The sequence below is a fragment of the Pseudofrankia asymbiotica genome (assembly GCF_001983105.1).
Taxonomy (GTDB): Bacteria; Actinomycetota; Actinomycetes; order Frankiales; family Frankiaceae; genus Pseudofrankia; species Pseudofrankia asymbiotica.
In genome coordinates this window covers 171,063-228,057 of record NZ_MOMC01000008.1, presented here as the reverse complement: position 1 = coordinate 228,057, position 56,995 = coordinate 171,063, and the positions used below count along the sequence as shown (strand labels likewise).

Genomic DNA, 56,995 nt, shown 5'->3' with positions numbered 1-56,995 from the left:
CCGCCGGCCGGGTCGGCCGGATCGGCGGGGTCCTCGTCCTCGGTGAGCGGCGTGGCCGGGGTGGCGGTGAGCGCGGGCACGGCCCAGGCGACCGCGCCGGCGCCGAGCAGCGCGGCGAGGGTGCCGGCGGCCGGGGAGACCTGGCGGCGGGCGGCGGCGGTGGACAGCACGGCGGCGTCGACGGCGTCGGCGAGGGCGCCGGCCCAGACCCAGCCGCTGGTGGGGTGGCGGCGGGCGAGGGCGTGCAGGAGGCCGCCACCGAGGGCGAGGTCGCGGCCGCCGAGGAGACGGGCGGCCCAGGCGGTGTTCTCGGCGGTGACGCGGTCGACGCCGGTGGCGCGCAGGGCGGTGGCGGGGCGGGCGAGCGCGGCGGCGCCGATGGCGCAGCGGCCGAGGGCCAGCAGGCCGAGATGGGCGCGCCCGCCCGCCCGCGGCGGGATGGATGTGAGCGCGCGGACACGTAGTGTGGTCACAGTCTCGTTACCGACCCTTCCCTGGTGGGAACGTCTCGGCTGGCTCCGACGTTCGGAGAACAGGAGACACCGATTATCAACGGCTCGGAGGGGTTCTATGGGCGAGCGCGTTCTGCGGGGCAGCCGTCTCGGCGCGGTGTCCTACGAGACCGACCGCAGCACGGAGCTTGCTCCGCGGCAGACCGCGTCGTACGACTGTCCGAACGGCCACCAGTTCACCATGCCGTTCGCCGCTGAGGCCGAGGTGCCCTCGGTCTGGGAGTGCCGGGTGTGCGGCGAGGCGTCGGTGATCGTGGACGGGGAGCGGCCGGAGCCGAAGAAGGCGAAGCCGCCGCGTACCCACTGGGACATGCTGATGGAGCGGCGGACGACGGCGGATCTGGAAGAGGTTCTGGCGGAGCGTCTCGCTGTCCTGCGTGGCGACAGCCGCCAGGCCAGCTGACGGGTAACGGGCCTGGCCTGGTCGCGGCCCCTTAGGGTGGCGTCCCGGCGGGCCCGGGTCAGAGGCTCTCCTCCGGGGGGTGACCCTCGGAGGCCTCTGGCTGGGCATGGCCCGGCCAGGAGCCGGCGGAGCGGGCGAAGAGCACGGAGAGGCGCGAGCAGCGGATCTGAGGCTGCGGACGTGGCGGAAAGGGGCGTGGCGCCGAGGCCACGCCCCTTTCCCGTCCCCCGGGCGGGGTTCCCCACCGGGCCGCCTGGCCATGGGTCAGGGCTCGTCGGAGGTGCGCTGGTGGGCTGGCGCCGGCGGGTCGACGGTGGCGGTCCCCGCGGCGCCGAGTGACGTCGCCGGGCCGGTGGTCGCGATCGTGGGCCCCGTGGGCTGCGTGGGCGGCCCGGCGGTCGCGGTGGCCGTGACGAGGGCCGGCTCGGTGGAGGGCGCGGGGACGCTGACCGGTGTGGCGGGCAGCGGGCGGGGCGCCGGGCCGCGGCGGCCGGAGACGAGCGCCCACAGGGCGGTACGCCAGAACGCCTCGATGATGATGGAACGGCTCATCTTGGACGCGCCGCGTTCGCGCTCGACGAAGGTGATGGGCACCTCCGCGACGCGGAAGCCGTCGCGCCAGGCCGTCCAGGCCAGGTCGACCTGGAAGCAGTAGCCCTGGGACTGGATCGCGTCGAGGTCGCGGGCCCGCAGCACGTCGGCCCGGTAGGCGCGGTAGCCGGCGGTGGCGTCACGCAGCGGGATGCCGAGGGCGGCGCGGACGTAGAGGTTCGCGCCGCGGGACAGGACGAGCCGGCTGCGGGGCCAGTTGCGGACCTGCCCGTCGCGGACCCAGCGGGAGCCGATGACCAGGTCGGCGGTGCCGAGCCGCGCGAGCAGGCGGGGCAGCTCCTCGGGCTGGTGGGAGCCGTCGGCGTCCATCTCGACGATGACGTCGTAGCCGTGGCGCAGGGCCCAGGAGAAGCCGGCGACGTAGGCGGAGCCGAGACCGGACTTCCCGGCGCGGTGCAGGACGTGGATCTGGTTGTCCTCCCGGGCCAGCTCGTCGGCGATCTGGCCGGTGCCGTCGGGGCTGTTGTCGTCGATGACGAGCAGGTCGACGGCCGGGTTCGCCTCGCGCAGCCTGCTGGCCGTGCGGGTGAGGTTCTCCCGTTCGTTGTACGTCGGCATGCAGACGACTACCCGGTGGGCGTCCACGCCGCTCCTTTCTGGTCCACGGCCGTCGGGCCGGAGGCCTGTCCGCGGGGCGGGGGTGTCCCGCGGGGTGGCGCCGGGGCCGGAGTGCCTGGCACCGGACAGCGGGGCGCCGGCGCCGACGGGCCGCCGGCGCCCGGTGGCGATCCCAGCCATAATGGCCGCCGCCGCGAGGGCGCTCGCGACCGCCTCCGGGATCGCGCCCACCCGGTCGGCCAGAGTGCGGCCGGTGCGCAGCGGCAGTTCGGCGGAGAGTATGCCGGGTTCGTACAGGCCGGTCTGGGACAGGACGGTGCCATCGGGGGTGATGATGGCGCTTTGCCCGCTGGTGGAGACCTGGATGGTGGCGCGGCCGTGCTCGACGGCGCGGATCCGGGTCATCGCGAGCTGCTGCTGGCTTTCGCCCTTGCGGCCGAAGGACGCGTTGTTCGTCTGGACGACGATCAGGCGGGCGCCCTGGTCGACGGAGTCGCGGACGTTGCTGTCGTAGGCGACCTCGAAGCAGATGACGTCGCCGATGGTGGTGCCGGCGGCGGGCAGGACGGCGGGGCCGGTGCCGTGGACGAAGTCGTTGGGCATCTCGGTCGCGAACCGGGTGATGACCTTCTGCAGGAACTCGCGGCCGGGGAGGTACTCGGCGAACGGGACGGGCCGGTGCTTGACGTAGAGCTGGCCGGCCCAGCCGTCGGCGGTCCAGACAAGGCCGGCGTTGCGGACGTGGCCGGCGCCGGGGCCGTCGAGGACCGCGCCGAGCAGGATCGGGGTGCCGACGGCGCGGGCGGCCTCGTCGAGCAGCGCGGCGGCGCGGGGGTCGGCGAACGGGTCGACGTCGGAGGAGTTCTCCGGCCAGACGACCAGGCCGGGCCTGGGGGTGCGCCCGGCGTCGACGTCGGCGGCGAGGCGGAGCGTCTCGTCGACGTGGTTGCGGGTGACCTGGAACTTCTCCCCGAGGGCGTCGAGGCCGCCGGGTTCGGGGACGTCGCCCTGGATCGCGGCGACGCGCAGGGTGCCGTCCTGGGCGGCGGTGGGCAGCGGCACGGCGAGGCCGACGGCGGCGAGCGCGGCGATGCCGACGGCGGGCAGCGCGGCGCCCAGGACGAGCGCCCGCGCCCGTCCGCGCCGGCCGGTGCGGGTGTCGCCGTCGCCGGACCGCTGGGCGGGCACGGCGACGGGGCCAGCCGGGCCGGTGGGGCCGCTGGCCGGCCCGGGGTGTGCGGTGACGTCGGGGACGCCGAGGCGGGTCGCCAGCGCGGCACGGCCGGTGGTGGCCAGGGTGTGCAGGGCGAGGGCGAGCAGGGCGCCGGTGGCGGCGACGGCGAACGTCATCGCCGGGGCGCCGGCGACGGCGGCGAGCGGCGTGTAGGGGCTGTCGGGCTGGCTGAACGCGAGCCGGCCCCAGGGGAAGCCCCCGAACGGGGCCCGGCCGCGCAGCGCCTCCTGGCCGACCCAGACGCAGGCGAGGGCGGCCCAGGAGTAGCCGGGGCGCAGCCGCAGGGCGAGCACGGTCGCGGGGCCGGCGAGGGCGAGGATCGCGGCCTCGCCGACCGCCAGGGCGTAGAGGGCGTCGTCACCGACGAACGCGACGAACCGCAGCAGCGGCAGGAAGAAGCCCAGGCCGAACAGGAACGCGACCCGGTAGGCGGACGGCAGCCGCCGGCCGCGCACCAGCAGGGTGAGGGCGGCGACGGCGACGGGCGCGAGCGGCCACGCGCCCACCGGGGGGAACGCCAGGTAGAGGGCGGCCCCGGCGGCGAGCGCGGCGACGGACCGGGCGAGCGTCGCGGGCCTGGGCGGCCGGAGGCGTCGCCGCCGGGTCCAGGCGGGGTCGGTGGCGACGCCGGGTGCCGTGCCCTCGGCCGTGTCGCCGCCGGGGCGGGACGCGACCAGAGGTGGCGGGCCGGTGCGCGCGGAGGCGGCGGACGGCGGTGTCACGGTCCCAGTGTGCTGGACAGAACGGATCTGGTGGGCGGGAGTGCCCGTCCTGCCCCCGCCCGTGCTGGTTGCGGCCCGCTCCCCCGCCGCCCGGATCCGCCTGTCCCCGTGGCGACCCGGCCCGCGACGCCACCCCGGTGAGCACTCACCGTGGCGTTCGTAACCTTCTGTGACGGCTTTGTGTTCTCGTGGTCGCGGGCGGCGCCGCGTGGGCGGGGTCAGGGGACGGTCGGGCAGCGCAGCACGGAGGTCAGCGCGGCGCAGTAGCTCGCCGTCGTGACCTTCCAGCGGTCGCCGGTGACGGCGAGACGTATGCCCACGGTTGTTGTCACGCGCCGCTGGCCGTCGGCGGCGAGCAGCTCGATTCTCACTGTCACCTCGGCTTGCGTGGCGCTGAGGAACAGCGGGGCCCGGTTGTCGCTGTCCGGCTCGCCGATCCGGATGGCACTGTCGCTGTCCGCCTCGCCGAGCCCGACGAACCGGATGGCGTGAACTCGGGTGCCCTGCCGCGAGAGCGCCTCGGTCAGCGCGGGCCGTGCCTGGTCGGGGGCGGTGAGCGCGCCGAGCATCCCGGCGCCGGCGGGCCCGTCGAACGCGGCGCCCGCGGCCTGGAGGAGTGGGGGGAGGACGAAGGGGCCCGACGGTCCCGCCGGCTTCGGGCCGACGGTGACGGCGGCGCCTATCCGCCCGAGGGTGTCCGGGTCCGGGCCGGTGATGATCACTCCGGCGGAGGCTTCGGGGACGTGGACATACAGGGCGTAGGAAACGGGTGGGCTGTCACCGGCCGTCGGGCCTGAGCGGCGGGCTTCGCGGCGGATGAGGGTCATGGACCGGGCGGGTACACCCGGTGAGTAGACCTCGGTGGCCGACCAGTCGCGCGAGAGCAGCTGATGACGGTCCCACTGGCGGCTCAGCTCGATGCCCGGGTCGGGGGTGAGGCCGGTGCCCGGGCCGGGCTGTACGCGCAGCACGGCGACGGTGTAGGCGGTGGCGGGGCTGGGCGGGTCGGCGCCGGCGAGCTGCTGGTCGACCTCGGCGACGGGGGCGAGCGCCAGTTCCTGCTGGACCGTCGGTCCTGGCGGGTTGGTGCCGGCGGGCGGGACGACGCCCTCGGTGGGGGGCAGGACGGTGACGGTGTCGTCGTAGCGGGCGACGCCCGGGGGCAGCCAGCCGAACGTCACGCCGTACAGGTCGATCCGGGTCTCGGGCCGGGTGTGCGCGGGGACGACCGCCGGGGCGGCGTGGCGGGTCGCGCCGGTCAGGACGGTGACGCCGCCGGTGACCAGGGCGACGGCCGCGGCGACGGCGATGGCGGCGGTCACGGCCCGGCGCTGGTGGCGGCGGCGGGTGATGACGGCGGCGCCGGTCGGCGCGGGCGGCAGGATGCCGGCCGCGGCGGCGTCGAACTCGACGCGCAGGCGGTGTTCGAACCCGCCGGGCTCCGGCGGACCGGCGTCCTGGCTGGCCGGTTCGGGCGCCCTCATGCGGTCGCTCCCTTCGGGGACGGGGACAGCGGGGGCAGGGTGGGCGCGGCGGGGCCCATCAGGGCGCGCAGGCGCAGCAGGCCGCGGGCGGTGTGGGTCTTGACGCTGCTGGTCGCGCAGCCGAGCTCGGCGGCGACCTGCGCCTCGGACAGGTCACCGAAGTAGCGCAGCACGATCACCGCCCGCTGCCGGGGGGTCAGCTGCCGCAGCGCGTCGAGCAGGTCCCGGCGGTCGGTGGCCTGGCCGGCCTCGTCGGCGGTCCCGGCGGGCTCGTCGACGCCGGGGTCGTCCCAGTCGACGAGGCTCTCCCGGGTTCTCAGGCGGCGCCGGGCCCGGCTGACGGCGGCGTTCGCGAGCGACCGGCGCAGGTAGCTGTCGGGGTCGTCGACGTGCCGCCAGCGCCGGTAGGTCCGCAGCAGGACGTCCTGGAGCAGGTCCTCGCCCGCCTGCCGGTCGCCGGTGAGGAACACGGCGGTGCGCAGCAGGGTCATGCCGCGGTCGGCCACGTAGTCCTCGAACGACCGGTCGTCGCGGCGCGCCGGGGCGCCACCGTCCGGCATGGTGTCCCCTTCCGTTCCCGCTGTCCGCGTCCGTCCTCATGACGCCGCGACGGCCCGGCCGGGCGACGGCCACGATCACAACATTGGGCCAACGGGGCCGTGCCGGCCGGTGAGGACGCGGGCCGGGGCGGCGGGAACGGGCCGGGAGGGGCGGGCCCCGCGGCGGTGGTCAGCCGCGGGCGTCGCCGTCGAGGAGGTCGAACAGGACCTCGCCGCCCAGGACCGTGCGGGCGCAGGCCGGGTCCGGGCCGGCCAGGTCGGGCAGCGGCGGCTGGGGCGGCGCGGACGCGGGGGTCAGGCCGGCCGGGAGACGCCACACGGCGAGGGTGGCGGGGTGGCCGGGGGCGAGGCTACCGGAGCCGTCGGCGTCGGCGCGGGCGGCGTGCCAGCCGCCGTGGGTCGCGGCGCGCAGCGCGCTGGCCGGGTCGAGGCGGGCGGCCGGGGTGCGGTGGCCGGTGGCGGCGCGCACCGCGCCCCACGGGTCGAGCGGGGTGACGGGGGCGTCGGAGGACAGCGCGAGGCCGACGCCGGCGGCGGCGAGCGCGGCGAGCGGGTTCATCGAGCCGGCCCGCGCCGCGCCCAGCCGGGTGGCGTACATGCCGTCCGGGCCGCCCCAGGCGGCGTCGAACGCGGGCTGGACCACGGCGACGGCCCCGGCGCCGGCGAGCCGGGTGATCTGGTCGGGGTGGGCGAGCTCACAGTGCTCGACCCGGGGCCGGCTGGCCACGACCCGGCCGCGCCCGGCGGTCCGGGCGGCGGCGTCCAGGCCGTCGAGGACGGCGTCGAGGGCGGCGTCGCCGATCGCGTGGAAACCGGGCTGGCGGCCGGCCGCGACCGCGGCGAGCACGGTGGCACGGACGGCGGCCGCGTCGAGCATCGGCGCGGGGCGGTGGCCGGGGCGGTCGGCGTAGGGGGCGCGCAGGGCGGCGGTGTGGGAGCCGAGCGACCCGTCGACGAACAGGTCACCTCCGAGGCCGACGGCCAGCCGGCCGTCGGGGTCGAGATCGGCGAGGACGCCCGCGTCGCCCGCCCAGTAGCCGTGGACGGAGGGGCCGGGTTCGGCGGCGGCGTGGGCGAGCAGCGCGGCGAGGTCCTCGGCGCTGGACACCTCCGGGCCGGCCATCTCGTGCAGCGCCGCGATCCCGAGGCGGGTGGCGGTGGCGCGCAGCCGCCGCCAGGCGCCGGCCCGCTGGGCGGGGCTGATCGTGGCGTAGGCGTGGACCCGGGCGGCGTGGTGGGCGTCGTCGCGGACGAGGCCGTCGCCGAGCCAGCCGGCCAGGCCCGCGGCGCCGGACGCGGCGGCCAGGGTGGTCGAGACGGCGGCGGTGTGGCCGTCGACGCGGGCGAGGTAGACGAGCCGGCCAGGGGCGGCCCGGTCGAGCTCCGCGGCGCCCGGGGCGCGCCGCCCGGGCCAGCGGGTCTCGTCCCAGCCGGTCCCGAGCAGGGCCGAGCCCGGCTCGGCGCGGGCAGCGGCGGCGACCGTGTCGAGCGCCGTCGTCAGGGTGGGCGCGGCGGCCAGGTCGAGGCCGCCGAGGGCGAGCCCGGTGGCGGTGGCGTGCAGGTGGGCGTCGACGAACGCGGGGGTGACCAGCGCCCCGTCCAGGTCGACGACCGCGTCGACGCCGCTCCCGGGCCCCGGCGCGCCGATCTCGTCGACGTCGGCGCCGACCCACGCGACCGTGGCGCCGACGGTCAGCAGCGCCGTCGCGCCCGGGTGGGTGGCGCTGTGCACATGGCCGCCGCGGTAGAGCACGGCCCGGTCACGGCGCCTTTCGACTCCGGCGGACCGGGGGGACATCCGGGTGCGCATCTGCCCAAGTGTGCCTGCGCCTGTTCCCTCGGCGGCGTTGCGGCGGTGGCCCGCCTGCCGGAGAGGGCCCAGGTGCCGTCGTCGCCCCGTGCCCGGGGGCGGCGGCGGCACCGCCGTTTCCAGCGTGCGTCGTCCCGTTCGCGCGGTTGCGAGCAAGACCGTCGGGCCAGCCCGGCGCGGTCCCAGTCTCGGATCCCTCACCAGTCTCGGATCCCACAGCGGCAGCCATGATCCGGTGGACTTTTCCGCCCTGTGGCACGGAAAAGTCCACCGGATCATGAACGCACGTGGTGGCTCTCCCTGGCAGGTATGCCGCGGCCGGTGGATTGCGCCGCCGCCGTGGCGGCGGCGCTGGCTCATCGTGGGCCGGGCCGGGCGCGTCTGGACTGCGGCAGGACGAACAGGCGAACAGAGGTGGGGAGGCGAGGGTGCGTGCGGATGACGAACGGGCTTTCGAACTATTCATGGCCAGGACCGCTGGGCGGCAGGTGCTGAGCGCGGTGATGCTGACGGGCGGTGACTGGGCGGCGGCCGAGGATGTGGTGCAGGGCGCGTTCGAACGCGTCTATCTGCGCTGGGGACGGATCGACGCCGGCCGTCAGGATGCCTACCTGCGCCGGGCGGTGGTCAACGGGGCGACCAGCAGGTGGCGGCGGCTGCGGGCCCGGGTCGGCGAGGTGCCACTGGTCGTCGACGGGGAGTGGACCGTCGACGTCGCCGGCGCCGACCAGGACCCCGCGGAGCGGCTGACGCAGCGCGACAGCCTGCTGCGCGCGCTGCGGTCCCGGCAGCGCGCCGTCGTGGTGCTGCGCTACGTCGAGGACCTGTCCGAGGGCGAGGTGGCCGCGGCGATGGGCTGCTCGGTCGGGTCGGTCCGTAGCCAGGCGTCCCGGGGCCTGGCGCGGCTGCGGTCCAGCGAGCACCTGCGCGGCCTCGACCCGATGGCCGTTGGCCGGCTGGGTGTCCCGCTGGCCCGGCCGGGGCTGGACATCCTCACGAACGAGGCCAGCCCCCCGGCCGGGCGGGCCTCGGGTCGGGCCGTGGCTGACCGCCCAGCGGGCGAAGGAGGAAGGGCCATGAGCCTCACCGAGCGCGACGTGCGGGTCCTGCTCCGTGCGCTGCCCACCGCCCTGCCTCAGGCCGTCGACCTGCCCCGAGGTGGCGACGCGCCGCTGTCCGCCGGCGCGGTCCGGGCCGGCGCGCGCCGGCGCCGCACCCGGGTGCGGGCCGCCGGCGTGGTGGTGCTCGCGGCCGTGGTCGTGCTGGCGCTGGTCGCGCTACCGCGGCCGGGTGGCGACGCCGGGGTCACGCCCGCGGGTGGAGCGCCTCGGGCGACGGTCTTCGGGGCGACGGTCGGCTGGCTGCCTGACGGGCTGGTACCCCTGTATGACCAGTACCAGGACGTGGCCCGTCCGGTGGGCAACGAAGTCTTCCAGAACGCGACCTACTTCGAGGAGCGCGTCTCGTTCGTCGCCGCCGCGCAGGTCCGGTCCGGGGCGAAGCCCGGCGTCGACGGGCCTTCCTACAGCGTCAGCGTGCGGCGCGGCGCCGTGCCGACCCCGCAGGAGGACTCGTCCCAGACACGCGACGTCGCGGACAAAATGGACCAGGCCATCACCGAGGAGCAGGTGACGGTCGCCGGCCATCCGGCACGCGTCACCAGCTTCGTGGAGTCTGGGTGGAACCCGGAGGTCGCCTGGAGCGTGAGCTGGAACGAGGGCGAGAGCTCGATCGTGATCACCGGGCCGGACCGGGGCACGGTCCTGCGGATCGGCGGGTCGGCCACCCTCGGCGCGACGCCGGTCGGGCCGCCGCGGCCGCTCACCGCGATCAGCGAGATCCGCGCCGCGGCGCAGGGCGGGCTGGCCGGGCTGCGGGGGGTCGAGATGCTGCGGCAGGTCGCCGATGACGGCCTGGCGCGCCCCGCTCTCGACAAGGCGCTGGCGTCGTCGCCGCAGCAGGTGCAGGCGGTGATCGTCGAGGACATCGGGCAGGTCGTGTTCCTCGGTCCCGCCGAGGCGATCGTCGAGCTGTGGCTGGGCGAGCTTCCCAGCGGGTCGGGTGAGCGCCATCCGTTCAACATCCGGATGGTCCACACCGGCGGGGCGTGGAAGGTCAGCCGCCCGAGCTACTGCCTCGCGATGCACAGCCTGCTGCCTGACTGCCCGACCGTGTGGTGAGCGCGCGGGCGGCCACAGCGGCCGGGCTACAGGTCCGGGGAGCGCCCCTCGTAGGGGGTGGACAGGACGACGAGGGTGCGGGTGGAGACGTTCGCGGCGGCGCGGACCTGCTGCAGGAGGGTCTCCAGGTCGGCGGGGGCGGCGACGCGGGCCTTGAGCAGGTAGCTCTCCTCGCCGGCCACCGAGTGGCAGGCCTCGATCGCGGTGAGGTGGCGCAGCCGGTCGGGGGCGTCGTCGGGCTGCGACGGGTCGATCGGTTTGATCGAGATGAACGCGGTCAGCGGCAGGCCGACGAGCGCCGCGTCGACCCGCGCCGTGTACGAGGTGATCACGCCGCGCTGTTCGAGGCGGCGGACGCGCTGGTGGACCGCGGACACGGACAGCCCGGTCTCCTTGGCGAGGTCGGTGTAGCTCATCCGGCCGTCGTCGCACAGCAGCCGCACTATCTGGCGGTCGAGATCTTCCAGCACGAGGGGCAGCGTAGGGGGTGGCCGGGCGGAGCGTTAACCGGTGATCGCCCCGGCGCGGCGCGGCCAGCGGCCGGCGGGCGGGTCACGGCCGCGGCTGTCACGAAGCTGCCTCGCCCGATGGCACCAATGGGGGGGTGCCGGGGCGTGCATGGTCTCGAGAGGACCACCAGGGGCGACCCCGGCCGGTGAGACGTGGTATTCCGGCCGCCCTGGACCGGGGGCACGGCCGGGCGGGATCGTCGCCCAGGTGCGCGCCCGTACGGACAGGGCCGCCGGGTTGTCGGTGGGACGTGCCAGGGTGGGCGGTGTGGATGGGACAGAGCAGGGCGGCGGGCTGGCGCTGCTGGACACGCCGTCGCTGTACTTCCGGGCGTTCTACGGGGTGCCGCGGTCGGTGACGGCGCCGGACGGGACGCCGGTGAACGCGGCGCGGGGGCTGCTGGACGTGCTCGCCCGCCAGATCCTGGACCTTCGGCCGCGGCACCTGGTCTGCTGCTTCGACGCGGACTGGCGCCCGGCGTTCCGCGTCGAGCTGGTGGCGTCCTACAAGGCGCACCGGGTCGCCGAGGTGCTCTCACCGGCCCAGGCGCCGGCGTCGGTGCCCGTCTCTCCCGTCCCATCCGGCGGCGGCGACGCGTCTGGGGACGACGGTGGCGTGCAGGTCGAGGAGGTGCCCGACGAGCTGAGCCCGCAGCTGCCGGTCATCGACGACATGCTCGACGCGTTCGGGATCGCGCGCGCCGAGGCCGACGGGTTCGAGGCCGACGACGTGATCGGCACCCTCGCGACCCGTTTCCCCTACGGCGACGGCGACGGCTGGGCCGCCCGCGACCCGGCACCCGGGCAGGGGCCGGCGGCGGGGGGCTGGGTGGGGCCGGTGGACGTGCTCAGCGGCGACCGGGACCTGTTCCAGCTGATCCGCGACGACGTGCCCGTGCGGATCCGCTACTCGGTGGAGAAGTTCGCCCTCATCGACGAGGCGGCGGTGACCACCCGCTACGGGGTGCCGGGCCGGGCCTACGGCGACTTCGCCGCGCTGCGTGGCGACCCGTCCGACGGGCTGCCCGGGGTGGCGGGGATCGGCGCGAAGACGGCGGCGGCGCTGCTGACCCGGTTCGGCTCGCTCGCCGCCGCGCTCGCCGCGCTGGACGCCGGCGAGCAGGACGGCTTCCCGGCCGGGGCGCGGCGGCGGCTGGAGGCCGCCCGCGACTACCTGGACCGCGCCGAGATCGTCGTGCGGGTCGTGCCGGACGTGCCGCTGCCGCCGCTGCGCACCGCCCTCCCGGCCGTCCCGGCCGACCCGGACCGGGTCCTGGCCCTCGCCGAGCGCTGGGGCCTCACCTCCGCGGCGACCCGGCTGACCCGCGCCCTGGCGAGCGCCGCCGCCGGCCGCTGAGGCCGCCGGCCGCCCGCCGGCGGCTGGCGTCGCTGGGTGGCGCGTCGCTCACGCGGCCCGCCCGGCCGGGTACGAGACCCGCCGGGCCTGTGGCGCTGGGTACGGCCGGGTCGCGGCGGGTGGGAGATGTGGCACACACCGGGGTAAGCGGGGCCGGCCGTTGTGGGTGGGTGGCGACGATCGGCCCGGTCGGGGGTGGCCTACCGGCCGGGCGGGCACTCGCGGTGGAGACTGCGGGTGCTGGGCACCGGGGTTGGCCGCCGCCCGGGCGGGGCTGGCGGCGCGGCGGCCGGGCGGCGGCGCCGCCGCGCCGGTGGGCCGGTAGTTTGACCAGTCATACTCCGGCTCGGGCAGCACACGTGCGCGAATGGTTCGGTCAGGACACCGCCTGTGGGTCCGCCGTCGCCTACCGTTGCCCAGCGGATGAGCCGGTGCGGTAGTGACGGAGCGAAGGAGCACGCGCGCGGAGGTGCCGTCGGAGTGGAACGAGGACGGCACCGGAGCGCGTGCGCGACGAAGCGGAGCAGAGACGAGGTGACGGGTGGGGCTGCGCGAGCGGCTCGCGGGTAGGCGCGTGTACATGACCGGGGTGACGGGATTCGTCGGTGAGGCGCTGCTGGAGCGCCTGCTGTCGGACTTCCCCGACACCCGGGTCGTCGCGCTGGTACGACCCCGCGGCGGGCAGGACGGGGCGTCGCGGCTGCGGCGCCAGCTGCGCAAGCCCGCGTTCAAGGCGCTGCGGGAGAAGGTGGGCGAGGGCGCCGTCGAGAAGCTGGCGGCCCGGGTGGAGGTCGTCGACGGGGACCTGGCGTCGATGCCGGACCTCCCGGCCGACGTCGACCTGGTGATCCACTGCGCTGGTGAGGTGTCGTTCGACCCGCCGATCGACGAGGGGTTCACGACGAACATCGGCGGTGTGCAGGAGCTGCTGCGCGCGGCGCGCGCCGGTGGCGGGTCGCCGCACATCGTGCACGTGTCGACGGCGTACGTCGCCGGGCTGCGCTCGGGGCACATCGCCGAGGGGCGCCTCGCGCACGACGTCGACTGGGCGACCGAGAAGGCCGCCGCCGGCCGGGCCCGCCAGGCCGCGGAGGACGCGTCGCGCCTGCCGGAGCACTCGGCGCGGTTCCTGGAGGAGGCGCAGGCCGAGCACCTGCGCGCCGGGGCACAGTCGGTGTCCCGCGACGCCGAGGACCGCCGCCGCGAATGGGTGCGCGACCGGCTGGTCCGCTCCGGGGCGGAACGGGCGCAGGTGCTCGGCTGGACGGACTGCTACACGTTCACGAAGGCGCTCGCGGAGCGCTGCCTGGAGGACTCCCACGGCGACCTGCCGCTGACGATCGTCCGGCCCTCGATCATCGAGTCGGCGCTCGCGCGGCCGTACCCGGGGTGGATCGAGGGCTTCAAGATGGCGGAGCCGCTGATCCTCGCCTACGGCCGGGGTGAGTTCCCCGACTTCCCGGCCTCCCCGGACGCCACGATCGACATCATCCCGGTGGACCTGGTCGTCAACGCGATCATCGCGGCCGCGGCGCAGACGCCGCCGGCCGACGAGCCGGCGTACTACACGGTGTGCTCGGGGTTCCGTAACCCGCTGCTGTTCCGGGAGCTGTTCGAGAACGTCCACGAGTACTTCCAGGAGCATCCGCTGCCGAAGCGGGGCCGCGGGCCGATCGCGGTGCCGGAGTGGCCGTTCGCGGGGGCGCGCGCGGCGGAGGCGAAGCTGCGCAACGGCGAGCGGGTCGCCGCCGTCGCCGGCCGGGTGCTCGAGCATGTGCCGCGCTCGGAGAAGGTCCGCCGCTGGGCGCAGGAGTTCGACCGGTTCGAGTCACGGGTCGGGTTCCTGCGCCGCTACGCCGACATCTACCGGGCGTACACGAAGGCGGAGCTCGTCTACGTCGACGACGCGACGAAGGCGCTCTACGACGGGCTGGACGCCGCCGACCAGGCCGACTTCAACTTCGACCCGGCCTGCTACGACTGGTACCACTACCTGCAGGAGGTGCACTTCCCTGCGGTCACCGCGATCCTGCGCAGGCCGCGGGACCCGGCGGGGCCGAAGCGCACCGGTGTGAACCTGCCGGCGAACCCGGACGCGCTGGCCGTGTTCGACCTCGACGGCACGCTGGTCACCTCGACGGTGATCGAGTCGTACCTGTGGCTGCGGCTCGCGGACGAGGCGCCGGCGGGCCGGGCGCGGGAGCTCGCGGGGCTCGCGGCGGTGCTGCCGCGCTACCTGCGGGCCGAGCGCACCGACCGGGGGCATCTGATCCGCTCGGTGTACGCCCGGTACAAGGGGGCCGACCCGGAGGAGCTGGCGAGGATCATCGACGAGGTCGCGGGCGACATCCTGCTGCGGCGGGTGAAGCCGGCGGCGATCCGCCGGGTGCGGGCGCACCGGCAGGCGGGGCACCGCACGGTGCTGCTCACCGGGTCGGTGGACTTCCTGGTCCGGCCGCTGGCGCCGCTGTTCGACGAGGTCGTCGCCTCGAAGCTGACCGTCGGCGCGGACGGGCTGCTGACCGGGAAGCTCGCGTCGTCGCCGCTGGTCGGGGACGCCCGGGCGGCGTTCCTCGACCACTACGCGGGCCGGGTCGGCGCGGACCTGTCGTCGTCGTGGGCCTACGGGGACTCGCAGTCGGACATCCCGATGCTGCGGGCGGTCGGCAACCCGGTGGCGGTCAACCCGGACCTGGCGCTGTTCCGCCTGGCGAAGGCGAACGGCTGGGCGGTCGAGGAGTGGCCGTCGACGGCCGGGGAGCCGCGGGCGGTGGTGCCGTCGCGCCAGGAGCGGTCGCTGTTCCACGCGGCCCGCACCGCCGCCGCCGCGCTCACCGGCTCGGGCTCCGGCGCGGGTGTCGGCGCCGGCGTGGGACGGGATGGGGGTGCGCGGTGAGCCGCGGACTGGAGCTGTACCGCTCGATGCCGCGCTACGCCGCGGCCAGGGTGCTCTCGAGCAGGGTGCCGTCGCTCGCGGGGGCGGCGGCGACGTCGGCCGCGCCGCTGCGGCTCGTCGACAAGGGTGACCCGGCGCTGCCCGGCGCCGGCTGGGTGACGGTGCGCCCGTCGCTGTCGGGGATCTGCGGGTCGGACCTGGCGACCGTGACGGGCCAGTCGTCGTTCTACTTCTCGCCGCTGGTCTCGATGCCGTTCACGCCGGGCCACGAGGTCGTCGGCACGTTGCAGTCCGACGCGGCGCTGCCCGACGGCACCGTCTACAAGGCCGGGAGCCGGGTCGTCATCGACCCGGTGCTCGGCTGTGCGGCCCGCGGGCTGGAGCCGTGCGCGCACTGCGCGGCGGGGCTGACGAGCCGCTGCGACCGGGTGACGGTCGGGCATCTGGCTCCGGGGCTGCAGACGGGGTACTGCAAGGACACCGGGGGTGGCTGGGCGCGGGCGCTGGTCGCCCACCACAGCCAGCTGCACCCGGTGCCGGGCGACCTGTCCGACGAGCGGGCCGTGCTCGTCGAGCCGCTGGCGACCGCGGTGCACACCGCGGGGCGGGCGAGGGTCGCGCCCGGGGACCGGGTGCTGGTGATCGGTTCCGGGGCGGTCGGCCTGTTCACGCTGCTGGCGCTGCGGGCGTACACCGCGGCGGCGCACATCACCGTGGTCGCGAAGCACCGCCGTCAGGTGGAGCTGGCGCGGCGCTTCGGCGCGGATGAGGTGCTGTCCCCGTCGGACGCGCTCGGCGGGGTGCGGCGGGCGACGAGGGCGCTGCGCGCCGAACCGGAGCTCGGCGGGCCGTTCCTGCTCGGCGGCGTCGACATCGCCGTCGACTGCGCCGGGTCGTCGTCGTCGCTGTCGACGGCGCTGCGGGTCACCCGCGCGGGCGGGCGGGTCGTGCTGTCGGGGGTGCCGTCGGGGTCGGTGGACCTGACGCCGCTGTGGTACCGGGAGCTGGAGCTCGTCGGTACCTACGCGTCGTCGGGCCGGACCGGCCGCCCGGCGGACGGGGCCACCGGCGCCGGTCCGGAGCTGGACGCGGCGGGTGCGGGTGCCGCGGCGGGGGTGGACGGCGCGGCGGGGGCGCGGTCCGACTTCGCCCGGGCGTTCGAGCTGGCGGCGTCCGCGCCGCTGGACGGGGTCGTCTCGGCGGTCTACCCGCTGGCCCGCTGGCGGGAGGCGCTGGACCATGCGCTGTCCGCCGGCCGGCTCGGCGCGGTGAAGGTCGCGTTCGACCCGACGATGCAGGCATGAGCGCGGGCGTGACCGCCGGCGCCGGATCCAGCACGATGGTCGCGACGCCCGGCGCCGCGGCCGTACCACCGGCCCGGTTCGCGGCCGGGGCGATATTCCGAACAGCCCGACGCGGCGGCCGACGCCGGCCGTGCGGGCCCGCGATGAGGGGAACGTGGCTGTGAGACCGGGGTTCGTGCTCGAGGTCGACGAGCGGACTCCCCCGCTGCTGGTGCACCAGGGTGAGGGTCTGCTGCTGGAGCAGTTCCCGTTGGGGACGCGCGTGGTGTACCCGCCGGAGTCGCTGCCCGGCGTGCCGGACGTGACCGCGGTGATCGCGGACGCCCTGGAGCACCCGCATGGCAGCGAGCCGCTGCGGGCGCTGCTGTTCGCGGGGATGAAGCTGACGATCGCGTTCGACGACCTGTCGATCCCGCTGCCGAGGATGCGCCGCCCGGACATCCGCCAGCGGGTGATCGAGCAGGTGCTGGCGCTGGCCGCCGAGGCCGGGGTCGACGACGTGCACCTGATCGTCGCGACGGCGCTGCACCGGCGGATGACCGCCGCCGAGATCGAGTACGTCGTCGGGGAGCGGGTGTTCCGGTCGTTCTGGCCGGACAACCTGTACAACCACGACGCGGAGGACCGCGACAACCTGCTGCACATCGGGGTCACCGACCACGGCGAGGACGTCGAGATCAACCGGCGGGCCGCCGAGTCGGACCTGATCGTCTACGTGAACGTGAACCTGGTCGCGATGGACGGCGGGCACAAGTCGGTCCCGATCGGCCTCGCGTCGTACAACAGCCTGCGGCATCACCACAACAGCCACACGATGCTGCACTCGAACTCGTTCATGGACCACACCCGGTCGGCGATGCACTCGTCGGCGTGGCGGATGGGCCGGYTGCTCGCGGAGCACGTGAAGGTGTTCACGGTCGAGACGACGGTGAACAACCAGGCGTTCCCGGAGAAGTTCGGCTTCCTGACGAAGCGCGAGTGGGAGTGGTCGCGCAAGGACCAGGCGATGGCCTACGCGACGACCGCCGCCCTGCCGAAGCTGCCGAGCCGCCAGCGGCACAAGTTCTTCCAGGGCATCGTGGCCGACTACCAGGTCACCGGCGTCAACGCCGGCGAGACCGAGGCGGTGCACGAGCGGACCCTGGAGGCGGTGCACCGCCAGCAGGTCGTCGAGGTCGACGGCCAGTCGGACGTCCTCGTCGTCGGCCTGCCGTTCCTCGGGCCGTACAACTCCGACGCGGTGATGAACCCGATCCTGGCGACCTGCATGGGCCTGGGCTACTTCTTCAACATGTACCGGGGCAGGCCGCTGGTCCGGCACAAGGGCGCGATGATCCTGTACCACCCGGTGACGCCCGAGTTCACCCAGCTGCACCACCCCTCCTACGTGGACTTCTACGAGGAGGTCCTCGCCGAGTCGACGGACCCGGCGACGATCGAGGCGAAGTTCGAGAAGCAGTACGCGACGGACCCCTGGTACATCCACCTGTACCGGACGTCGCACGCCTACCACGGTGTCCACCCCTTCTACATGTGGTACTGGGCGACGCACGGCATGGACCACCTGGGTGACGTCGTCTGGGTCGGCGGGGACCGTCGGGCGTGCGCCCGGATGGGTTTCCGGGCCGCGTCGACGTTCGCGGACGCGCTGGAGATGGTGTCGGGCACGGTCGGGCGCGACCCGTCGATCACCTACCTGCACTCGCCGCCGCACGCGATCGCGGACGTCCGGTGAGCCGGGTCAGTGGGGCGTCGGGCCGGCCCGTGCGGGCCGGCTCGTCGTCGTCCTCGCCGCGCCGCCCCGGGGTGGGGCTGCGGCAGGCCGCCCGCGGGTTCCGGCTCGGCGGGCAGCGGCTGGTACCGGCGTCGGCGCGGGAGTACCAGCCGCCGCTGCCGGGCCGGGAGTTCCCGACGGCGTGGGCACGCGGCCCGGCCGCCAGGGCGGCCCGGGCGGCGTTCCTCGGCGGGATCATGGACCCGTTGCTGCACTCCCAGCTGACGTGGACGGTCGAGGGGTCGGAGGTGTTCGCCGACCTGGGCGAGCAGCCGGCGCTGATCGTGGCCAACCACGCGAGCCACCTGGACGCGACGGTGCTGCTGTGCGCGCTGCCGCCGGCCGTGCGGGAGCGCACGGTGGTGACCGCGGCGGCGGACTACTTCTTCGAGTCGACGTGGCGGGGCCTGTCGACGGCGCTGGCGTTCGGCACGGTGCCGATCGACCGCGGCGGCGGCGCCCCGTCGACGACGCCGGTGGACCTGCTGCGCGACGGCTGGAACCTGGTGATCTTCCCGGAGGGCACCCGGTCGCCGGATGGGGCGCGGGCCCGGTTCAAGCTCGGCGCCGCGTTCCTGTCGATCAACACCGGGGTGCCGGTGGTGCCCGTCGGGCTGCGTGGCACGTTCGCGGCGATGCCGCGGGGCCGGTCGTGGCCGGTGCCGGGCCGTCCGGAGGTGTCGGTGCGGTTCGGCCGGCCGCTGCGACCCGCCGAGGGCGACGACGTGCGCGGCCTCACCGCCCGGCTGGCCGCGGAGGTCGACCGGCTCGTGACCGAGAGCGAGACGTCCTGGTGGGCGTCGCTGCCCCGGCCCGGCCGGCCGGTGCCGCCTGCCGGTGGGACCCGCGCCGCCGTCCCCGCCCCCGGCGGTGGCGAGCCGGCCCGGTGGCGCAAGGTGTGGGCGGCGACGGAGCCGCCGGCCCCCACCCGTTCCCGCTCCCCCTGGGGCGGCTCCTGAGGTACGGTCACGGACCGTCACGGGTGACCGTGAAGGTGCCGGTGAGCACGTGCACCCCGCCGTGGCGGCGCAGCCGGCCGGTGGCGACGACCGGCTCCCTGGTCCGGTAGGCGCGGATCGCGTCGTCGTACTCCGGGCCGGACACGGCGACCTGCACGGTGCGGGGGGTGGACCGGCCGACGACGCCGCGGATCGTGGCGATCCCGCCGTCGTCGGCCTCGCCGCGGTCGAGGCGGGTGACCTGCCCGTACACCGCCGTCCTGGGCCGCTCGGACAGGGCGGCCAGGGCGGCGCGCAGCCGCAGCAGCGCTTCGACGTCGTCGCGGCGCAGCGCCACCCTGACCACCGCCGGGGTGTCCAGCCCGGTGTGCGGCGCCCAGTAGAACGCCAGCTCCATCCTGCGCACCCGCGGCGCGGTCACCATCCCGAGCAGCGCGTCGCACAGATCCACGCTCACCCCGCGCAGCACCAGCGGTGACGGCGCCGTCTCGGTGGCCGTGCCGTCGGCGGGACCGGTCGCCGTCGCCGGCTCGGTCAGCGGGCCGGCCGGGTCGTCCGCCGGCTCGGCGAACGGCAGGCGGCGGGCCGTGGGGTGGTCACGGATCGCCTCGGTGACCTCGACGAGCGCCCCCGCGAGCGTCGTGCCCACCCGTCGCTGGAACGGCGCCAACCCCGCCACCCCCACCGCACTCGCGGCCCCGGGGGCGGTGGCGCCCCGGGCGGGGTCCGCGCCGGGCGGCGGGCCGTCGTCGAGCCGGGTGTAGACCGCCAGCAGGGGGCTGTCCGCCTCGGCGTGGACGAACCGGACGTCCTGCTCGACGAACGCCTTCACCGCGTCCGGCCGCCGGCCGGCGAACCGCGACGCCGGGCCGATGGCCGCCATCGCAGCGGCCTGCAACAGGCGCGCGACGCCGGCGAACAACGCCCTCGCCTGGCCGAGTGACACCCCCGCGACGGCGTCGTCGGGCTCGAGCCGCAGGTGCAGCACGTCCGCCGGGCCCTCGGCCAGGGCCGCCGGTCGCCCGGTGGCCCGGCCGGCCGCGACCAGGCTCACCGGCACCGCGGCCGCCTCGCCGCTCACCGCGTGCCTCCGCGCGCGTGTCCCGCCGCCGGGGCCGCCCGGTGGCGTCCCCGCGGCGCCGTGGCGCCGTCCTTCACGTGCGCGGCCCCGCCGCGCCGCACCTTCACCGCCATGCCTGGGCCCCTCGTCCTTGTCGGTCACCGTCGGCCGACGGCGGATCACCGCCGGCCGCGAGCCCTGGCGCCGCGTCCGCCAGGCGGGACCGAGCGTGGACCGGGCCGCACCCGGTCCGCCAGGCTCGTTCCAGTCCTGTGGACGGACGGATTTCGTCCACAGGACGGACCGCGCGGCGGCCACCCCGGCGCCCGTGAGGGGTCGGCGGGAGACGCTCGGCCTGTGTCGGAGGCCTGGTCAACCCTCTACCCATGGACTGTGAGTTGCGTCACATGATGATCGATCTGTGGATAACCCTGTCGACGACACGGTGGGTAACGGGGCGCGCCCTGGGGACGACGGGGGTGAAACCTGGGGATCGCCTGTGGGGCAGGGCTGATCCCGCCGACAGGCCGGATGTCAAGGCGTTGAACGGGACGCCCCCGCAGGTATCACTGGGTGCATGGCCCTGATGCACCGGCTCCGCCGCGACGAGACGACCACCGCCGAGACGGCCCGCCGCGGCGCCGCGCCGGCCCTCGCCCCGCCCCCCGGCCCGGCGCACCGCGCCACCGTCACCCGCCTGCCGACCGCCCCCGCGGCCCGGGCCGGCGGCCCGGGCCGCGGGGGCGGCCCGTCGTGGGTGCCGGGCGCCCTGCCGCCGAGCGTCGCCCGCGTCGCGGCCCGGACCCGCCTGTCCGCCGAGCTGCTCGCCGCGATCCTGGAGGTCGACGCCCGCCAGCGCGCGACCCTCGACGACATCGAACGCGCCGACGCGCTCGCCGAGCGGCTGCTGGCGCGGCGCGCCGACCGCCAGCGCACCACGGCCGCGGGCCGCCCCTCGCCCACCCCCGGCCCCGCCGCCGCGCGGGCGCACCGCCCGGTGGCCAGCGCGCCACGACGCTCGGCCGCCGTCCGCGAGCAGCCGCCGACCTCCCGCCTGGTCCCGGCCCGATGAAAGACCGGAGACGCGGCGGCGCCCTTCCCCTCGGTGTCCGCGCCGCCCACCCGCCTGCCGCCGGTCCCGCTCAGCCCCAGAGGGCGCCCGCGACGGCCACGCCGAGGATGGCGGCGCCAACCGTGGACAGCACCGTGACGGCGACATTCGCGGCCGCGGCCAGCCGGGAGCCGCTCTCGGCCAGGCGCAGCGTCTCGTAGGAGAACGTCGAGTAGGTCGACAGTGCCCCGCACAGTCCCGTCCCGAGCAGCAGCGCGACCCGTTGCGACGCCGCGCCGGCCATGACCGCGCCGGTGACCAGGCCCAGTACCAGGCTCGCCGCCACGTTCACCGTGAGCGTCCCCCAGGGGAACACGGCGCCGTGGYGGGCCTGCACCGCCCGGTCCACCAGGTAGCGCAGCGGCGCGCCGACGGCGGCGCCGGCGGCGACCAGCAGCCAGTTCACCCCGCCGGCCGGCCGGTGTAGCGGACGGCCTCGACCTCGTCGAGCACGACCAGCCCCTCGCCGACCAGCTCGTCGAGCTGGGGGAGGAACGCCCGGACCCGGGGCTCCTCGTCGATGATGACGACCACGACCGGCAGGTCCTCGGACATCGAGAGCAGCCGGGTGGTGTGCACGACGGACGAGGCGCCGTAGCCCTCGACGCCGTGGAACACGGTCGCGCCGGCGAGGCCGGCGGCGCGCGCCCGGCGCACGATCTCGCTCGACAGTGGCCGGTGGTGCCACTGGTCGCTGTCCCCGACGAACACCGTGAGGCGTAGCGCCCGGCCGGCGAGCCTGGTCATCGGTGCCTCCCGAGGTGCCTCCCGAACAGCGCGCGGCCCGCCGCCGGCCCCGCGCGCAGCGTGAGCCTGGTCGCGGCGGCGGCGACGGTGACGGCCGCGAGCGCCGCCGTCACCGTCGCCGCCAGGTAGGCCAGCGCCAGGGCCGCCCGGCCCGCGTCGAGGAGGCGCTGCGCGTCGACGGCATAGGTGGAGAAGGTGGTGAAGCCGCCGAGCACGCCGGTGCCCAGGAACGGCCGGACCAGTGGGTGCACCGCCCGGCGCGCGGCGATCACCGCCATGAGCACGCCGATCGCCGCGCAGCCGGCGGTGTTGACCGCCCACGTCGTCCAGGGGAACGCCGCGGGTGGGGTCGGCCAGGCGAGCGCGGCGCCGTAGCGCAGGCAGGCGCCTGCCACCCCGCCGGCGGCGACGGCGGCGATCACCGCGCCGTGCGTCCCCGCCAGCGGCCGGCGGCGTGTCACCGGCCTGGCCACCAGGGCCGGTTCCGCGCCGCTCAGGGCTCGCTCCCGCCGGCGTGGGGGCCGCCGGGGGCCGGCCGGTGGTCGCGCGGCCGGCGCGGCGCCTCATGGGCGACGTCGGTGTCGGCGAGCACGGCGGCGGTCAGCCGGGGTGACGGCACCGCGAACAGCCGGGCCGGTACCCGCGGGGCGCGGTCGGTGAGCTCGGCGACCAGCAGCGGGTCGGGACCGGCGGTGGCGATCTCGCCGGACGGCGCCGCCGCGAGCCGGGCGGCCGTGGCCAGGCCCATCGCCTCGGCCTGGGACCGTCCGGGCACCGGGACGCGCGTCATCGGTCCTTCACCGCCTCACGGTATGTCGCCCGGTCACGGCCAGGCGTGCACACGAACGCGCCGTAGGTCACGGGCCGGCAGGGTCAGCCGGGCAGGCCGACACGGGCGGCCGAGTACTCCCACAGCGCCCTGCCGAGCTCCGTGTCGCGGGCCCGCCGGCCGGTGAAGAACCGGTCACGCACCTTGTAGCGGTGCAGGTAGGCGCCGTTGACGGCCTCCGGGTCCTGCCGGGTCGCGAGCGCGACCAGTGGGCGGGCGCCGCCGGCCGGGGTCCGGGCACCGACCAGCCGCAGGGGCCGGTAGAAGGTGTGCACGAACCAGGTGTCGCGCCCGAAGCTGCTCTCCACGACGCCCGGGTGCACCGCGGTCGCGGTCGGCCAGCCGGGCGCGGCCCGCCGCGCGAGCTCGCGGGCGAAGACGACGTTGGCGAGCTTGCTGTCGAAGTAGACGCCGAACTGCTGGTAGCGGCGCTGCGCGCGGTCCAGGTCGTGCGCGTCGAGACGCCCGAGGGCGTTGACGACGCTGCTGGTCACGATCACCCGGGAGCCGGGGGTGGCCGACAGCCGGGGCAGCAGCAGGCCGGTGAGCAGGAACGGGGCCAGGTGGTTGACCTGGAACGTCAGCTCGTTGCCGTCCTCGGTCCGGGTCTGCGCCGGGAACAGCCCACCGGCGTTGTTCATGAGCACGTCGATACGGGGGCAGGCGTCGATGATCTCGGCGGCGGCGCGGCGGACGTCCGCGAGCCGGGCGAAGTCGGCGACGACGGGCAGGGCGCCGGTCTCGGCGGCGACGGCGGCGGTCCGCTGGGGCGAGCGGCCGAGGATCACGAGCCGGGCGCCGAGGGCGCGCAGCTGGCGGGCCGCGGCCGCGCCGATCCCCGCGCTCGCGCCGGTGATGACGACGGTCCGCCCGACCATCGACCGCCCGGCGGTGGGCCGGTCCGTCTCGCTGCCCCGCACCTGGGTCGTCCGGTTCGCGGCCTGGCCCGCGTCGCCGTGGCCCGCGACCGGGCTCGGGTCACCCTGTACCGGCTGTCCCGGCCTCTTCGCCGTCTCGGGCGTCGTCTCCACCATCGTCACTCCCCCGGCACCCGCGTGCCTCCCATGGGGCACCCCCGGCCGGCGGGGATCATCCCACGGCGCGGCCCGTCCTGCCCGCTGGGCTGGCGGAACGTCGCCGCCGTGTCTCCCGTGGCACGGGCCGGCCGCCGCATACCAGGGTGGTACGCGGCGGCCGGCCGGTCATCCACCGGGCTAGGTGGCCAGCGGGACCGGAGCCGCCTCGGGCGCGGTGCCCTGTGCCTGGGCGGGGACGGCCGCCGGCCGCGCCGCGAGGACCGGGCCGGGCCGGGGCGAGGCGGAGCCACCGCCACCACCGGTGGCGGTGGCGGCGCGGGCGCCGACGACCAGGAAGACGGCGACGGCCGCGGCCGCGAGGAACGCGGCGCCGACGAGGCTGGCCACGTTGAAACCGTGCACGGTCGCGGCCGTCAGCAGCCGCCCGTGGGCCGCCGCCCCGGTGGCCGCCGGGTGGGAGCCCAGGTACCCGGAGGTGGCGGTCCCGGCGATGGTGCCCAGCAGCGCGAGCCCGAGGGACGCGCCGATCTGCTGGGAGGTCATCACCGCGCCGCCGGCGACCCCCGCGTCACGGCCGGCGCCGAGGGTGGCGACGCTGTTCGCCGGCATCATCACCCAGCCCATCCCGAAGCCCAGGACGACCAGCGACGGCAGCGCCCCGGTCCAGTAGGAGCTGTCCGGCCGCAGCAGGCCGATCAGCGCGAGCGCGAGCGCCGCGCTGACCAGTCCCGTCACCAGCAGGTTGCGGATCGGCGCCCGCACGATCAGCCGGCCGACGATGCGCGCCCCGATGATCAGGCCGACGGTCATCGGCAGGAACGCGATACCGGTGCGGGTCGGGGAGTAGCCGAGGACCTCCTGCAGGTAGAAGGTCAGGAAGAACATCCCGGCGAACACGGCCACCCCGAGGCTGAACGTCGCCAGGTACGAGCCGCCGCGGCCGCGGTGCGTGACGACCCGCAGCGGCAGCAGCGGGCTCGCGGTCCTCGACTCGACGAGCACGAACAGGGCGAGCAGCGCGACGCCGGCGACCAGGGAGGCGATCGTCATGGCCGAGCCCCACCCGTCGGTCTCCGCCCGGGAGAGCCCGAAGACCAGCGCCATCAGCCCGACGGTCGCCAGGAGCGCTCCGAGCAGGTCGAGTCGTTCCCGCGCCGCCCTGGCGATCCTGGCCGCCTCGGTGCCGCGCGCCGGGCGGGCCGCCTTGGCGGGCACGGCGGCGAGGGTGACGACGCTCGCGAGGATGGCGAGCGGGATGGAGATGAACAGGCTGTAGCGCCAGGAGAAGTAGCCGGTGAGCAGCCCGCCGGCGATCAGCCCGATCCCGGAGCTGGAACCCATCACCGTGCCGAAGATCGCGAAGGCGCGGGCGCGCTCGGCCGGGACGGTGAACGTCGTGCCCAGCAGGGCGAGCGCGGCCGGGGTGAACAGGGCGCCGAAGGCTCCCTGCAGGCCGCGGGCGGCCAGCAGCATCCCGGTGTTCACCGCGGCGCCGCCGAGCGCGGAGGCGAGGGCGAAGCCGATCAGGCCGATCAGCAGCGCGCGGCGGCGGCCGATCAGCTCGCCGACCCGGCCGCCGAGCAGCAGGAAGCCGCCGTAGCCGAGCGCGAACATGGTGATGACCCACTGCCGGTTCGGGTCGGACATGTGCAGGGAGCGCTGCGCGGACGGCAGCGCGATGTTCATGATCGTAAAGTCCGCGGCGACCATCAGCTGGCCGAGCGCCGCGGCCGCGAGCGCCCGCCAGCGTCGCGGGTCGGCCGCGCCGTCGTCGTGGTCGGGGCTGCTGGACGCGGCCGCGGGGCTGGCGGGCCGTGTCGGTGAGGTGTCCGTGCTCATGTGTTTCCACCCTCTGCCCCGCGCGGTGGCGGGGTCTCCGTGCCGGGCGCCGAGACCGGATGTGGGATGCCAGGCCTCGACGGCACTATCATGGGGACCACCAACGTTGGTGTCGCCAACACTAGCAAGATTCGTGGGTAACGCCAACAAATTTGTCGGATGAGGTGGGTGGGACCAGGTGGGCGAGAGCCGTGCCCCCGCGGGCGGCGCCACGACGGGCACGACGGACGACGCGGGACCCACGGCCGAAGGGCTCGCCGCGTCCTGGCCGGCCCGGCTGCGCGGGCTCGCCGGCTGGCTGGTGAACAAGACGGCGGTGCACTCGCACCGCCTCAACGCCGAGGCGTTCACCGCCGTCGGCAGCCGCCGCTTCCACTACGCGCTGCTCGCCTCACTCGACGAGTTCGGCTCGTCGAGCCAGGCGGACCTCGGCCGGCGCTGCGGGTACGACCGCAGCGACGTCGCGGCCATGGTCAACGAGCTGGTCCAGGCCGGCCACGTAGAGCGCGCGCAGGACCCGGCCGACCGGCGCCGCAACATCATCGCGATCACCCCGGCCGGGCGTGCGTGGCTGGCGAGGCTCGACGTGGTGGCCGCCGATCTCCAGGACGCCTTCCTCGCCCCCCTGGACGCCCGGGAGCGCGCCGAGCTGATCCGCCTGCTCACCCGGGTCCTCGAGCACCACACCGCACTCCACGGCTTCGCCCGCGACCCCAACCCGAGCACCCACTAGTCCGTCCGGGCCGGCCCGGACGACGCCGGGTCAGCGCCGGTCAGTGGTTCGCGGTGGCGAGCAGGGTACCGGTGCTCCACAGGACGGTGGCCTTGCCCGCGCAGGCCGCGGCGAGCAGGGCGCCGTCACCGGAGAACGTCAGGTCGTTGATCCCGCCGTGCCTGGCCGTGAACGCCGCGACCCGTGCCGGGTGGGCCGGGTCGGTGATGTCCCACAGCAGCACCTGACCGTCTGCGCCGCCCGTGGCGAGCCCGCGGCCGTCGGCCGTGACAGCCAGCGCCGTCACGGCCTTGCGGTGCCCGGCGAGGTCCGCGACCGGTTCCGGGTGGGCCGGGCTCGCGACGTCCCACAGCCGCGCGAGCCGGTCGCCGCCGGCGGTGGCCAGCAGGGTCCCGGCCGGGACGTACCGCGCGGCGTACACGGTGTCGCGGTGCGCGTCGAGCGTCGCGATCCTGGTCGGCTTCGCCGGGTCCGCCAGGTCCCAGAGCAGGACGGCGTGGTCGTCGCCGCCGCTGGCGAGGCGCCGCCCGTCGGGGCTGAACGCGACGGTCCGCAGCCCCTTGCGGTGGTCGGTCAGCGCGACGAGGAGGCTGGCCGTCCCGGAGCGGCGGGTGTCCCAGAGGGCGACGGTCTTGTCCTGGCCGCCGGAGGCGAGCAGGTGGGCGTCCGGGCTGAGCGCGACCGCGCGGATGTAGTGGCGGTGGCCGCGCTCGTTGAAGATCGTTTCTGGCGCCGAGGGGTCGGTGATGTCCCACAGCATGACCCGCATCCCGTCGCCGGCGATGGCCAGCCGGGTGCCGTCGGCGCTGGTCGCGAGGGCGCGCACCCATTCCTGGGTGAGCCGGCTGCCGTACTCGATCACGGAGAGCGCGGCCGGCCGGGTCGGGGCAGCCAGGTCGAACAGCCGGACCTTGCCGTCCTGAGCGCCGCTGACCAGCACTCCGCCGGTCGACGGGAGCGCGACGGCACGCACCGGGGAGTTGACCCCCTCCAGCTCGGCGAGCATCCCCGGCGTCGGCGTCGGCGTCGGCTCTGACGCCGACGCCTCGGCCGCCGGCTCGGCCGGGGCGACGGGCCGCGTCTCGGCGGGTCCCGCGGGTCTGGCCGTGTCCGCCGCGGATGCCGCCGCCGCGGCGGGCAGAACGGGCGCGGCGCCGGCCGACGGCGCCGGGGCGGCGCCCTCGGGGCGGGCCGGGGTGGCCGGAAGGACGGCGAGCTGGCGGCGCAGCCACTCGCGGGCGACCGGGGGTTCCAGGCCGAACAGGTCGAACGACACGGCGCCGGCGAGCAGCGCGGGCCGGCGCAGGTCCTCGACGCGGGCCACGACCATCCGCTCGGCCGGGATCCCGCCCGCGCCGCTCTCCGGGGCGTGGTCACCGGCCGGCGGGTCGGTGTTCTCGCCGCCGAGAGCGGCGAGGTAGGCGGCGGACAGGACGACGAGCACCTGGTCGGCGTGCCCGGCGGCGGACCGCAGCGCCGCCGCGACTGCCGGCGCGCCCGGGCCGCCGGCGGGCAGCGGCGCGGCGGTGGCGCGGCGGCCCGCGTCCTGCAGCTGCCAGACCAGCCAGTCGGCCCAGCCGCGGTCCTGCTCGGCGAAGCTCACCGCGAGGTCCCAGCGAACCTCGCCCGGCGCCGCCGAACCACCTGTCCCACTGCCCGTTGTCACACCCGCGAGCCTCCCACGTGCCTGGTCACCCGGCCCAGTCGCCCCCGCGTCGCCCTAGAGGCCGACGCGGCCCGACGGGTTGTCCCGGTCGAACAGCCGCCCCGCGCGCACGTAGCTGTCCAGGGACGAGGCCGAGCGCCACCGGCCCTGCCGCATGATCGCCCGGTCGGCGACGCCGGCGCGGGCGGCGGCGGTGGCGAACCCGGAGCGCAGCGAGTGGCCGGCGAAGTCCGCCGGGTCCAGGCCCGCGGCCGCGGCCCGGCGCTGCACGATCCGGGCGACCGAGCTGGGGTGCAGCCGGCCGGTGCCGACGTGGCCGTGCCGGTTGATCCCGCGGAACGCCGGGCCGCCGGTGAGCCTCGCGGCGGCGGCCCAGGCCTGCCAGGCCCGCACGGGGCAGGTCGGCCGGTAGGAGCCGTAGGCGAGGCCGACGAGCGCGCCGGCGCCCTCCTGGTCGGTCTTCGACGAGTGGATCGACAGCACCAGCCCGTCGGCGGTGACGTCGATGTCGGCGACGTCGAGGCCGACCAGCTCGGAACGGCGCAGGCAGCCGGCGAACCCGACGAGCAGCAGTGCCCGGTCGCGGACGGCGGCGAGCGCCGCGGCCGCGCTGCCCGGCACCGTGCCGCCCGCCGCCGCGGGCGCCGCCGTCTCGCCGGCGGCCGCGCCGGTACTGAGCGGCTCGTCGGCGGGTGGTTCGTCGATCGCCGCGAGGACGCGGGTGAGCAGCGACGTCTCCAGCGCCTCCTTGCGCGCGGGGCGGGTGCCGTGGACGCGGCGGATGCCGTCCCACACGGTCGCGACCTCGGGGGACGACGCCGGGTTGGGCGCCTTCGCGAGCTGGTGGGCGACCGAGATCGCGGCGAGGCGCCGCCGGATCGTCGACGGCTTGTAACCGGCGTCCGCGAGGGCGGCGATGTAGCCGGCGACGGTCAGCGCGCTCGCCGGCACCGCCGAGGGTGCCGCCGGCCGGGCGGCGCACCAGGCGCGGAAGTGCCGCAGGTCGGTGTCGTAGGCCCGCCACGTCGAGGTGGCCCGCGCGGCGCGGGCGTACTGCGTCACCCGCTCGGCCAGCGCGGCGGTCAGCTCCGCGTCGCCGTCCCAGGCCAGGTCGGCGTCGGCCGGCGCGGGCAGCCTCGCCACCTCGCCGGCCGGCGCGGCGTCGGCCGACTCGCCGCCGGTGGCGTCGGCGCCGGTGCGGTCGGCGGCCGGCTCGCGTGCGGTGGGCATGGGTGAAGTCTTCTCCCCCGGGTCCCGCGTCAGCAAGACCCCGGCCGTCAGTCTGGATTGACAGACTTCTGGTTGTCAGTCCAGACTGACGCCCATGGACGTGGGTGATCTGCTGGCGCGGGTGCGGGCCGGCGACCCGGCGCTCGGCCTGCGGGCGGTCGGGGCGCTCCACCGGCTCGCCGAGCAGGTGGAGGCGCAGGCCGTCGTGACCGCCCGAGAGCAGGGCTGGTCGTGGGAGCAGATCGGCGACGCCCTGGGCGTGTCCCGCCAGTCCGCGCATGCCAAGCACGGCCGCGGGCCCTGCTAGTCCGCGTGCCGCACGACATCCCACCGGCCACGCCGAGCCACCGGTACGCCGAACAGGACTGATTCCGAACAGGACACCAGAGGAGGTGATGGAGGATGCCCGCTCGCTTCGCCGCCGGTGCCCGTGGGGTCGTCAGCGCGGCGCTGGCCGAGGCACGGCTGCGCGGCGACCGGCGGATCGGCACCGAGCACCTGCTCCTCGGTGTCCTGCACCATCCGGACACCGAGGCGGCGCGCTCGCTCGGGGTGGGCCTGGCCGCGGCGCGCGGGGCGCTCGCCATCCTGGACCAGGACGCGCTCAGGGCGCTCGGCATCGCCGTCGCCGCGGCGCCGGCCGGGACACCGGCCCACGACGACGCGGATCCGTGGCCGGCCATCCCGCCGGTGGCGGACGGCCCGGGGGCGGGCGACGAGCCGGCCGGCGCCATGGCCGGTGGCGCGGACCTCTTCGGCCGGGCAGGGCGGCGCCCGACGCCCGCGCAGGTCGTCCAGCTGCGCACCGCACTGAGCTCCGGCGCGCGCGCGGTGCTGTCGGGCGCCCTCGTCGCCGTGCCCGCCAGCCCAGGTCTCCGTGCCACCCCTGAGCTTGTGCTGCTCGCGCTGCTGGAACGCCCGCCACCGGACCCGGCCGCCGCCCTGCTCGACCGGCTCGGCGTCGACCGCGCCGCGATCAGGGCCCGGCTCGGTGGCCTGTCCCCCTAGGGATGCGCCCCGGCCGCCAGGCGAAGCGGACTCCGGCGTCCGCTTCAATGGGACCAGTCGCTGACCTGCCGGCCGGCTGGGACTGGTACGGCCGGCGCGCGGAACCACGACGTTCGACCACGGCGCGGTCCGCGGCCGGCCGGTGGCCACCGGTTGGCCGGCATGTAACGCGCCGAAATGCCTTTGACCTCACCTGGAGGTGAGTCCGTAGTGTCCGAACGTGCCGCCCGCGGCCCGGCTGGCCCGCGACCCCCGGCCGCCACCGGCTGTCACACCCGTGCGCGAGCGCTGTCAGCGCYGCCACCCGCACCACCGCTGAGAGGGACCGCCACCGCATGCTGATCCGACTTCTGCGGGCCCACCTGGGGCCCTACCGCGCGCAGCTCGCGGCGCTCGTCGCGCTGCAGCTCGCGGCGACGTTCGTGATGCTCTACCTGCCGACGCTGAACGCCGACATCATCGACCACGGAGTGATCACCGGGGACACCGGCTACATCGTGCGGCTCGGCGGGATCATGCTGGCGATCACGGTCGGGCAGATCGTGTGCTCCGGCGGGGCCGTGTTCTTCAGTGCCCGCACGTCGATGGYGGTCGGCCGGGACGTGCGCGCCGCGGTGTTCGACCGCGTGCAGTCGTTCTCCGCCCGCGAGGTGGCCCATTTCGGGGCCCCGTCGCTGATCACCCGGGCGACCAACGACGTGCAGCAGGTGCAGATGCTCGTCCTGATGGGCTTCACCATGATGATCTCGGCGCCGATCATGTGCATCGGCGGGATCGCGCTGGCGATCCACCAGGACCTGGGTCTCTCGACGCTGCTGGTCGTCGTCGTCCCGGCGCTGGCGATCATCATCTCGCTGATCATCCGCAGGATGCGCCCGCTCGGCCGGGCGATGCAGGAACGGCTCGACACGGTCAACCGGGTGCTGCGCGAGCAGCTGACCGGCCTGCGCGTGATCCGGGCGTTCGTCCGCGACGACCACGAGCGGACCCGGTTCGGGGTCGCCAACGCCGAGCTGACCGACACGTCGCTGCGGTTCGGCCGGCTGATGGCGCTGATGTTCCCGCTGGTGTTCACCATGGTGAACCTCTCCAGCATCGCGGTCCTCTGGTTCGGYGCGCACCGCATCGACTCCGGGGCGATGCAGATCGGCGCCCTCACCGCCTTCCTCAGCTACCTGATGCAGATCCTGATGTCGGTGATGATGGCGACCTTCATGTTCATGATGATCCCTCGCGCCGAGGTGTGCGCCGAGCGGATCGAGGAGGTCCTCGGCACCGAGACGACCCTGCTGGCGCCGGTCACGCCGGTCACCCAGCTGGCCCGGCACGGCGAGCTGGAGCTGCGCGGCGTCGGGTTCCGCTACCCGGGCGCGGAGGAGCCGGTGCTGCGCGACATCAGCCTGCTCGCCCGCCCGGGCCAGGTCACCGCGATCATCGGGTCGACCGGGGCGGGCAAGTCGACGCTGCTGTCCCTGATCCCCCGGCTCTCGGACGTCACCGAGGGGTCGGTGCTCGTCGACGGCGTCGACGTCCGCGAGCTCGACCAGGCGCTGCTCGCCGCGACCGTCGCCGTCGTCCCGCAGAAGCCGTACCTGTTCACCGGTACCRTCGCGTCCAACCTGCGCTACGGCAACCCGGACGCCACCGACGACGACCTCTGGCACGCCCTGGAGACGGCCCAGGCCCGCGGTTTCGTCGAGGCGATGCCCGACGGGCTGGCCACGCCGATCGCGCAGGGCGGCACGAACGTCTCCGGCGGGCAGCGCCAGCGGCTCGCGATCGCCCGCGCGCTGGTGCGCCGCCCGGAGATCTACCTGTTCGACGACTCGTTCTCCGCGCTCGACTACGCCACCGACGCGGCGCTGCGCGCGGCGCTCTCCCGCGAGACCGCGGCCGCGACGGTCGTGATCGTCGCCCAGCGGGTCGCCACGATCCGCGACGCCGACCAGATCATCGTCCTCGACGAGGGCAGGGTCGTCGGGGTCGGCACCCACCACCAGCTGATGGCCGGCAACGAGACCTACCGGGAGATCGTGCTGTCCCAGCTCACCGAACAGGAGGCGGCCGCATGACGAGTCCCAACGGCCGGCCAGGCGGTGGGATGCCGGCGCCGCGCCCGGCCGCGGGCGGCGGCCCCCCGGCGGTGCGGATGATGATGGGTGGCGGTGTCGAGAAGTCCGCGGACTTCAGGGGGTCGACGCGGCGCCTGCTCGGGCTGCTGCGCCCGCAGCGGCGGCTGTTCATCGCCTCGCTGGTGCTGTGCGCCCTCGCCGTCGGCCTCAACGTCAGCGGCCCGAAGCTGCTCGGCCGCGCCACCGACCTGGTGCTCACCGGCGTCTTCTCGAGGAACCTGCCGGCGGGCACGACGAAGGCCGAGGCCGTCGAGCACCTGCGCGCCACCGGCCACGGCACCCAGGCCGACCTGCTGGACTCGCTGAACGTCACCCCGGGCGCCGGGATGGACTTCCACGCGATCGGCGCGGTACTCGGCTGGGTGCTGGCCATCTACCTGCTCGCCGGCGTCTGCTCGGTGCTGCAGGCCCGCTTCACCAACGCCGCGCTGCAGCGGATGCTGTCCCAGCTGCGCTCAGACGTCCAGGAGAAGATCACCCGCCTGCCGCTGCGGTACTTCGACCGGGCGCAGCGCGGCGAGGTGCTGTCCCGGGTCACCAACGACATCGACAACCTCGGGCAGAGCCTGCAGCAGAGCATCGCGCAGTTCGTCCAGTCCGTCCTGACGATCATCGGCGTGCTCGCGGTGATGTTCTGGATCTCCTGGCTGCTCGCGCTGATCGCGCTCGTCACGGTCCCGCTGTCGATGGTGCTCGCGGCACGGATCGGGAAGTTCGCGCAGCCGCACTTCGTCAACCAGTGGCGCACCACCGGCCGGCTCGGCGCCCACGTCGAGGAGATGTACACCGGGCACATGCTGGTGCGGGCGTTCGGCCGGCAGGAGGAGTCCGCCGCGATCTTCGCCGAGCAGAACCAGAAACTCTACGAGGCGAGCTGGCGGGCGCAGGCCATCGTCGGGCTGATGCAGCCCGTGATGATGTTCATCGGGAACCTGAACTATGTCTTCGTCGCGGTCGTCGGCGGCCTGCGGGTCGCCTCCGGTGACCTGTCGATCGGCTCGGTGCAGGCGTTCATCCAGTACTCCCGGCAGTTCTCCATGCCGCTCACGCAGGTCGCGTCGATGGCGAACCTGGTGCAGTCAGGGGTGGCGTCGGCCGAGCGGGTGTTCGAGCTGCTCGACACTCCCGAACAGGACCCGGACCCGGCCGAGCCGGCCCGGCCCGGCGAGACGCACGGCCGGGTCGAGTTCGAGCACGTCGCGTTCCGATACGAGCCGGACAAGCCGCTCATCGAGGACCTGTCGCTGGTCGCCGAGCCGGGGCACACGGTCGCGATCGTCGGCCCCACCGGCGCGGGCAAGACCACGCTGATCAACCTGCTGATGCGGTTCTACGAGGTCACCGGCGGGCGGATCACCCTCGACGGCGTGGACATCGCGACGATGACCCGGGAGGAGCTGCGCGCGGCGACCGGCATGGTGCTGCAGGACACCTGGCTGTTCGGCGGCACGATCGCCGACAACATCGCCTACGGCGCCGAGGGCGCGACCCGCGAGCAGATCGTCGCGGCGGCGAAGGCCGCCCACGTCGACCGGTTCGCCCGCACTCTGCCCGACGGCTACGACACGGTCATCGACGACGAGGGCACCGGCGTGTCCGGCGGCGAGCGGCAGCTCATCACCATCGCCCGCGCGTTCCTCGCCGACCCGCAGATCCTCATCCTCGACGAGGCGACCAGCTCGGTGGACACCCGCACCGAGGTGCTCATCCAGCGGGCCATGTCGCAGCTGCGGGCCGGGCGGACCGCGTTCGTCATCGCCCACCGCCTGTCCACGATCCGCGACGCCGACACGATCCTGGTGATGGAGAACGGCGCGATCGTCGAGCAGGGCACCCACGACGAGCTGCTCGCCGCCGACGGCGCCTACGCCAGGCTGTACAAGGCCCAGTTCGCCCAGGCCGTCGTCGAGGTGTAGACCGCTGGCCCGTTCCCGTCCCGTCCCCGCGGCCGGGCTTCGGCCCGGCGGGGAACGGGACGGGACGCGCCAGCTCCGCGGGCGCGCGGTGCGGACGCGCGGTGCCGCGAGCGTGATCAGCGGTTCTGTACCCGGATCCGAACCACCGAGGCCCTCGGCGTTCGGATCCGGGTACGGCCCCGGCGATCTCCGGCGAGATCCTCCGCGTCGAAGGTCGCCGGACATCGCCGGGGCGGCCCTAGCCCGGGTCGCGGCGGGCCCGCAACGGCGGCGGCCGAACGCGCCGGCCGCGGCGCCCGGCGAGGGCCACCAGCAGATAGGGGACGGCGGCGGCGGCGAACAGCCAGTGGGCGGGCATCCCCAGCCCGTCGGCGCCCACGCCGTAGGCGGCGAAGGTGGCGATGCCGACGGCCTCCATGCCGGCGCCGGACAGGGACGTGACGGTGGCGCGGGAGGAGTCGTCGAGGCTGTCCTGCAGCCGGGCGTCGGCCTGCGCCAGCGCCCAGTAGAAGACCCCGAACGCGACGGCGACGCCGGCGATCCCGACCGGCGCCCCGCTGCCCGCGCCGACCGCCAGCAGCACCGCGGCCACGGCGAGCAGGGCGGCGAGCCACCGGCCACCGCGGCCGGCGACCAGCCCGCCCAGCGTCGACCCGGCCGTGACGGCCAGGACCAGCAGCGGGACCGTGGCGGGCGCCACACCGGTGTCGCGGACGAGCAGCGGCACGTACTCGTCGAGCGCCGCGATGCCGGTCAGCGCCGCCGACAGCAGCAGCGCCCGGCGGACCGGCGCGCAGCGGCGCACCACTCCCAGCGCGGCCCGCAGCACCGCCAGCCCTGACCCGCCCTCACCGCCGCCGGCGTCCTCGTCGGGCGACGGGGCGGAACCGTCCGGACCGGCCTGCCCTGTGCCGCGGACCGGCCGCTGTTCTGGCAGGGCGCGACCGGCGGCGGCGCACAGCAGCAGCGCGGCGACGCTGACGGCGCCGACCACCGGGTAGCCGCCGACGGCGACCAGCGGGCCCGCGAGGGCGGTGGCGAGCAGGCCGGCCGCGCCGCCGGCCGCCTGGGAGCGGCCGATCAGCCGTGGGTAGGCCGCCGTGGCGCCGAGCCGGTCAAGCTCGGCGTAGACGAGGGCCTGCAGCGCGCCGGAGCGCAGCGCGGTCCCGGCGCCGAGCAGCACGAACCCGACCGCGAACGACCAGATCGACGGCGCGACAGCCCACAGCGCGTAGCCCGCCGCGTCCAGCAGAGGCGCGAACATGAGCAGCCGGCGCCGGGAGACGACGTCCGCCCACACCCCCGACGGGATCTCCAGCAGGAACGTCGCGGCCGACCACAGGGCGAACAGCGCCGAGATGCCCCCGGCTGACACCCCGCTGTCCGCGAACAGCAGCGCGTAGAGGGGGTAGAACGGCACGCACTCCTCGAGGAACGCGTACGTGTACAGCCGCCGCGCGAGCGCCCGTTCGGGTCGCGCCGCGCGTCGCGGCCGGACGGGTTGCCGCGGGTGGGATCAATGTCGCCAGGTCATGGTCGGCAGCCTACGGCCAACCAGGTTCGGGCAGGAGGCGTTCGGCGGTGTCGGAGCCACCCGCGCCGTTGGCCGGAATCCGGCGGCATCTGGCGTTCTGGCCACTGCCGCGCCGCCGGTCGCGTCGATAGCGTCGGAGTCGACCTCGATCGACAACCTGTGGAGAGACCGATCCGTGGCCAAGATCCTGCTCAGCCTGCATGTGCTCGCCGCGATCCTCGCGATCGGGCCGGTGGCTGTGGCCGCCAGCATCTTTCCCCGGTATCTGCGACTGGCGGCGGCCGCCCCGGATGACGGCGCGGCGGCGGGCGTGGCGCGGGCCCTGCACCGGATCTGTCGGGTCTACGCGCTGCTGGGTATCGCGGTGCCGTTCTTCGGCCTCGCGACCGCCGGGCCGCTGCACGTCTTCGGCGACACCTGGGTGATCATCTCCATCGTGCTGACCGCCGTGGCGGCCGCCCTGCTCGCCGCCGTGATCCTCCCCGGCCAGCGCAGGACGCTCGCCCTGCTGCCCGAAGCCGCGCCGCGACCCGCCGACGGCGACGACGGGCCCGCGACGGCCGTTGTAGGCGCCGCGGTGGGCTCCGCCGGTGCCGCCGGTTCGATTTCCGCCGGTGCGGACAGGGCCGGCTCGGTCGCCGTCGCGTCGCCCGCCCAGATAGCGACCGGCACGTCGCCGGTGCTGTCCCGCGCGGCCGCCCGGCTCGGGATGAGCACCGGCGTCTTCAACCTGCTCTGGGCGGTCGTCGTCGTCCTCATGATCGTCCGCCCGGGCTCGACCACGGGCGCCTGACGGCCCACTGGCCGACTCCGTCAGGCCGCCCGGACGGCCTCAGGGGCGCGGAAGGCGCGGCGGTAGGACTGGGGGCTGGTGCCGACCAGGCGGCGGAAACGGTCGCGGAACGTGGACGGCGAGGCGAAGCCGACCCGGGCGGCGATCCATTCGACCGGGTGGTCCGTCGACTCGAGCAGCTGCTGGGCGTGGCGCAGCCGGGCGCGGGCCAGCCACTGGGCCGGGGTGGTGCCGGTCTGCTCTCGGAACCGCCGCGACAGGGTACGGGTCGACAGAGCCGCCTGGCGGGCGATGTCGTCGAGGGACAGCTCCCGGTCGAGGTTGTCCGCGAGCCAGCGCAGCAGCGGCTCCAGTGACACCCCGTCGGGCGCTGGCGGCTCGTGGGCGATGAACTGGGCCTGCCCGCCGGCCCGCTCCAGCGGCATGACCGAGATCCGCGCCGCCTCGGCGGCGACGGCGGATCCGAAGTCGGCGCGGACCATGTGCAGGCACAGGTCGAGCCCGGCCGCCGCCCCGGCGGAGGTGAGGATCCGGCCGCCGTTGTCGACGAACAGCACCTCCGGGGCGACGTCGACCTCGGGGTGGCGGGCCGCGAGGTCCGCCGTTCCCAGCCAGTGTGTCGTCGCCCGCAGCCCGTCGAGCAGCCCGGCCGCGGCGAGCAGGAACGCGCCCGAGCAGACCGACGCCACCCGCGCCCCGCGACGCGCGGCTCCGCGCAGCGCGTCGACGACGGCCGCGTCGGCGGGAAGGGCCGGATCGGCGGCGCCGGGCACGACGACCGTGTCGGCCTCGGCGAGCGCCTCCAGCCCATGGCGTGCCCGCAGCGTGAACGTCCCCGCGTCGACGTCGGCTCCTGGCCGGGCCGCGCAGACGACGACCTGGTAGGCCGGCCGCCCGTCGGCGAGCCGGGCCCGCCCGAACACCTCCACCGGCACCGCCAGGTCGAACGGCACCACCCCGTCCACCGCCAGCACGGCGACCGTGTGCTCGCCTCCCGCCACCGGGTCAGGCCGGACCGGGCGCTCGGTCGGGAACGTCGTCATGGCCAGAACCTACCAACCGCCGAGTTCCCGCCAGCCCCGGCCCGGGGCGGCCAGGCCGATCAAAGGATCACCAGGTGCGGCGGCGTCCCCCGCCGCCATGGCGCATTCGGGTGGAGGCCCGCCGGTCAGGCCGTCGGGGGCCGCCGGCCGCTACCCGAGGCTGTGCAGGTCCGCGACACGCAGCGTGACGGGGAACGGCACGGTCGTGGTCACGGTCCCGTCCGGGCCGACGGACGCCTCGTCGAGGTACTCGCCGTTCGCGGGGTCGAGGCGCAGGACGGTGACGGCCGGTCCGGTCCGCGTGGACGGGCCGACGATCCAGTAGCACGGCACCCCGAGGCGGGCATAGATACCACGCTTGACCAGGCGGTCCATGGTGCGGCTGGACGGCGAGAGCACCTCGACCGCGAGCACCGGAACCCAGGCGTGCGGCCGGTCGAAGGCGGCGGTGACGTCGGCCTTGCGCAGCACGACGACGTCCGGCTCGAGACTGCCCCGGCGTCCCTTCCGGACGGCGGGCGACGAGCCGAACACGAACAGGTCCGGCGGGCACAGGGCGGTCAGCAGCGTCGCAAGCCGGGTGACGACGACCTGGTGGGGCATGCCAGGCGCGGGACTCACGACGAGCATCCCGTCGATGAGCTCGTAGCGGTTGCCGTCGCCGCCCGGGATCCGGTCGAGATCGTCGACGGTGAATCCGCCCTGGCGGGAGAGGAGCAGAGTCCCGTCGACGATCTCCGCGTGGCCGCTGCCGACGGGGAGGTCGACGAGGTCGTCGGCCGTGAAGCCGCTCTCACCAGGCGTGGGGAACAGCCAGGGGCCGGGCGGTGGGATCGGCGGGGGGACGGCCATGACCGACATGGTGCACTCCTCGGGGCCAGGGACATGGGGCAACGGTGCGCGCCGGCTGGGTAACGCCGCCACCAACATCACGAAACTGTGGATGCGCCCCGGTTGTCCACATCCCTGCCCGCGAGACCGTGGTACCTGGGTGGTCCTGTGGCCGGTCGCGGCGCTGGGCGCGACAGGTGGCCCTGGCCCGCGGCGGCGATCGGCTGGCCTCTCCGGCAGCCCCTGGTTCTCCGTTCGGGTGTCCGCATGCGGACTGGTCCAGGAGCCGCCGAGAAAATCGGGAGAGGGAACGCGGTCGAGGGGCTACAGTCACCCGCGTGACGCAGCTGGGTGAGCGGGCCGGGCCGGGCGACGGGGCGGTGGCGAACCGGGCGTGGTGGGACGAGCGGGTGCCGATCCACCTCGCGAGCGACTACTACGACCTCGACGAGTTCCTCGCCGAGCCCGACGTGCTGCGCGCCTTCGAGACCGCCGAGGTCGGGGACGTCAACGGCGCCCGGCTGCTGCACCTGCAGTGCCACATCGGCCTGGACACCCTGTCCTGGGCACACCGCGGCGCGACCGTCACCGGGCTGGACTTCTCCGGCCCCGCTGTCGACGCGGCGGAGGCGCTGGCCGCCGAGCTGGCGCTGCCGGCCCGGTTCGTCACCGCCGACGTCTACGACGCCGCGGACGTCCTCGCGGGTGAGACGTTCGACATCGTCTACACCGGTATCGGCGCGCTCAACTGGCTGCCGGACGTCGAGCGCTGGGCGGGCGTCGTCGCCCGGCTGCTCGCCCCCGGCGGCTTCCTCTACCTGGCCGAGATCCATCCGGTGCAGGACGTCCTCGACGACGAGTCGGGCTCGACGTTCGACCTCGACTACTTCGACATCGGCCCGATCATCTGGGAGGAGGAGGGCAGCTACGCCGACCCCGACGCGGAGACCGACGCGAACGTGACCGTCGAGTACCACCACACCCTCGGGTCCGTCGTCTCGGCGGTCGCCGGCGCCGGGCTGTGCCTGGAGTTCCTCCACGAGCACGACTGCGTGCCGACCCAGCGTTTCGACACCCTGGTCCGCGGCGACGACAACCTCTACCGGTTCCCCGCCGGCACCCCCCGCGTCCCGCTCCTGTACTCCCTGCGCGCGTCCAAACCGTAGGGAAGCCCTCTCGGGTGTGGACGCGCCGGTGTCACAGGTCGCGGATCACCCGGGCGGGGTTGCCGACGGCCAGCACGTTCGCCGGCAGGTCACGGGTGACGACGGCCCCGGCGCCGACCACCGAGTTCGCCCCGATGCTGACACCGGGGCAGACGATGACGCCGCCGCCGAGCCACACGTTGTCGCCGATCGTGATCGGCTCGCCGGCCTCACGGCCGGTACGACGCAGGGCCGGGTCGAGCGGGTGGGTGGGCGTGAGCAGCTGCACGCCCGGGCCGATCTGGACGTCGGCGCCGAGGCTGATCCGGGCGACGTCGAGCAGCACGGCGCCGGTGTTGACGAACGTGCCCGGGCCGATGGTCGTCTGGTAGCCGTAGTCGACGTGCAGCGGCGGGAGGATCTCGACCCGTTCCCCGACCGCCCCGAGCAGCGCGCGGAGGAGCTCGGCGCGCAGCTGCGGCTCGCCGGCACTGGTCGCGTTGTACCGCTCGCGCAGCCGCGCGGCCCGCAGCCGGTCGGCGGCCAGCTCCTCGTCGCCCGCGTGGTACAGCTCCCCCGCGAGCATCCGCCGCTTCTGCTCGGACACCGCCAGGTCGGYCGCCGCCGGCCCGGCCGCGGTCTGCTCGGACATCGCCGTGTCGCCTCCGTGCCTCGCGCGAGCGCGGGGCACGCGTCGCGGCCGGTCCCACCCGGCACCGGCACGCTACGCCCACGCCGTGACGTCTCGTCCGCCGATTCACAGACCGATCAGGTAGCGCGCCAGGGCGTCCGGCTGGGACAGCGCCATCAGGTGACCACCGGGCAGCACGTCGGCCTCCACGCCCAGGCGGTCGTGCGCCACCCGTCGCTGGAAGTCCACCGGGAAGAAACGGTCGTCGGCGCCGGCGACCGCCCTGACCAGTATGGGCGGCCACGCGTCGAACGCGCAGACGGATTCGAAGACGGCGTCGCCCTCATCGCGCTGATCCTCCCGGATCGCTGCCGCGTCCTCGGCGCAGACGTCATGCAGGAAGTACGTCTCGATGTCGAACTCGGTGCTGTAACCACCCTGTTCGGCCGCGGCGGCCAGAGCCTCGGCCTGCCCGGTGTTGTCCCACCAGTCGCCCGGAGTCTCGCCTGGAGCCGGGATCATCGCGTTCACGAACACGATCGCGTTCACCGGGACCGTCTCGGCGACCAGCGGGGCGGTGAACCCCCCAAGCGACTGCGCGACCACCACCACGTCGTCGCGGCCGGCGACCGCGGTGGCGACCGCGGCGGCGTACCCCGGCAGCCCAGCCTGCTGATCGGTACCAGTCAGGTCCACGGCGATCGCCTCGTGCCCGGCCTCGCGCAACAGCGGAACCACCCGATGCCAGTACGCGGCCACGCCGCCCGCGCCCGGGATCAGCACGAACGTCCGCCGCCCCGCCGCCCACCCATCCTGCTGCGCCATCGCGTCCGCTCCTCTCGCCTGTGTTCCGTTCACCTGTGCTCCGTCGCCTCTTCGTCGGTATCCCAGGTAGGACTCCAGTCCGGGGCGTGACTCATCGCCGGCGGTCCGGCGGATTGTGCCCCTGGCCGTCGGAAACGCCGCTGGCGTGACGATCAGGGCCCATCGAGCGCCGACGGCGGAACAGGCGCAGCCGGCAGGCAACCTCGTGGCATCGCGGCGCCTCTGTAGGGATGGGAGGTCACATGCGATCAGCTGACGGCGATGACGGGTTCGCCGCCTACTTCGAACCCCGTACGGCGGGGCTGCTGCGGTTCGCCTACCTGCTCACCGGGGATCTGCAGGAGGCCGAGGACCTGACCCAGACGACGCTCACCCACGTCTACGTCGTCTGGCACCGAGTGTCCGGCCATAACCGGCCCGACGCCTACGCCCGGCGGGTGATGGTCAACGCCAACACGAGCCGGTTCCGCCGCCGCYGGGTCCACCACGTCCTCGTCGAGAACCCACCGGAGACCGCGCAGGCCTCGGCGCAGCTCGCCGCCGTCGAGGACCGCGCCGGGCTGGCCGCGGCACTGGCCGCGCTGCCACCCCGACAACGGGCCGTGATCATCCTGCGCTACTGCGAGGACATGTCGGAGGAGGCCGCGGCGGAGCTGCTGCACTGCTCGAAAGGCACGATCAAGAGCCAGGCGTCGAAGGGCCTGGCGAGGCTACGCGCCCACCCGGCGGTGGCCGCCCTCGGCCCGCCGGCGCCCGTTGCCGCGCCCGGCGCCCCCGGCCGGGCATCGCTGTCGACCGCCCCCAGCGGATTGGAGACGCCGTGAAGCTCACCCAAGCCCGCGCGGACGCCCACGTCGAGGCCGCCGACCTGGCGACCGTCGACTGGCTGCGTGCCGCCGCGGACGAGGTCCGGGCCACCGCGCCCCACAGCCTGGTACCGGCCGCGCTGGCCGCCGTCCCCGCGGCGCGCCGCCACCGGCGGCTCGCGACCGTCGTGCCGGTGACCGCCACCGCGTTCACCGTCGCCGCGGTCGTCACCGGCACCGTCCTGCTCTCCGACGGTGGACACCCGGCCGGGCCGGTCCCGATCACGGCCGTGTCCCGGCCCCTCGTGGTGACGACGGGCGCGGGCGGCACGCAGGTCCCGGGCGCGCCGTCGCCCGGGGCGACGGCGACCAGCGGGCCCGTGAGCGGTCAGACGGCCACAGGCCCGGCCAGTGCCGGCTCCGCGGGCCCTTCCAGCGCGGCCAGCCCTCCCCGGGCCACGCCGAAGCCGACGCTGGCCACGGTGACGGTCCCCGACGTGATCGGCCAGGCCGGCGACGCGGCGCGGGCGGCGCTGCGGGCCGCCGGGTTCTCCGGCGGCCTGAGCCAGAGCGTGATCTGCGCCGGCTCGGACATCCCGGCCGGCGTCGTGACCGCCCAACGGCCGTCCGCAGGCAGCCAGGCCGACCGGCAGGTGACCATCAGCCTGACGGTGGCCGGGAACTGCGTTGCCGTCCCCAACGTCGTCGGCACCGCGGCGGACACGGCGAACACGACGCTGCAGAACGCGGGCTTCGCGGTCACCTACGGCGGCCAGTGGAACTGCGAGTACGGCTACAACGGCGTGACTGCTCAGAGCCCCGCCGGCGGCACCCGGGTGGTCAAGGGGAGCGCCGTCATGATCGATTACACCTGTGCCGCGGCTCCGTTGTCGACGACGCCCGGCCCGTCCTGACAGTCGTCCCTGACGGTCATCGCCGGCCGCAGCGGTGCCCGTGACCCGCCGGGGCGGCGGTGCCACGGTAGGTCCAGCCACCGCCGGACCTACCGTGGCTGGGCCGGCGGGTCGCTAGCGGCCGCGTCCGGAACGCGGACCGGCGTCCACGGCCGAGGCGTCGCGGGCCGCGGCGGACAGCTGGGCGAGCCGGGCGGCGAGGTCGTCGGCCTGCCGTTCGGCTCGCTGGGCGCGGACGCGGGCGTCGGCGCGGGCCTCGGCGAGCACGGACGCCCGTTCGTCGGCCGCGGTCCGGTCGGCCTCCCGCGCCGCCGCGGCCTCCGCCCGGACCCGGGCCAGCTCGTCGGCGGCCTCGCGGCGCAGCCGGTCGGCCTCGGCGGCGGCCGCGGCGCGGGCCCGGTCGAGGTCCGCGGCGGCGGCGGCCCGGTCGGCGGCGGCCGACTCCCGCAGGGAGACGAGCTCGGCACGCACCTCGGTGATCGTCCTCGCCGTGGCCTCGGCGTCCCGGTGGGCGGTGGCGAGCTCAGCTCGCGCCGCCGCGAGCTGCCCGCGCAGCGTCGCCATCTCCCGCTCGGCGGTCGCCCGGATGGTCGCGAGCCGGGCCGCGGCGTCCGCCCGGGCCGTCTCCGCGCGCTCGTCGGCGTCCCGGCGCGCCGCGGCGGCCTCCGCGCGGGCGTCGGCCCGGGCCGTGTCGGCGTCGGCCCGGGCGGCGTCCACGGCGCCCGCGGCCTCCGCGCGGACCCGGCTGATCTCCTCGGCGGCGCTCTGCCGGGCCGCGTCGGCCTGTTCCTGGGCGGCGCGCGCCTGCGTCGCCGCCTCGCCGAGCCGGCGCTCCAGCTCGTCGAGCGCTGCCGCCGCCTCCGCCGCGACCACCTCGGCCTCCTCGTGGGCCGCCGCCTCGCCCCGGGTCGCGGCCTCGGCGCGCACGGCCCGGGCGGTCGCCTCCGCGATCCGCCGGGCCGCGTCCGCCTCGGCGGCCTCGACCTGCGCCTCGGCGGCGGCGACGTCACCGAGCCGGCCCAGGGTGGCGGTGAACGCCTCCAGCGTGCGGCCCAGGTCCGTGGCCAGCGCGCCGACGTGCGCGGCGAGCTCGTCCGCCCGCAGCCGGGCCAACGCCACCGGCCGGTGCGTAAGCTCGCTTCCCGCCGGGCCCGCTCCCCGCGCCCCCCGCGTCGTGGGAACCGCCGGCCGGCCCCGGCCCGTGCCGCTGCCGGCGCCGGCGTCGTCCAGCCCGCCGGACACACGCGAGGCGGCGAGCTCTCGGCGGCGCCGGTAGGCCGACAGCCGGGTGTGCGCCGGGTCGTCGCAGTACGCCGGCGGCCGCCCCGGCCCCTCGGCCGGCGCGCACGGCCGCCCGCAGCCCGGATACCCGCACAGCGCGCCGTCGGCCTCGACCCCCGCGGCTGGCACCACGGCCGCCAGTGCCGCATCGCCGGCCGGCGCGTCCAGGTCACCCGCAGCGAGCACGGAAACCCCGCCGGTCGTCGTCAGCTCGTCGCCGGCCTCGGCGTCCACCTTCGTCCGCGCCACGCCCACTCCTCCACCCACCCCATAAAGTTTCGTCGTGAACCGTATCAGAGACGAAACGCAACTACGCAACGAAACGATTCCTGCCACGCGACGAAACTTCTAACGCGCGATAAGCTTGACTTCTCGGGCGTCAGAATTACGGTCCGCGAGGGGGCGTCGCCGTCCACAGGTCGCGTGTCCTGTCTCGCTGAAACTGGGGGTCCCGGTAGGAACGGAACGGAAAACCGGTGTTGCTGTCAAACTTTTTGACAGCCCGCGGTCGGGTCCGTCAGGGTGGGTGGGTGAGCGATGACCCGACGGTCGGTTTCCTGAAGGCGGACGTGGCGCGGTTCTGTGCCGGCCTGGATGACCTGGCGCCCGCGATCCGGTTGCGGATGGTTGTTCAGCTGCGGCAGGCGTTGGACGAGGTGACGGACCTGGCGTTGGACAGCGGGATGGCTGCGGCGAAGGCGGAGGGGTGGGGGCTGCGGCAGATCGGCGGCCTGGTGGGCTTGTYGCACGAGAAGGTCCGTTACCGGCTCGCCCGGGCGTCGGGCGAGCCGGCTGGGTCTTCTCAGTCCGAGGTGGTGGCGTCGGCGGGTTTGCGGGTGGATCGGAGCTGGCCGCCGGCGACCTCGGCGGGCAGCGCGAAGCCATAGCGGCCGTGGAAGTTGACGTGGGCGAACTTCAGCGGTGAGAGGCGGGCGATGTCCTCGTCGCGGACGTGGATGCCCTCGGCGCGCATCTCGTCGATGATCTGCTGGAAGTAGACCGTGTTCCACAGGACGACGATGTTGAGGATCAGTCCCAGTGCTCCAAGCTGGTCTTCCTGGGGGGCTGCCGAGATACGGCAGAAAGGGGCAATGCCCGGCTGGTTGCCGGTAGAGGAACGCGAGCTGTAGCCAGCCCGGCTGGGAGCAAGCGGAACGAGGGGTCCCGACGGCGGGTTGTGGCGGCGGTGTCCGGTAACGTTCGTTCATGAGACATATTGATCAACAGCCTGTCTCCGCAGGTCGCGCGTGTAACGCATGCCGTGTACGCGGCTATGTAACGCACAACCCCGTTCGAGATACGATCCGATCATGCGCGTCGGCTATGGACGGGTCTCCACCCGCGACCAGCATCCCGAAGCCCAACACGACGCCCTGCGCGCGGCGAACTGCGACGCGGTTTTCATCGACAAGGCCTCCGGCAAGCTCGCCCGCCGGCCCGAACTCGACAAGGCGCTGCTGTCCGCGAACCGCGACGGCGACCAACTCGTCGTCACCAAGCTCGACCGGCTTGGCCGCTCCCTCGAGCATCTGCTCGAGCTCTCTCGCGACCTGCAGGCCCGGGGTGTCGACCTGGTGGTGCTCGACCAGGGCATCGACACCTCCACCGCGGTCGGGCGGATGTTCTTCCAGATCCTGGGAGCGGTCGCGGAGTTCGAGCACGCCCTGATGTCCGAGCGCACGATGGACGGCCTGGAAGCCGCCCGCGCTCGCGGCCGCACCGGCGGGCAGAAGCCCAAGCTCGGACCCCGCCAGGTCCAGCTGGCTCGGCAGATGTACGACGAGACCGGACCCGACGGCCGACGCAAGTACACCGTCCAGCAGATCGCCGACGAGTTCGGAGTCACCCGCCCCACCGTCTATCGGCACCTGACCCAGGCCACCGCTGGAACGGCTTTGTGACCTCCGCCCCGCAGTGGATCGAGCGGTGGTCCTACGTCGTCACGCCGCTGGCCACGCTGCCTACTCCTGAAACGCTCAACAGACCTGCCTGCATGACTCGGCGTGTACCACCCTGGCGCCGCACCTATCGCCGGCTCGTCCCTAGCCGTGGTGGCCGCGGCTGCTGCTGGTACCACGGCGGCGACTGGCACCGCGTCAACGCCACCGCGATCCGACTCGTCGCACAGGCCCATGCCGCCGGAGCGACCGGCCTCGACGTAGGCGATCATGTCGTGGCCGCGGCCAGGGCCGAGGGGCTCTCGGGATGGCAGCTCGAGGCGCTGGAAAGCCTGCTCGTCATCGAACCGGTGCGCATCGAACTCGGCGGCGATCCCGCCGACCGGTGGTACGACAACGGCCGTCACCGCGTCACGGCCATGCTTGACGCTGGGGTACGCCGCACGATCGTGGGCCGCCTAGAGCTGCTCGACCCCGCCACAGGGCAACCTCTGCGGAACTAGCCGGCACACAGTTAGGTGCGGCCTGTCGCGGTCGGCGGCCGACGCCGACTGTGTCGTCGTACCCGACGGTCAGCGGTCTTGTCTTCAGCCGGCTTCCCAGCAGGTCTGCCGGGGCCGCCTGCCGCGGCAGGCGGCGCCGCGTGTGGTCCGGCCGGCGCGGTCCCAGGCGAGCAGGGCGGCCCGCTGATCCGCGCCTGCTCGTTCAGGGCCCTTCGATGCCGACGATCGTCCCGAAGGGATCGATGACCTGGCAGATTCGCCGGCCCTCAGTCACCGTCAGCGGGCCCCGGTGGTGGACGCAGCCGGCGGTGAGCAGCCGCTCATGGGCGGCGTCCAGGTCGTCGACGGCCCAGTACACAATGGGGGATCCGCCGCGCGGGTTGCGCTCGTCGTCGGCCTGGTGGAAGCCGAATTCGACGCCCGCGACGGTCAGCCAGGCGTAGACCGACGTCCCGTCCACGTCGAGGTGGACCTCGCCGCCGAGCACGCCGGCCCACCAGAGCGCGGATTTCTCGGGATCGTCGGCGAACGTCATGACGGTGGTGACGGGTCCGAACACGGGCAGGGCCTCTCCTTGCGGGCGGTGATGAAGAGGCTACCCGGTGGTTCAGTGGTCGAGACCGTGGAGGGACTGCAGGCCGGTTGCTTCGGCGAAGTCGACGAGGGCCAGGACGAGTTCGCGCTCCGCCCACCGCCCACCGGCGCGTTCCTGGTGGTGGCGGTATCGCGTCCGCACCCATGGTCCTGCCCCGGAGTGCCCGGCCTCGGCGGCGAGGTAGGCCAGTGTCACCAGGTCTGGCAGCCCGGTCACGTCCGGGCGCAGCGTCTCGACGTCGACCAGCGCGATCCGGCCGTCGGCCTGGCGGCGGGCGTGGTCGGGGGCCAGATCGAGGTTGCCCAGCGGGATGTGCGCCGGGCCATGTGCCGCTCCGACCCGGCTGAGCATCCGCCGCCACGCCGCTGAGTCACGCACCCAGGGTGTGTCTTCCTTGAGCGCGGCGTCGATCCGCCACGGGGCCATCGCGTCCACGACGGGGCGGTCCCATCGCGCAGGGGCGGTGTGGACGCGCACGACGGTTTCGATGAGTTCGTCGAACACGGCCTGGCGAGTCAGGTCCGCGGCCTGGGGAAGGTAGGCCGTGATCAGGGTGAGGGCGTGGTCGCAGCTTCCTCGCAGCCGCGGTAGCACCCGGTCGGTGGCCAGCAGGTCATAGGCGAGCCGTTCGCCGAGGTAGGCCACCTTGTCGGCGTGCCGTTTGAGGACCGCGTGTGGTGGGGCGCCGACAGTGAACGTCGCCGATCGGTAGCGGGTGGTCAGGCAGCGCACCGGCCCGGCCAGATCAGGGTGGTGTCGTTCGAGCAGCGCGTCGGCCTCCAGAGCCGCGGCGATGGGGTCGACGGTGAGTTCCCTTGCGAGCCACCCCGCCGGCCGGGTGCGCAGGGCCCCGGCGAGGGCTCCCGCCGCGACGGCGCTCACGCGGCCGCGGGGGTCGGCGCGCTAGCCAGCCGGGCCAGGGCGCCGGCGTAGCAGCGCGCGGCGAGGTCAGGCCGCTGGTGCTCTCCGTACACGGCGAACAGCGCGTACACCGGGGAGTCGAGCCGTTCCCCGACGTGCCAGCCCTGGTAGGAGCCGCCGACGATGTCCCAGATCTGGACCTGGCCGGTGAGCAGCGCGACGAAGTCCTGGTAGTAGATCTCGACGCCGAACGGGTAGATGGCCATGGCCTCGTCCCGGCTTGTCGCCGGTACCGGCACGAACGCCGGGCCGGTGAGGTCCCACGCGAACGTCGCGACCTGTCCGGGCCGGCCCGGCGGGGCGAGCAGGCGCAGTACGAGCCGCCGGCCGTCGAGCGGGCCGGTCAGGTAGTCGTGCAGGCCGACGGCGAGCGCGCCGGTCCGGGTCGCGACCAGGTGCCGGGCCAGCCGCGGCAGCTCGCCGTCAACGAGCCGTTCGGCGGCCGGCCATTCACCCGCCGGGAGCTCCGGTCCGATCGGCGCCGGTTGCACCGGTCCCGGGTCGGCGAGGAAGCCGGCCAGCATGTCCAGGCCCGCCTGTTCAGTCGCGGCGTCGATACCGACCCATTCGGTCCTGCTGGTGGTGACGGGTCCCTGGTCCGGGACGAGGAGCTGGTCGCCGGGGCGGGGCCCGTGGACCGCGAAGAGGTGCTGGAGGGCGTTGGCGTGCTCGGCGAGCGCGCGATGGTCGGCGTAGAGGAACGGGCCGTGCGGGGACCGGGGGGCGGTGAATCCGTTGCCGCACAGCGCGAYGTCCGCAACGCCGTCGAGGGGCTCGAGGTAGTCGATCAGCAGGGTGTGCAGGGCCTGGATGCCGGTGGCGCGCCGGCGTGGCCCGTCGAGTCCCGGAAGCAGGTTGACGTCCGCGCCCAGCGCCCCGTAGGGCACGGACTGGGTGTTGTTGGAGACGATCGCGAGCCGGGGCATGGGCATGGCACCGTCGCGGACCTGTTCGACGTACAGGTCGGAGATGTCGGCGTCCACGCCGATGAACACGTCGGCGCTGGAACCGGCGCGGCGGATGACCGGCTGCGCGACGCGGCTCTCCCAGAACAGGGTCCGCGCCCCCGCCGGGTACAAGAACACCTCCAGGCCGCCGATGAGGATCGGGGTCAGGTGGTCGTGGCGGTGGACGGTGAAGCCGAGCCTGCCGAGGGCCTCGGCCACAGCGGCGGGCAGTGTCTGCCCGGTGTGGATCGGGGTGGAGCGGTCCAGGAGCGCCAGCGACGCGAAGTGCAGGTGGTCCAGGTGCTCGTGGGTGAGGATGACGGCGTCCGGGGCTGGCATCGCTCGGTGGTCGATGGTGCGCGGGGGCCAGATCGGGAACTCGACGACGCCAGTGCCGAACGAGCGGGTCAGGATCGGGTCGACCAGCACGGCGGTGCCGCCGGACTGGATGTGCCAGCTCTGGTGTCCCAGGAAGGTGAGCGCGAGGGGGCCGGCGGCTGATGGCATCGGGTGTCCTCCGGTAGACGGCGGCGCCCCGGCGGGACCGCGTGGACAGCCGCGGTACCGCCGGGGCGGGGGCGGGGGCGTTCTACCGGTGGTAGGCGACCAGGGCGGTGGAGGTCACACCGGTCCGGGCGAACGCGGCGACCCGCCGCTGGAACTCGAGGACGGCGGCGGCGGTCGGGGCGGCCGGGGCAGCGGCCGCCTGCGTCACGATCGGCGTGGTGCTGGTGTTCATGCGCGCGCTCCTTGGGAAGATCGGGGCGGCCGGTCGCCGGCCCCATCGGATGGCCTCATCAGGAAAACGCGCCGTCGTGGACACGAACACCCCATATCGTTTCCCGCGGTTTCTCGCGTATTGCGCCGTATTTCGCGGAAGGAGATCATCTTCGGCATGCGTTCGGTGCAGCCGAGGGGGCGAAACGGATGGCGCGACCCCGCACCACACCCGTGCGTAACGTCGACCTGGCCAGGCTCATAGACGAGACAGGCCGTACCTACGGCGCCATCGCGGCCGCCGTCAACCGCGTGAGCAGCGAGTACGGCGCCCCAGCGCAGTGCTCCGCCGCGTCGCTCGGCCGCTGGCTCAACGGCTCCGTTCCGCTGCCGGAGACCATGCCAGCGGTCGTCGAGGCCTTCGCCCGGTTACTCGACCGCTCGCCCCTGACCTCGGCCGATCTAGGTTGGTCTCTGGACGGGGCAGCCCGAGACACCGGACCCGACGATCCATGGCGTGGAGACCCCGTCGCGTGGGTCACCCGCCTGGGACGGAGCGACATGCTCGACAGGCGCACCGCCGTCACCGCAGGCCTCTACTCGCTGGCCGCGGCGGCAGTCCGGCCGGCCCAGCTCGCTACCCGCGCCGGCCCGCCAGGCCGCGTCGGCGCTGGCGACGTGGCCCGCGTCCGCGCCATGGCCCAGTTCTTCGGCGACGTCGATGACCTCTACGGCGGCGGCCACGCCCGATCCGCGGTCGCCGCCTACCTGGTCGACGACATCGTGCCGCTGCTACGCGCCGCGTCCGGCCCAGCACGCCCGGACCTGTTCTCCGCCGCCGCCGAGGTCGCCTACCTGGCCGGCTGGATGGCCGCGGACGACCTCCAACCCGGCCTCGCCCAGCGCTACTACATCCAGTCCGTCCGCCTCGCCGACGAGGCAGGAAACCCGCTGATGCGCGCCACGGCACTGCGCTCGCTGGCCTCACAGGCCGTGGACCTGGGCCACCCCACCCACGGGCTCGCGCTGGCCGACGCCGCCGCGGCCGCCGCCCGCGAGCGCACGCCGATCCGGACCCGGGCCTGGATGACGGGGATGCAGGCCGAAGCGCTGGCCGCGACCGGCCACGATCCCCGGCGCGCGCTGCGCCTGCTCGCCGCCACCGACTCCGATCTTGAGCGCGCCGACAGCCCGCCGGCCTCCCAGTGGACGGGCAACTACCGGCGCGAGGGGTTCGAGCACCAGGTCGGACTGACGTTGCTGAGCCTCGGTGACCTCCCCGGCGCGGAGGAGCACCTCTGCGCGTCCGTGGCCGCGCGCCGGCCGCCGGAACGACGCACCCGCGCTCTCGTGGGCAGCCGGCTCGCGATGGTGCAGCTTCGACAGCAGCGGCCGGAATCGGCGGCCGCCACCCTGCTGGCCCTCGCCGACGACCTCGCGGTCGTGAGGTCCGCTCGCCTTCGGCGCACACTCGGCCAGATCCGCGACGGTTGGCGGCCCGCCCGGGCGGACCCGACGGTGGAGAAGGCGGACCGGCTACTGCGGTCGGCGCAGGCCGGGACAGCCGGCACGTGGGCGTAAGTCCCCGAATCGCGGGGCGCGGATTTTGTGCTGCTTACTACCGGCAGCCCGACCAGGTTCAGCCGGCCAGGGTGATACCGAGTCGGGTGACGGTCTGTTCGGGTGGGGTGGTGTCGAGGACCCATTCACCGAAGCGGCGGACGTTCTCGCGGATGTAGGGGCTGATGGTGGCCAGATCGTCGGGGTCGACCTCCTGGCCGTCAGCGACGAGCTGGTTGACGGCCTCGGTGATGTCGAGGGCGTTCTGGTAGATCACGCAGTTGGCGACGAGTTCGTTGAACTTGATGATCTTTTCGTGGTGGTCGGGGTCGTTGTGGCCGATGAGGTCGCCGCCGAACATCAGCCAGTCGGCGAAGCCGTGGAAGGCCTCGACCTTGTTCGTCATCGCGGTGATGGACTCCCGCAGCGCCGGTTCGGACAGGTAGCGCAGCAGGACCAGGGTGCGCACGGCGCGGCCGAGTTCGCGGAACGCCCGGTAGAGCCGGTTCTTGCGCGAGTCGTGGCCCAGGCGACGCAGCAGGGTGACCGAGGACAGCGCGCCTTCCCGGATGGAGATCGCGGTGCGGATCAGGTCCGGCCAGTGGGCCTCGATCAACTTCCAGTCGATGGACTGCTCGGCGAACAGCGCGTCGATGTGGGAGTAGCGCGCCGCCGGGTCCGGCCGGTAGAAGATCAGATCCTTCCAGTTGCGGATCCGGGGCAACAGCTCGATTCCCAGCAAAGTGGCCAGGYCGAACACCGGCAACGACTGCCCTTGCGTATCCGCGTGCACCACATCGGGCGCGACCTCGGAGGGATTCGTGAGCAGCCCGTCGATGATGTAGACGGCCTCCCACACCCCACACGGGATGAACCGGCTGAACAGCGCGATGTAGGTGTCGGAGATGTGCCGGAACGCGATCCCGCCGTAGCCGCCGTAGCGGACCGAGGTCTCGGCGAGCAGGTTGTTCTCCCACGTGTCGATCTGCGAGCCGTCGGTGCCGGCGGTATGCCCGTCGCCGTAGGCACGGGACAGGTCCAGCTGGACGTAGGCGTTGGTCACGTCCGCCGAGGACAGGTCGAGCTTGCCCGCGGTGACGTGCTTGTTCGCCGCGGTCGACAGCTCGTGCGCGGAGACCTGGCCGCRCATGTGCCGGGCGACCTGCGCCGGGCCCAGGTTCGCCCCGTAGGTGAACGTCATCAGCGCGTAGCGGGCCAGCGGGTCGGCGAGCTTCGGGTCCGAGCCGGACGCCGGGCCGAAGTGACGGTGCCAGCCGAGCAGGTGCGCGGTGCGGGTCAGGATGTCCAGCAGCGCCCGCTGCGGCAGCCGGGCGTGGATCTCCTCCTCCAGCGCGCGGGCGGACGGCCGGCGGTCGCGGCCACGCCGGGCCTTGAGCATCGGCACACCGCTGGCCGCGTCGATGACCAGGTCGGCGTTCGCCGGATAGCCCGCATCCACCGCGGCGGCCACCTGAGCGAGTTCCCCGCGCATCCAGGTGACGAAGTCGCCAGCGGTGGCGGGGATCCCGGCCTGGGCGCAGTAGTCGGCGACCAGCGGCTCGCAGTCCGCCCAGGACAGCAGCTGGACGTGCAGGTTCGCGTACGAGTTCGACCCGGCCACCGCGATGTCGCCTGAGCGCAGCTCGGCGGCGAGGTAGGTGAACACGCACACCTCGAAGTGCCGCCGGGCCAGCCGGCCAGGATGGCGCCGGTCGCGCAGGACCTTCTGCCACATCTCCCCGGCGAACGACAGATCCACCGCCACCCCGTCGACCTGATCGGGGATGAACTCGCCCCGGGCATGTCGGTGGGCTTTGAGGATGGTGACCGCGTCGGCGACGGTCCGGTCGGTGCTCGTCGGCTCGAGTACCACGGCGTCGAGCAGGGTGAACAGCGCCGGCCGGTGTGAGCGGTAGAACCGCTCGACCAGCGGGGCGTAGTTGTTGCCGTGATGCGCCGAGACCGCCTCGTGCGCCCCGGACAGCGCGGCCACCCCACCGGCCTCCGCCAGCGTTTTGATCACCAGCCGGCCGGCGCGTTCGGAGACCTCCCCGATCGGATCGGCCGCTCCTGTGGCCTGCTCGTCGTCGGAGGCGCCCAGCGCGTCACGGACCACCGCCAGGACGTCCCCGAACACCCCAGCAGCCGCTCGGAGTCCGCCCGGCTCCGCTCGCGCAGCGCCTCCAGATGTTCCCGGGCCTTCTTGTGCAGGGCAGAGACCCGCTTGCAGAACATCTCCACCGCGTCATCCCGAGCGGAGATCCGCGCCGTGTGCAGCAGACAGATCAGCAACGCCAGCCGCTTGTCCTCGCCGACATCACCCATCTCCGCCGCGTCCAGCACATCCGCCTCACCGGCGAAGTGGCTGATCTTCGCCGGGGTCACCCCGGCGAGCCACTCCTGCGTCGGCCCGAGGATGTCCAGCCAGCCCAGATGCTCCAACCACTTCCGCAGCTTGCTGATCGTCGCCCGCCCCGGCGGCTGCTTGATCCGGTCGAAGGCGCTGCGCCGCGAAACCGGATCCACCACCAGCAGATCCAGCAACCGCCGCCGGACGGTCTCATCCAGCCGGGYGACCACCATCGCGAACAGCGCGCTGTTCACCTCGGCGCGGACCGCCCCAGCCATCTGATCCAACGTCGTGTAGCCAGGCAGCTCGCAGCGCGCCTTCACCAACTGTTCCAACGCCGCGTTGATCAGATCAGCCGGGTTGTCCTTCCCCTGGGCCGCCTCCCGCAACGCCGCCTCGGCGATCTCACGGACCTTCGCCGGCTCGTAGACCACTCCCAGCCGGTCCCGGACCAGGCCGCGATGCCACTTCGCGGTGCGCGCCGCATCATGCTCGGCGGCCACCGACTCGTCCAGCTMCAACTGGCCGCGCACATACCCGACGACATCCGCCGGAACGGCGGCCAGGCGCGGGAAGTAGCCCAGCCGCTGGTAGCACTTCAACAACACCAGCAACGCGAGGCGATGCTGCTCGGTCGCCGTCCGCTCCACCGCCCACCCGACCTCGGCCGACGTCACCGTGAACGCGTCATGCAACTCCCGCGACGAGATCGTCCGCTTGAACCGCGGATACGCCGTCCGCTCGATCGATGCCACCGGCCCACCCCGCACCGCACCCCGACAGTGATCGGCAGGCTACCGAGCGGCCCGCCGCCGCCCGCTACCGGGCTACATCTGCCCGTTGCCCCTTTCTGCCGTATCTCGGCGGCCCCCCTTCCTGTCCTTCGCGGTAGGACTGCCGTAGCTCTCCCTTCTGCCCGTGGAAGATCTTGCGGGCGAGGTTGTGGCGGGACTCCTGCCGGTTGAGCTGGGTGTTCACGCGTCGGCGCAGGAGTTCGTCGGCGAAGTAGGTGGACAGGTAGGCGCTGCGGTCCAGCCGGCCGATCTCCATGCCGGAGGTGCTGGCCGAGCTCGCCGCGGCCCGCGCGGACGAGATGGACCCGGACACCGCCAACCGCGAACTGTCGGTGGTCCGCAAGGCGATCGGCTGGTGGGTACGGCAGGGCTGGATCGGCGCCGACCCGACCTTCGGCATCGAACGGCGCCCCTCACCGCCGGACAAGACCAAGGCGCTCTCGCTCGCCCAGGTCGCCGCCGTCTGGCGCCTGGACGACGTGAGCCTGCGGGACAAGACGCTCTGGCGGCTGCTCTATGAGAGCGCGGCCCGGGCCGAGGAAGTGCTGTGCCTGAACGTCGAGGACCTGTACACCGCCGACAAACGCGGCCGGGTCACCGCCAAGGGCGGCGCCGTCGAGTGGATCCATTGGCAGTCCGGCGCGGCCCAGCTGCTGCCCCGCCTGATCGCTGGCCGGGTCGAGGGCCCGCTGTTCCTCACCGAGCGCCGCGCGCCCGAGGGCACCCCGACGATGGATGTCTGCCCGGCCACGGGACGAGCCCGGCTCTCCTACCGGCGGGCTGAGAAGATCTTCGAGGAGAGCACCCGGCTGCTGGCGAACCCGCTCGCCAGTCCCGAACGGTGGGACGGCCTGCAGGGCTTCACGCTGCACCGCTGGCGCCACTCGAGCCTCACCCACGACGCGGAGAACGGCACCAGCACACCGATGCTGCTGGCCCGGTCCCGGCACGCCTCGGCGCGGTCGCTGGAGCGGTACGCCCGCCCCGGAGTGGACGCGGTKGCCCGGCACGTCGCCGCCCAGGACCCAGCCGCACATCGCCGCTGAGGCCGCSGGACCTGGTCGCGTCCCCGGCACGCGCTCTCGGTCAGCGCCGCACGGCGACCAGCAGCCCGGCGAAGGCCAGATCCATCCAGGGCACGAGGCGGCTGTACACGCAGGGCGGTGCCCCGGAAGCCACTATCAGCTTGCGGGGCACCGCATCATCAGTGGACATCAGCTCCTCGGCGGGGAAGCAGGGGGATGCTCGCCGCGCAAACCGCCGTGATGATCAGGGTGAGGATCAGGCAGGGCAGAACGCCGCTCGAGACGGCGCCCGGCGTGCTGGCGGCGGCCAGGTAGATGGTCGACACGGTGGCGGAACCCACAGCGTTGGCTAGCTGCTGCACGGCGTTGAGCACGCCGCTGGCACTGCCAGCCTGGGCCGGGCCGACGTCGCCGAGGGCGACAGCGAAGACGGCCCCGAAGCAGCAGCCCATACCCAGGCCGGTCACGAGCAGGGGAACGGTGATCCAGGGCACGGGGTGCGGCTGGGCGGCGATCAGGACAGTCAGGCTCAGGACACCCAGGGCAAAGATCGTCACGCCGATCGAGACCACGGTGCGGCCGTGGTCGATGATGCGCCGGCGCACCGTGAACGAGGCGGCGATGATGCCGACGGACATCGGTGCGGTGGTCAGAGCGGCATGGAATGGGCTCAGGGCGAGGCGCTRCTGCAGGTAGAGAGCCGTGACGTACATGGTTCCCGTGACGGTGCTGAAGAACAGGGCCCCGAAGACCAGGCCAGTGACGAAGCCGCGGTTCTTGAACAGTGACCGTTCCAGTAGGGGCTGTGTGGAGCCCCTCTGCTGCCATCCCAGAGATGCCAGGACGAGGGCGCCGGCCGCGATTGCGGACAGGGCGCGGGGGCGCCAGCCGCTGGCGCTCCCGTCGATCAGCCCGGCCAGGAGCAGGCCGAGGCCCGCCATCAGCGCCACGGCCGCTCCAGGCCGGATGCGGATAGCGGTGTCGCCGGTGAACGCTGGGATGAACGTCAGCCCTGCCCCGAACAGGAGGACGCCGAACAGGACGTTGACGAGGAACACCGAGCGCCAGGCCAGTCCGAACGGGTCGGCGCCGATCAGCAGTCCGGCGATGACCGGGCCGCTGATCGAGGACGCTGCGAGCAGAGGCCCGAACAGACCGAACACCACCCGCATCGACTCGCGGGGAACCACCCGCATCAGCAGGACGAAGCCTTGCGGGACGAGCAGACCACCGAAGGCTCCCTGCCCGACACGAGCGGCGACGAGGGTCAGTGGGGTGGTGGCGAAGGCGGCCGCGAGGGAGCCCAGGGTGAACCCCGCCAGACCGGTGAGGAAGATCCGACGGCAGCCGAACCGGTCACCCAGACGCCCACCAATGATCATCAGGGAGCCCATGGGGAGGGTGTAGCTCGCACCGAGCCAGGGCTCCAGCGACGACGATGCGCCGAGGTCATGGACGATGGTGGGTGCGGCCACGTTGGTCACGGTGGTGCTGAGGAGGTCGAGCACGTCGGCGGCGACCACGAGCAGGAAGACGATCCACGCTCGCAGGGGAAGGTTTTGGGACACGGCGAAGCACGCTCTCTGCGGAGAGAACCAGACAGCCTGTGCTGAAGCTGTCGTGCTGGCCGGAAATCCCGACACGCTCAGAGCCTGTCTCGGCTCGGGAACGAGCGCTGCACCTTACGGTCACAAAACTAG

Annotated in this window: 51 protein-coding genes and 1 pseudogene (1 of these 52 running past the window's edge); 21 read left to right on the top strand and 31 right to left on the bottom strand. The window is 74.6% G+C overall.

Going from position 1 to position 56,995, the window contains the following annotated elements; genetic code table 11:
* Window positions 1-473 carry the 5' portion of a hypothetical protein gene (locus tag BL253_RS03980; protein ID WP_076813608.1) on the bottom strand. 4 nt of this gene lie to the left of the window's left edge, so the window shows 473 of its 477 coding nt (coding positions 1-473); it begins with the start codon at window positions 471-473; the stop codon falls past the left edge of the window.
* A gap of 97 nt (window positions 474-570) precedes the next feature.
* Between BL253_RS03980 and BL253_RS03975 the strand changes: the two genes are divergently transcribed.
* Entirely contained in the window at window positions 571-915 is a 345-nt protein-coding gene (locus tag BL253_RS03975) for an RNA polymerase-binding protein RbpA (protein WP_007519376.1), read from the top strand.
* A gap of 264 nt (window positions 916-1,179) precedes the next feature.
* Here BL253_RS03975 and lnt read toward each other — a convergent pair whose 3' ends face one another.
* The 4 genes from lnt to BL253_RS03955 form a co-directional block, all read right to left on the bottom strand.
* On the bottom strand, window positions 1,180-4,041 hold the full coding sequence (gene lnt, locus BL253_RS03970; RefSeq protein WP_076813606.1) for an apolipoprotein N-acyltransferase: 2,862 nt from the start codon (window positions 4,039-4,041) through the stop codon (window positions 1,180-1,182).
* A gap of 218 nt (window positions 4,042-4,259) precedes the next feature.
* Window positions 4,260-5,525, bottom strand: coding sequence for a hypothetical protein (locus BL253_RS03965; protein ID WP_076813605.1), 1,266 nt, complete (start codon window positions 5,523-5,525; stop codon window positions 4,260-4,262).
* A complete protein-coding gene (locus tag BL253_RS03960; RefSeq protein WP_076813603.1) occupies window positions 5,522-6,085 on the bottom strand; it encodes a SigE family RNA polymerase sigma factor in 564 nt (187 codons plus the stop codon). Before BL253_RS03960 ends, BL253_RS03965 begins: the two co-directional genes overlap by 4 nt.
* Before the next feature lie 169 nt (window positions 6,086-6,254).
* Window positions 6,255-7,883, bottom strand: coding sequence for an amidohydrolase (locus BL253_RS03955; protein WP_198946145.1), 1,629 nt, complete (start codon window positions 7,881-7,883; stop codon window positions 6,255-6,257).
* A 440-nt stretch (window positions 7,884-8,323) separates the two neighbouring features.
* Between BL253_RS03955 and BL253_RS43435 the strand changes: the two are divergent.
* A pseudogene (locus tag BL253_RS43435) lies at window positions 8,324-8,935 on the top strand (SigE family RNA polymerase sigma factor); the annotation flags it as partial.
* A 1,166-nt stretch (window positions 8,936-10,101) separates the two neighbouring features.
* On the opposite strand, the gene BL253_RS03945 reads toward BL253_RS43435, so the two are convergent.
* Window positions 10,102-10,545, bottom strand: coding sequence for an Lrp/AsnC family transcriptional regulator (locus BL253_RS03945; RefSeq protein WP_076813600.1), 444 nt, complete (start codon window positions 10,543-10,545; stop codon window positions 10,102-10,104).
* 307 nt (window positions 10,546-10,852) lie between these two features.
* Between BL253_RS03945 and BL253_RS03940 the strand changes: the two genes are divergently transcribed.
* From BL253_RS03940 to BL253_RS03920, 5 genes are all read left to right on the top strand, one after another.
* A complete protein-coding gene (locus BL253_RS03940; RefSeq protein ID WP_081437991.1) occupies window positions 10,853-11,941 on the top strand; it encodes a 5'-3' exonuclease in 1,089 nt (362 codons plus the stop codon).
* A gap of 541 nt (window positions 11,942-12,482) precedes the next feature.
* On the top strand, window positions 12,483-14,837 hold the full coding sequence (locus BL253_RS03935) for an HAD-IB family hydrolase (RefSeq protein WP_076813598.1): 2,355 nt from the start codon (window positions 12,483-12,485) through the stop codon (window positions 14,835-14,837).
* Window positions 14,834-16,141 (top strand): zinc-dependent alcohol dehydrogenase, encoded by a 1,308-nt coding sequence (locus BL253_RS03930; protein ID WP_076813779.1) that lies wholly within the window; start codon window positions 14,834-14,836, stop codon window positions 16,139-16,141. Before BL253_RS03935 ends, BL253_RS03930 begins: the two co-directional genes overlap by 4 nt.
* 154 nt (window positions 16,142-16,295) lie before the next feature.
* Entirely contained in the window at window positions 16,296-17,876 is a 1,581-nt protein-coding gene (gene larAH, locus BL253_RS03925) for an NPN-dependent hydroxyacid isomerase, LarAH14/15/16 family (protein ID WP_076813597.1), read from the top strand.
* Complete coding sequence (locus BL253_RS03920; RefSeq protein ID WP_076813595.1) at window positions 17,873-18,874, top strand: lysophospholipid acyltransferase family protein; 1,002 nt, start codon at window positions 17,873-17,875, stop codon at window positions 18,872-18,874. The genes larAH and BL253_RS03920 overlap by 4 nt, the downstream gene beginning before the upstream one ends.
* Before the next feature lie 7 nt (window positions 18,875-18,881).
* On the opposite strand, the gene BL253_RS03915 is transcribed toward BL253_RS03920, so the two are convergent.
* The gene (locus tag BL253_RS03915; protein WP_076813593.1) at window positions 18,882-19,955 is read right to left on the bottom strand and encodes a hypothetical protein; all 1,074 of its coding nucleotides are present in this window, start codon (window positions 19,953-19,955) and stop codon (window positions 18,882-18,884) included.
* A gap of 556 nt (window positions 19,956-20,511) precedes the next feature.
* On the opposite strand from BL253_RS03915, the gene BL253_RS45290 reads away from it, so the two are divergent.
* Window positions 20,512-21,006: a hypothetical protein gene (locus BL253_RS45290; RefSeq protein ID WP_076813592.1), complete on the top strand. Its 495-nt coding sequence runs from the start codon at window positions 20,512-20,514 to the stop codon at window positions 21,004-21,006.
* Window positions 21,007-21,076: 70 nt separating this feature from the next.
* Here BL253_RS45290 and BL253_RS03905 read toward each other — a convergent pair whose 3' ends face one another.
* The 6 genes from BL253_RS03905 to BL253_RS03880 all read right to left on the bottom strand — a co-directional run bounded on the left by BL253_RS03905 (window position 21,077) and on the right by BL253_RS03880 (window position 25,497).
* Window positions 21,077-21,451, bottom strand: coding sequence for a fluoride efflux transporter FluC (locus BL253_RS03905; RefSeq protein ID WP_076813590.1), 375 nt, complete (start codon window positions 21,449-21,451; stop codon window positions 21,077-21,079).
* On the bottom strand, window positions 21,448-21,792 hold the full coding sequence (locus BL253_RS03900) for a DUF190 domain-containing protein (protein WP_076813589.1): 345 nt from the start codon (window positions 21,790-21,792) through the stop codon (window positions 21,448-21,450). The genes BL253_RS03905 and BL253_RS03900 overlap by 4 nt, the downstream gene beginning before the upstream one ends.
* Complete coding sequence (locus BL253_RS03895; RefSeq protein WP_241834498.1) at window positions 21,789-22,253, bottom strand: FluC/FEX family fluoride channel; 465 nt, start codon at window positions 22,251-22,253, stop codon at window positions 21,789-21,791. The genes BL253_RS03900 and BL253_RS03895 overlap by 4 nt, the downstream gene beginning before the upstream one ends.
* Before the next feature lie 32 nt (window positions 22,254-22,285).
* Window positions 22,286-22,582 (bottom strand): hypothetical protein, encoded by a 297-nt coding sequence (locus BL253_RS03890; protein ID WP_076813585.1) that lies wholly within the window; start codon window positions 22,580-22,582, stop codon window positions 22,286-22,288.
* Between the two features lie 83 nt (window positions 22,583-22,665).
* Complete coding sequence (locus tag BL253_RS03885) at window positions 22,666-23,655, bottom strand: SDR family NAD(P)-dependent oxidoreductase (protein WP_081437969.1); 990 nt, start codon at window positions 23,653-23,655, stop codon at window positions 22,666-22,668.
* 180 nt (window positions 23,656-23,835) lie between these two features.
* On the bottom strand, window positions 23,836-25,497 hold the full coding sequence (locus BL253_RS03880; protein ID WP_076813584.1) for an MFS transporter: 1,662 nt from the start codon (window positions 25,495-25,497) through the stop codon (window positions 23,836-23,838).
* A gap of 178 nt (window positions 25,498-25,675) precedes the next feature.
* On the opposite strand from BL253_RS03880, the gene BL253_RS03875 reads away from it, so the two are divergent.
* The gene (locus BL253_RS03875; RefSeq protein ID WP_081437968.1) at window positions 25,676-26,230 is read left to right on the top strand and encodes a MarR family winged helix-turn-helix transcriptional regulator; all 555 of its coding nucleotides are present in this window, start codon (window positions 25,676-25,678) and stop codon (window positions 26,228-26,230) included.
* Window positions 26,231-26,270: 40 nt separating this feature from the next.
* Here BL253_RS03875 and BL253_RS03870 read toward each other — a convergent pair whose 3' ends face one another.
* Window positions 26,271-27,896: a TIR domain-containing protein gene (locus BL253_RS03870; protein ID WP_076813582.1), complete on the bottom strand. Its 1,626-nt coding sequence runs from the start codon at window positions 27,894-27,896 to the stop codon at window positions 26,271-26,273.
* Between the two features lie 54 nt (window positions 27,897-27,950).
* The gene (locus BL253_RS03865) at window positions 27,951-29,126 is read right to left on the bottom strand and encodes a tyrosine-type recombinase/integrase (RefSeq protein ID WP_241834497.1); all 1,176 of its coding nucleotides are present in this window, start codon (window positions 29,124-29,126) and stop codon (window positions 27,951-27,953) included.
* Window positions 29,127-29,220: 94 nt separating this feature from the next.
* Here BL253_RS03865 and BL253_RS03860 point away from each other — a divergent pair, with 94 nt between their 5' ends.
* The 4 genes from BL253_RS03860 to BL253_RS03845 all read left to right on the top strand — a co-directional run bounded on the left by BL253_RS03860 (window position 29,221) and on the right by BL253_RS03845 (window position 34,182).
* Window positions 29,221-29,433: a helix-turn-helix domain-containing protein gene (locus BL253_RS03860; protein WP_076813580.1), complete on the top strand. Its 213-nt coding sequence runs from the start codon at window positions 29,221-29,223 to the stop codon at window positions 29,431-29,433.
* A gap of 95 nt (window positions 29,434-29,528) precedes the next feature.
* A complete protein-coding gene (locus tag BL253_RS03855; RefSeq protein WP_076813578.1) occupies window positions 29,529-30,134 on the top strand; it encodes a Clp protease N-terminal domain-containing protein in 606 nt (201 codons plus the stop codon).
* Window positions 30,135-30,469: 335 nt separating this feature from the next.
* Window positions 30,470-32,206: an ABC transporter ATP-binding protein gene (locus BL253_RS03850; RefSeq protein ID WP_076813576.1), complete on the top strand. Its 1,737-nt coding sequence runs from the start codon at window positions 30,470-30,472 to the stop codon at window positions 32,204-32,206.
* The gene (locus tag BL253_RS03845; protein ID WP_096335902.1) at window positions 32,203-34,182 is read left to right on the top strand and encodes an ABC transporter ATP-binding protein; all 1,980 of its coding nucleotides are present in this window, start codon (window positions 32,203-32,205) and stop codon (window positions 34,180-34,182) included. Before BL253_RS03850 ends, BL253_RS03845 begins: the two co-directional genes overlap by 4 nt.
* A 238-nt stretch (window positions 34,183-34,420) precedes the next feature.
* Here BL253_RS03845 and BL253_RS03840 read toward each other — a convergent pair whose 3' ends face one another.
* Complete coding sequence (locus BL253_RS03840) at window positions 34,421-35,602, bottom strand: MFS transporter (RefSeq protein WP_076813573.1); 1,182 nt, start codon at window positions 35,600-35,602, stop codon at window positions 34,421-34,423.
* 289 nt (window positions 35,603-35,891) lie between these two features.
* On the opposite strand from BL253_RS03840, the gene BL253_RS03835 reads away from it, so the two are divergent.
* Complete coding sequence (locus BL253_RS03835; RefSeq protein WP_076813773.1) at window positions 35,892-36,509, top strand: hypothetical protein; 618 nt, start codon at window positions 35,892-35,894, stop codon at window positions 36,507-36,509.
* 20 nt (window positions 36,510-36,529) lie between these two features.
* Here BL253_RS03835 and BL253_RS03830 read toward each other — a convergent pair whose 3' ends face one another.
* Together BL253_RS03830 and BL253_RS03825 are read right to left on the bottom strand one after the other, a co-directional pair.
* Window positions 36,530-37,552, bottom strand: a complete 1,023-nt coding sequence (locus BL253_RS03830) for a GlxA family transcriptional regulator (RefSeq protein WP_076813571.1) — start codon at window positions 37,550-37,552, stop codon at window positions 36,530-36,532.
* Between the two features lie 150 nt (window positions 37,553-37,702).
* Window positions 37,703-38,413: a Uma2 family endonuclease gene (locus tag BL253_RS03825; RefSeq protein ID WP_158230324.1), complete on the bottom strand. Its 711-nt coding sequence runs from the start codon at window positions 38,411-38,413 to the stop codon at window positions 37,703-37,705.
* 308 nt (window positions 38,414-38,721) lie between these two features.
* On the opposite strand from BL253_RS03825, the gene BL253_RS03820 reads away from it, so the two are divergent.
* Complete coding sequence (locus BL253_RS03820) at window positions 38,722-39,549, top strand: class I SAM-dependent methyltransferase (RefSeq protein ID WP_081437966.1); 828 nt, start codon at window positions 38,722-38,724, stop codon at window positions 39,547-39,549.
* Between the two features lie 31 nt (window positions 39,550-39,580).
* On the opposite strand, the gene BL253_RS03815 is transcribed toward BL253_RS03820, so the two are convergent.
* Window positions 39,581-40,180, bottom strand: a complete 600-nt coding sequence (locus BL253_RS03815) for a sugar O-acetyltransferase (protein WP_076813569.1) — start codon at window positions 40,178-40,180, stop codon at window positions 39,581-39,583.
* Between the two features lie 105 nt (window positions 40,181-40,285).
* The gene (locus BL253_RS03810) at window positions 40,286-40,984 is read right to left on the bottom strand and encodes an alpha/beta fold hydrolase (RefSeq protein ID WP_076813568.1); all 699 of its coding nucleotides are present in this window, start codon (window positions 40,982-40,984) and stop codon (window positions 40,286-40,288) included.
* Between the two features lie 242 nt (window positions 40,985-41,226).
* Between BL253_RS03810 and BL253_RS03805 the strand changes: the two genes are divergently transcribed.
* Together BL253_RS03805 and BL253_RS03800 are read left to right on the top strand one after the other, a co-directional pair.
* The gene (locus BL253_RS03805; RefSeq protein ID WP_076813566.1) at window positions 41,227-41,808 is read left to right on the top strand and encodes a SigE family RNA polymerase sigma factor; all 582 of its coding nucleotides are present in this window, start codon (window positions 41,227-41,229) and stop codon (window positions 41,806-41,808) included.
* Entirely contained in the window at window positions 41,805-42,704 is a 900-nt protein-coding gene (locus tag BL253_RS03800) for a PASTA domain-containing protein (RefSeq protein ID WP_076813565.1), read from the top strand. The genes BL253_RS03805 and BL253_RS03800 overlap by 4 nt, the downstream gene beginning before the upstream one ends.
* Before the next feature lie 114 nt (window positions 42,705-42,818).
* On the opposite strand, the gene BL253_RS03795 is transcribed toward BL253_RS03800, so the two are convergent.
* Together BL253_RS03795 and BL253_RS39125 are read right to left on the bottom strand one after the other, a co-directional pair.
* Window positions 42,819-44,234 (bottom strand): hypothetical protein, encoded by a 1,416-nt coding sequence (locus tag BL253_RS03795; RefSeq protein ID WP_076813563.1) that lies wholly within the window; start codon window positions 44,232-44,234, stop codon window positions 42,819-42,821.
* 553 nt (window positions 44,235-44,787) lie between these two features.
* Window positions 44,788-45,060 carry a Tn3 family transposase gene (locus tag BL253_RS39125; RefSeq protein ID WP_274535178.1) on the bottom strand — a complete coding sequence of 91 codons (273 nt, stop codon included), beginning with the start codon at window positions 45,058-45,060 and terminating at the stop codon, window positions 44,788-44,790.
* A 235-nt stretch (window positions 45,061-45,295) separates the two neighbouring features.
* On the opposite strand from BL253_RS39125, the gene BL253_RS03780 reads away from it, so the two are divergent.
* Both BL253_RS03780 and BL253_RS03775 read left to right on the top strand, forming a co-directional pair.
* Entirely contained in the window at window positions 45,296-45,886 is a 591-nt protein-coding gene (locus tag BL253_RS03780; RefSeq protein WP_076813561.1) for a recombinase family protein, read from the top strand.
* Complete coding sequence (locus BL253_RS03775; RefSeq protein WP_076813559.1) at window positions 45,883-46,386, top strand: beta/alpha barrel domain-containing protein; 504 nt, start codon at window positions 45,883-45,885, stop codon at window positions 46,384-46,386. The genes BL253_RS03780 and BL253_RS03775 overlap by 4 nt, the downstream gene beginning before the upstream one ends.
* Before the next feature lie 202 nt (window positions 46,387-46,588).
* On the opposite strand, the gene BL253_RS03770 is transcribed toward BL253_RS03775, so the two are convergent.
* The 4 genes from BL253_RS03770 to BL253_RS42165 all read right to left on the bottom strand — a co-directional run bounded on the left by BL253_RS03770 (window position 46,589) and on the right by BL253_RS42165 (window position 49,588).
* The gene (locus BL253_RS03770; RefSeq protein WP_076813558.1) at window positions 46,589-46,945 is read right to left on the bottom strand and encodes a VOC family protein; all 357 of its coding nucleotides are present in this window, start codon (window positions 46,943-46,945) and stop codon (window positions 46,589-46,591) included.
* A 48-nt stretch (window positions 46,946-46,993) separates the two neighbouring features.
* A complete protein-coding gene (locus BL253_RS03765) occupies window positions 46,994-47,863 on the bottom strand; it encodes a hypothetical protein (RefSeq protein ID WP_076813557.1) in 870 nt (289 codons plus the stop codon).
* A complete protein-coding gene (locus BL253_RS03760) occupies window positions 47,860-49,356 on the bottom strand; it encodes an MBL fold metallo-hydrolase (RefSeq protein ID WP_076813555.1) in 1,497 nt (498 codons plus the stop codon). The genes BL253_RS03765 and BL253_RS03760 overlap by 4 nt, the downstream gene beginning before the upstream one ends.
* 82 nt (window positions 49,357-49,438) lie before the next feature.
* Window positions 49,439-49,588, bottom strand: coding sequence for a hypothetical protein (locus BL253_RS42165; protein WP_158230323.1), 150 nt, complete (start codon window positions 49,586-49,588; stop codon window positions 49,439-49,441).
* Between the two features lie 188 nt (window positions 49,589-49,776).
* On the opposite strand from BL253_RS42165, the gene BL253_RS03755 reads away from it, so the two are divergent.
* Complete coding sequence (locus BL253_RS03755) at window positions 49,777-51,147, top strand: NsdA family TPR-like regulatory protein (protein ID WP_241834496.1); 1,371 nt, start codon at window positions 49,777-49,779, stop codon at window positions 51,145-51,147.
* 58 nt (window positions 51,148-51,205) lie between these two features.
* On the opposite strand, the gene BL253_RS03750 is transcribed toward BL253_RS03755, so the two are convergent.
* The 3 genes from BL253_RS03750 to BL253_RS03745 form a co-directional block, all read right to left on the bottom strand.
* Window positions 51,206-53,263: a Tn3 family transposase gene (locus BL253_RS03750; RefSeq protein WP_198946144.1), complete on the bottom strand. Its 2,058-nt coding sequence runs from the start codon at window positions 53,261-53,263 to the stop codon at window positions 51,206-51,208.
* Window positions 53,146-54,231 (bottom strand): DUF4158 domain-containing protein, encoded by a 1,086-nt coding sequence (locus tag BL253_RS42785; protein WP_198946143.1) that lies wholly within the window; start codon window positions 54,229-54,231, stop codon window positions 53,146-53,148. Before BL253_RS42785 ends, BL253_RS03750 begins: the two co-directional genes overlap by 118 nt.
* A 64-nt stretch (window positions 54,232-54,295) precedes the next feature.
* Entirely contained in the window at window positions 54,296-54,526 is a 231-nt protein-coding gene (locus tag BL253_RS03745; protein ID WP_076813553.1) for a Tn3 family transposase, read from the bottom strand.
* On the opposite strand from BL253_RS03745, the gene BL253_RS03740 reads away from it, so the two are divergent.
* The gene (locus BL253_RS03740) at window positions 54,525-55,316 is read left to right on the top strand and encodes a site-specific integrase (RefSeq protein ID WP_081437964.1); all 792 of its coding nucleotides are present in this window, start codon (window positions 54,525-54,527) and stop codon (window positions 55,314-55,316) included. The two genes, BL253_RS03745 and BL253_RS03740, sit on opposite strands and share 2 nt — an antisense overlap.
* Before the next feature lie 40 nt (window positions 55,317-55,356).
* On the opposite strand, the gene BL253_RS44660 is transcribed toward BL253_RS03740, so the two are convergent.
* A complete protein-coding gene (locus tag BL253_RS44660) occupies window positions 55,357-55,485 on the bottom strand; it encodes a hypothetical protein (protein WP_274535173.1) in 129 nt (42 codons plus the stop codon).
* Complete coding sequence (locus BL253_RS03735) at window positions 55,475-56,863, bottom strand: MFS transporter (protein ID WP_076813551.1); 1,389 nt, start codon at window positions 56,861-56,863, stop codon at window positions 55,475-55,477. Before BL253_RS03735 ends, BL253_RS44660 begins: the two co-directional genes overlap by 11 nt.
* Between the last annotated feature and the right edge of the window lie 132 nt (window positions 56,864-56,995).

Coding starts and splice junctions, on each gene's coding strand:
- BL253_RS03890 (WP_076813585.1), bottom strand. CDS start 22,582: ATGACGCGCGTCCCGGTGCCCGGACGGTCCCAGGCCGAGGCGATGGGC.
- BL253_RS03975 (WP_007519376.1), top strand. CDS start 571: ATGGGCGAGCGCGTTCTGCGGGGCAGCCGTCTCGGCGCGGTGTCCTAC.
- BL253_RS03825 (WP_158230324.1), bottom strand. CDS start 38,413: ATGTCGGTCATGGCCGTCCCCCCGCCGATCCCACCGCCCGGCCCCTGG.
- BL253_RS03965 (WP_076813605.1), bottom strand. CDS start 5,525: ATGAGGGCGCCCGAACCGGCCAGCCAGGACGCCGGTCCGCCGGAGCCC.
- BL253_RS03845 (WP_096335902.1), top strand. CDS start 32,203: ATGACGAGTCCCAACGGCCGGCCAGGCGGTGGGATGCCGGCGCCGCGC.
- BL253_RS03900 (WP_076813589.1), bottom strand. CDS start 21,792: ATGACCAGGCTCGCCGGCCGGGCGCTACGCCTCACGGTGTTCGTCGGG.
- BL253_RS03860 (WP_076813580.1), top strand. CDS start 29,221: ATGGACGTGGGTGATCTGCTGGCGCGGGTGCGGGCCGGCGACCCGGCG.
- BL253_RS03885 (WP_081437969.1), bottom strand. CDS start 23,655: ATGGTGGAGACGACGCCCGAGACGGCGAAGAGGCCGGGACAGCCGGTA.
- BL253_RS03855 (WP_076813578.1), top strand. CDS start 29,529: ATGCCCGCTCGCTTCGCCGCCGGTGCCCGTGGGGTCGTCAGCGCGGCG.
- BL253_RS44660 (WP_274535173.1), bottom strand. CDS start 55,485: ATGTCCACTGATGATGCGGTGCCCCGCAAGCTGATAGTGGCTTCCGGG.
- BL253_RS03865 (WP_241834497.1), bottom strand. CDS start 29,126: ATGCCCACCGCACGCGAGCCGGCCGCCGACCGCACCGGCGCCGACGCC.
- BL253_RS03745 (WP_076813553.1), bottom strand. CDS start 54,526: ATGGAGATCGGCCGGCTGGACCGCAGCGCCTACCTGTCCACCTACTTC.
- BL253_RS03960 (WP_076813603.1), bottom strand. CDS start 6,085: ATGCCGGACGGTGGCGCCCCGGCGCGCCGCGACGACCGGTCGTTCGAG.
- BL253_RS45290 (WP_076813592.1), top strand. CDS start 20,512: ATGGCCCTGATGCACCGGCTCCGCCGCGACGAGACGACCACCGCCGAG.
- BL253_RS03955 (WP_198946145.1), bottom strand. CDS start 7,883: ATGTCCCCCCGGTCCGCCGGAGTCGAAAGGCGCCGTGACCGGGCCGTG.
- BL253_RS03810 (WP_076813568.1), bottom strand. CDS start 40,984: ATGGCGCAGCAGGATGGGTGGGCGGCGGGGCGGCGGACGTTCGTGCTG.
- BL253_RS03880 (WP_076813584.1), bottom strand. CDS start 25,497: ATGAGCACGGACACCTCACCGACACGGCCCGCCAGCCCCGCGGCCGCG.
- BL253_RS42165 (WP_158230323.1), bottom strand. CDS start 49,588: ATGAACACCAGCACCACGCCGATCGTGACGCAGGCGGCCGCTGCCCCG.
- BL253_RS03830 (WP_076813571.1), bottom strand. CDS start 37,552: ATGACGACGTTCCCGACCGAGCGCCCGGTCCGGCCTGACCCGGTGGCG.
- BL253_RS03780 (WP_076813561.1), top strand. CDS start 45,296: ATGCGCGTCGGCTATGGACGGGTCTCCACCCGCGACCAGCATCCCGAA.
- BL253_RS03755 (WP_241834496.1), top strand. CDS start 49,777: ATGGCGCGACCCCGCACCACACCCGTGCGTAACGTCGACCTGGCCAGG.